This window comes from Burkholderia sp. Cy-637 (assembly GCF_011753175.1).
Taxonomy (GTDB): domain Bacteria; phylum Pseudomonadota; class Gammaproteobacteria; order Burkholderiales; family Burkholderiaceae; genus Burkholderia; species Burkholderia gladioli.
The window spans coordinates 1-40,961 of the sequence record NZ_VWWC01000049.1 but is presented as its reverse complement, the minus strand read 5'-3'; the positions used below and the strand labels follow the sequence as shown (position 1 = coordinate 40,961).

The following is a 40,961-nucleotide window of genomic DNA, read 5'->3' as shown; positions in this document are numbered from 1 at the left end:
TGCCGCGGGCCTCGAACCACGCGAGCGCGGGGTGGCGGGGTGTTATCGCGCCGGCCTCACAGCACGTTGAGCATCGCCAGCGCGGTTTCCTGCAGCGAGGGCAGCACGCGCGCGAGGGCGGCCTCGGCCGTCTCGCCGCCGATCGGCATGTTGGTGCTGAGCGCGGCCACCACCTCGCCCTGGCGGTTGCGCAGCGGCACCGCCACGCCGCGCACGCCCACCTGCAACTGCTGCTCGATCACCGCGTAGCCGTCGTCGCGGGCTTGCTCGATCTTCTGCCGCAGCCGCGCCTTGTTGGTCAGCGTGTGCGGCGTGTAGGGCGGCAGCTCGGTGGTCGCGAGCCAGGCCGCCACCTCGTCCGGATCGTGCCGGTGCGCGAGCAGCACCACGCCGGCCGAGGCCAGCGGCGCCGGCACGCGCGCGCCGAGCACGAAGCCGGTGCTCATCACGCGCGACACGCCGTTGCGCGCGATCACCACCAGCTCCCAGTCGTCGAGCACGCTGACATAGGCCGATTCGTTGAGCGTCGCGCTCAGTTGCTGCAGGTAGGGCTGCACCATGCGCGGCAGCCGCGCCGAGTCGAAGTAGGACCAGCCCACCCGCAGCACCCGCGGCGTGAGGCCGTAGAGCCGCCCGTCGGTCTGCACGTAGCCGAGCGACTCGAGCGTGAGCAGGTAGCGTCGCGCGGCGGTGCGCGTGAGGCCGGTGCGCGCGGCCGCCTGGGTGGGCGTCATGCGCGCGTGCTCGCTGTCGAACGCCTCCAGGATCATCAGGCCTTTTTCCAGGCCGGCGATCCAGTCGCGTTTGTCGAGAGGGGCTTTCTTCATGGGCCGGGTCCGGGAGAGGCGCGGCGGCCGGTGCGAGGCCGGGCCGCCGTGGCGGGCGCGCGCGTTTCAGGCGGCATTTAGACGTGCTTCAGGCGTGCTTCAGGCGTGCTTCATGCCGGGCGCATGCGCGCCGCGACGATCACCGAGATCAGGCAGCCGGCGGCCAGGTAGCCGGCCACCAGGTGCCAGGAGCCGCCTCCGACGCTGACCAGCGCCACCGCGATGAAGGGCGTGAAGCCGCCGCCCACCACGCTGGCGAACTGGTAGCCGACGCCCGCGCCGCTGTAGCGGTACTCGGCGCCGAACAGCTCGGTGAAGAGCGGCTGCTGCACGCTCACCACCATGTCGTGCGCGATATTGGCCAGCATCACCGCGAAGATCACGATCCACACCGTGGCGCGCGCCTCGAGCGCGACGAAGAAGGGCACCGCCGAGGCCAGCCCGATCAGCGCGCCGGTGATGTAGACGCGACGCAGGCCGAAGCGGTCGGCCAGCCAGGCGAAGCAGGGGATCGTCACGCAGCTGATCGCGCCCACCAGCAGGCCGATGTTGAGGAACAGCTCGCGCGACATGCCGAGATTGGCGGTCGAGTAGCTGAGCGCGAAGGCGGTGACGATGTACATCGTGAACAGCTCGGCCAGGCGCAGCGCGACGATGTAGAGGAAGGCCTTCGGGTGGCGCGTGAGGGCCTCGATCACCGGCATCTTCAGCTTGCGATGGCCCTGCTCGACCTTCTCGACGAACTCCTGCGACTCCTCCATGCTGGCGCGCACCCACAGCCCGATCAGCACCAGCACCACGCTCATCAGGAACGGGATGCGCCAGGCCCAGGCGCGGAACGCCTGCTCGCCGAGCGTGTGGTTGAGCAGCGAGACCAGGCCGGTGGCCAGCACCAGGCCCACGCCGTAGCCGACCTGCACGCCGCTGCTGTAGAAGGCCTTCTTCTTCGCCGGCGCGCTTTCCACCGCCATCAGCGCCGCGCCGCCCCATTCGCCGCCCACCGCGAAGCCCTGCAGCGCGCGCAGCACCACCAGCAGCACCGGCGCCCACCAGCCGATGGTCTCGAAGGTCGGCAGCAGGCCGATCGCCACGGTCGAGATGCCCATCATCATCACCGTCAGCACCAGCATGCGCTTGCGGCCGAGCCGGTCGCCGTAGTGGCCGAACACCACGCCGCCGAGCGGGCGGAACAGGAAGCCCACGCCGAAGGTCGCGAACGCGGCCAGCGTGCCCATGGTCGGGCTGACCTTGGGGAAGAAGGCCGCGTTGAACACCAGGGCGGCGACGATGCCGTAGAGCAGGAAGTCGTACCAGTCGACGACGGCGCCGACGAAACTGCCCAGCGCCGCCTTGCGCGCCTGGTTGCGGGCGCGGCGCGCGCCGGCCTGATCGAGTGAATCAAAAGCGGGGGTCATTGGCTGTCTCCTGTCGTCCCGGGGCCGGCCGCGGGCCTGGCCGGCTGCATCGCGTCGCGCCTGACTGTCGTCGCGACGAAAATGCTCGCAGCATAGGGGCGCGGCGTGCTCGCGACAATGCGTGGCGAACGCCGGCGCGCGATTATCGTTCAAATTCGTGCGATGATCGATCGTTTTCCGGGTTAGCACTAGGCGCGAGAGAGCGCGCAGCCGACGCTGCTGGATGCGCCCGATTGCCGAGCGACGCCGGTACATCGCAGACTGGCGGTTGCGCGAGGCGCGGCCCGATTGCCGCGAATGTTTGGGCAGTAATGAACTATCTGGTTAAAATCGCGGCTGCGACGGAACCAGCCGTCGCGCCACGCAGCCCCGCAACACTGTCTGTTCCTGGAGACCACGGATGTCCAGCCACTTTCCCGCGTCGACGGCCTCGGCGCGCCCCGTCCCGTCTGACGCCAACCCGCTCGGCATGGCGGGGCTCGAATTCATCGAGTTCGCGGCGAGCGCGCCCGACGCGCTCGCGCACTGCTTCGAGCAACTGGGTTTCAAGGCGATCGCGCGGCACGTCAGCAAGGCCGTCACGCTGTACCGGCAAGGACAGATGCACTTCCTGCTCAACGCCGAGCCCGATTCCTTCGCCTCGCGCTACGCCGGCGAATACGGCATGGGGATCTGCGCGATCGGGATCCGCGTCGACAGCGCGCAGCGCGCCTTCGACCGCGCGCTCGAACTCGGCGCCTGGGCCTTCGAGGGCGAGCGGATCGGCCAGGGCGAGCTGGCGATCCCGGCGATCCAGGGCATCGGCGACTCGCACATCTATTTCGTCGATCGCTGGCGCGGCCGCGGCGGCCTGTCGGGCGGCGTCGGCGACATCTCGATCTTCGACATCGATTTCCGGCCGATCGACCCGGCCACCGCCCAGGCCGACCTGCAGTACGCCGGCACCGGGCTGGTCCAGGTCGACCACCTGACCCAGACGGTCGGCGCGGGGCGCATGCAGGAATGGCTCGATTTCTATCGCGACCTGCTGCATTTCCGCGAGATCCACGAGATCAACGCGAACTGGCATGTGTCGGAGGAGTCGCGCGTGATGGTGTCGCCCGGCGGCGAGGTGCGCATTCCGCTCTACGAGGAAGGCACGCGGCGCACCCAACTGATGCACGACTACCTGCCTGATCATCCGGGCGAGGGCGTGCAGCACATCGCGCTGGCCACCGACGACATCCTCGCCTCGGTGGATGCGCTGGTCGCCAACGGCGTGAGCTTCGTCGAGCCGCCGGCCGCTTATTACGACTCGATCGATACGCGCCTGCCGGGCCACGGGCTCGACGTGGCGGCGCTGCGCAAGCGCGGCATCCTGGTCGACGGCGAGATCGTCGACGGCGTGCCCAGCCTGTTCCTACAAACCTTCGTCAAGCGCCGGCCCGGCGAGATCTTCTTCGAGATCGTCCAGCGCAGCGGCCATCATGGTTTCGGCGAGGGCAACCTCGGCGTGCTGGCCAGGGCCAGAAAGGCAACGGGCGCCTGAGGCGCCCGCCGACCGGGATTTCCGCTACCCGGATTTCCCGCTTCATGGCGGCGCGCGGTTCTCGCGCGCCGTTTCGTTCTTCTCGCCCGGTTTCCCTCGGCCTTACGCGACCTGCTTGTAGCGCGGCGCGGCGTGCACCTGCGAGATGTTCGGCAGGATCGCCTGGCGCGCGCCTTCGTAATTGCGCCACTGGCCGTCGTCGTGCAGGGTCGGGATGGTCACCGCCTCGCGCAGGTCGTAGCCCGCCAGCGCCGCGTCCACCAGCTCGTCCACTTCCATCACCGCCTGCAGCGAGTTCACGTCGGTCCCGGCGTGATCCCAGATCTCGGTGCGCGTGGCCGCCGGCAGCACCGCCTGCACATACACGCCCTTCGGTTCGAGCTCGAGTCGCAAGCCATGCGACAGGTAGGTCAGGAAGGCCTTGGTCGCGCCATACACGGTCAGGCCCAGTTCCGGCGCGAAGCCGACCACCGAGCTGATGTTGACGATCGCGCCCTGGCCCTCGCGCGCGAAACGCGGCGCGACGGCCGCGGCCAGCCGCGCCGGGGCGGTGGTGTTCAGCGTGATCAGGGTTTCGACCGCGTCGGGCGTCTGCTGCACGAAGCCGCCCGGGATGGTGGTGCCGGCGTTGTTGACCAGCACGCCGATCCTGGCGTCGTCGGCCAGGCGCGCCTCGACGCGGCGCAGGTCCTCGGGCTTGGTCAGGTCGGCGTTGAGGATCTCGACGTTCACGCCGTATTCGGCGCGCAGGCGGTTCGCTACCTCGGTCAGGCGCGAGAGATTGCGCGCGACCAGCACCAGGTCGTGGCCGCGTTTGGCGAACCGGTCGGCATACACGGCGCCAATGCCGGTGGAGGCACCGGTGACGAGCACTGCGGGAAGCTTCGACATGCTGTTTCTCCAGGAAGGAAATGGGGGTAAGACCGGCATCGATTTATTCATGATGGCCGTCATGTTTTTAATCATGATGTCGATCATGTATCATGTCAAGCATTGGATGGGAGGTGCGTATGAGAGTGAGTCGGGAGCAGGTCGCCGAGAATCGGCGGCAGATCCTCGCGGCGGCCAGCCGGCTGTTCCGCGAGCGCGGTTTCGATGCGGTGACGGTGGCCGAGGTGATGAGCGCGGCCGGGCTGACGCACGGCGGTTTCTACGGCTACTTCAAGTCGAAGGAAGACCTGATCGCGCAGACCCTGGCCGAGGTGGTGAAGGGCAGCGAGGACCTGCGCGGGCTGAACGTGCTGGAGTACGCCGCTACCTACCTGACGCCCGACCACCGCGACCATCCGGCCGCCGGCTGCCCGCTGGCGGCGCTCGGCGCCGAGGCCTCGCGCCAGGCGCCCGAGGTGCGTGGCGCGCTGGGCGGCGGGCTCGGTCGGCAGGTAGCGCGCTTCGCGGCTAGTATCGAGAGCGCCGACGAAACGCTGGCACGACGCGCCGCGATCGGCAGTTGGGCGGCCATGGTGGGCGCGGTGATCCTGGCGCGCCTGTCCGACGATCCGGCGCTGTCCGACGAGATGCTGCGCGAGACGCGCGCCTGGATCGAGCAGAACGTGCCGCATGCCGGGCCGGTGCCCGAAGCGTCGCCGTCGGCTGTTTGAGATCTGGCAGGCAGGCCGTCATCCCTTGCGGATTGACGGCCTTATTTTTGTCCGGGTAATATTCTGCGCTAATCCGATCACCCTGCCTGGCCACCAGGCCTCGATGTAGACGCCATGTCCGATCCAGTCTTTCTTCCACGCTATACCGGCTTCGATGGCGTGACCCATCTCGTCTCCGGGGATCTCGCCACGGTAGCGGTGGCGATCCGGCACGCGACGCGGGCGCCGGCGCCGGGCCCGGTGCTGCTGTTCGACAACGCGACCGGCCGCTCGATCGACGTCGATCTGCGCGGCAGCGACGAGGAAATCCGCGCGCGTTTCGCCGCGGCGGACAAGCAGCTCGAAGGGAGCGCAGGGGTGGAGCCGCCGCTGGGGCAGCCCGAGGCGGCTGACGCCGGCGAGGCCGGCAACGCACCGCGCGGGCGCGGACGTCCAAGGCTCGGCGTGGTGGCGCGCGAGGTCACCTTGCTGCCGAGGCATTGGGACTGGCTGGCCGCCCAGCCGGGCGGCGCGTCGGTGGCCTTGCGCAAGCTGGTCGACGAGGCGCGGCGCGAACATGGCGAGCGCGATCGCCGGCGCCTCGCCAACGAGCGTGCCTACCACTTCATGTCGGCGCTGGCCGGCGATCTGCCCGGCTTCGAGGAAGCCTCGCGCGCGCTGTTCGCCAGCGACATGCCGGGCTTTCGCGATCGGATCGAGGCCTGGCCGCGCGACCTGCGCGAGCATCTGCTGCGCCTCGCCGAGCCCGAGGCGCAATGGCGCTGAATCCTCAGTAGCGCGGCGCGGCGGCGGCCGTCAGCGGCCTCGGCTTCAGGCCGTCGCCAGCGTGGCCGCGAGCCGGTCGAACTCCGGGCCCCAATCGGCGCGCCAGGCCTGCCGCGTCGCCTCGTCCACCCAGGCGCCGTCGATCCCATTGAGCATGAATTCGCGCAAGGCCTCGATGCCGAAGCCGAAATGGCTGTGCATCAGCTCCCAGGCCTCGCTCGGGTTGACCTTGTGCAAGGTCGGGTCGTCGGTATTCGGGTGGATCTTCAATCCGAGCCCGGGCATCCGGCGGATCGGGTGCTGCTCGGCCCACTGCTCGGGCGCCAGCGTGCGCAGGTAGTAGGAATTGGTGGGCACCACCGTGAACACCGTGCCGCGCGCCGCATGGCGCTCGGCCAGCGCCGGGTTGTCGACGATCGTGTAGCCGTGGTCGAGCCGGTCCACCCGCAGCAGCTCGAGCGCGGTCTCGACGTTGCGCCAGGGCATGCCGAACTCGCCGGCATGCGCGGTGGTCCGGAAGCCGGCCTCGCGCGCCTCGCGATAGGCCTTCCAGAACAGCTCGGGCGGGCGGTCGTTCTCGCGGTAGTCGATGCCGATCCCGGCCACTTCCTCGGCGCGGCAGGCCTTCATCCAGTCCACCATCTGCACCGCCTCGTCGGGATCGGCCTCGCGGTCGATGCTCGGGATCAGCCTGGCGCTGATGCGAAAATCGCGCGCGGCGTCGCGGATCGCGGTGACGATCGCGGCCTGCGCGTCGGCATAGGCGATGCCCGACACGCGCACCGTGCCGGTCGGATTCCAGAAGAACTCGCTGTGGCGCACGTTGTGCGCGGCCGCGTCCTCCAGGTATTCGTAGGCGAGGCGGCGCAGGTCGTCGGCGCGCGTGAGCAGGTGCTGGTCGAGCGCGCGCAGCACGCGCAGCACGCCCACCGGCTTCTCGCCGCGCGTGTAGAAGGCCTCGATCTCGGCGCGCTCGATCGGCGCGCGGGTGCGCTCGGCCAGCTCGATGAAGGTCTCGCGCCGCACCGCGCCCAGCAGGTGGCAGTGCAGCTCGACCTTGGGCAGGGCGCGGAAGAAGGCGTGATGGGCCGGCGTCAGGACGATGCCGGTGCGCGCGGCCGGCACGTTGCCGGGTGTCTCGTTCATGGGAATCTCGTTTCTCGTTATCGGTATTGCCTGGATCCTGCAGCAACAGCGGGTGATGAAGGTCGTGAACCCGCAGCTCTCAATGCGGCTTCACGACGGTCCAGAAGTAGTAGCCGAGCGGGACCGCCAGCAGCACCAGCCCCACCGGCACCTCGCGAAAACGCCCGGCCAGCAGCTTGACCAGCACGTAGCAGAGCAGCCCGCCGGCGATGCCGGTGCCGAAGCTGTTGGCCATCAGCGTGAGCAGCACCATCGACAGCACCGGCAGCGCGTCGGTGAAGTCGTCGAAGCGGGTCTGGCGGATGGTGCCGAACATCGACAGGCCGATCAGGATCAGCGCCGGCGCGGTGGCCTCCTTGGTGACCATCAGCGCGACCGGCACGAACAGCAGCATCAGCGCGAACATCGCGGCGGCCGCCAGCGAGGACAGCCCGCTGCGCCCGCCGGCCTCGACCCCGGCCGCCGATTCGACCAGCGCCGTCAGCGCCGGAATGCCGAGCAGCGGACCCAGGGTGGCGGCGATCGAGTCGACCAGGAACGGGCGATTGATGTTGGGCAGGTTGGCGTGTTCGTCGAGCAGGTTGGCCTTGGCGCCCACCGCCAGCGTGGTGCCCAGCGTCGAGAAGAACTCGGCGGCGAAGAAGGCGAACAGGTAGGGCAGCGAAGCGAGCGTGAGCGCGCCGGGCAGGTCGAGCTGGAACGCCACCGGGGCGATCGAGTGCGGCCAGGAGAGCCAGGCCGCCGGCAGGTGGGTCACGCCGAGCGGCACGCCGGCCGCCGCCGCGATCAGGATCGCCCACAGGATCGCGCCGGGCACCTTGCGGCCCTGCAGGACCACCGCGGCGGCCAGGCCGATCAGGGCCACGCAGGTGCCGGGGCGCGTGAAATCGCCGAGCGCGAGGGTATTGGTCCTGGCGTTGACGATCACCATGCCCGCGTTGCGAAAGCCCAGCACGGCGATGAACAGGCCGATCGAGGCGCCCAGGCCGAGCTTGATCTGTGCCGGCACCAGCCGCATCACCAGGCTGCGCGCGCCGGCCAGGGTCAGCGCCAGGAACAGCAGCCCCGACACGCAGGCGATGCCGAGCCCGGTCTGCCAGGGCACGTGCTCCGCGCCGGCCAGGGTGACGCCGACGATCACCGAGCCGCCGATGCCGGGCCCGACCAGGAACGGCAGGTTCGCATACAGCCCCATCAGCACGCTGGCCAGCACGAACACGATGATGGTGGCGGTGGTGGCGGCGCCGCGATCCATCCCGCCGCTGGCCAGCAGCGAGGGGATCACCACCAGCAGGTAGGCCGCCGCCAGGAAGGAGGTGAGGCCCGCCAGCACCTCGGTGCGCACGCTGCTGCGGCGCTCGCGCAGCGCGAAGCGCCGTTCGAGCCAGTTGTCCGGCGCCGCTGCCCGCGGGCCCTTGCTTGCTGCCATGTTCGTCTTCATCCTGTCTGAATTATTTGGCGCCGCCCATCCCGCCTATACTGCGGCCCATCCCGTTCAACCGCCGGCCTGCCGCGCTTTCCCGACGATGCCGTCCAACCGTTCTCCGCTGCTGCCCGCGCTGACCCTGCGCCAAGTGCAGTACTTCGTGGTGCTCGCGCATGCGCGCAGCTTCACGCAGGCCGCGCAGTCGCTGTCGCTGACGCAGCCGGCGCTGACCGCCGCGATCCGGCAGATCGAGTTCCTGCTCGGCGGCCCGCTGTTCGCGCGTTCCTCGCAGGGGCTCACGCTGACGGCCGCCGGCGCGAGCATCCTGCCGCTGGCCGAGCGCCTGCTGAACCAGGCGCGCGGCAGCTTCGACGACATGGCGCGCACCTTCAGCGAGCGCACCAAGACCGTGCGCATCTCCTTCATTCCTTCCGTGGCGGGGCGCCTGCTGCCCGCGCTCAATGCCTTGCGCTCGCGCCATCCCGAGCTGCGCTTCGCGCTGACCGACAGCCCGAACCCGGCGCTGACGGCCGCCGTGCGCGACGGCTCGGCCGATCTCGGCATCGGCGTGCACGAGCCCGAGGACAGCGACGAGACACTGCGCTACGAGGACCTGTTCGAGGACGAACTGGTGGCCGTGCTGCGTCGCGACGATCCGCTGGCGCGCCGCAAGTCGGTGCCCTGGGCGCGGCTGGCCGATCGCGAGCTGGGCGGCTTCGTGCGCGGCAGCGTGATCGACGCGCTGGCCCGCACCGGCGGCGCGCAGAAGCTGCCGCTGGAGCTGGCCTACCGGATGGAATACACCGAGCCGCTCTATGCGCTCGCGCGCAACGGCCTGGCGGTCGCCATCCTGCCGAGCCTCTACACCCTGCACCTGCACGATCCCGAGCTGGTCGCGCTGCGCCTGGACAAGCCGCGCGTGACGCGCGCGATCTCGCTGATCTCCCTGCCCGGCGACGATCGCGGCCCGCACGTGCGGCTGTGTCGCGAGTGGCTGCGGCGCGGCTTGTAGCGCGTCGGCTGGTTCCTTGCGGCGGTCCACATGCCGAACCGTGCAGATCGCCGAAGCCAAGCCTGCGGCCGCCGCCGAGCGGCGCCAACGACCCGCGAGATGCTCCCCACGTTCCGCGCGACGCGCCCTCAGGGCAGCGTCGCGATCTTCTCGCGCAGCGTCGCGTAGAAGCGATCCGCATCGACCTCGGTGATCCAGGTCGCGTTCGGCTTGCGGCCGCTGTGCCCGCTCCAGTCCACCACCGTCTCGCCGAGCGTCCACTGGCCGGTGGTCTCCACCTCGACATTGACCAGCTTGCCCTTGAACAGCGAGGGATCGACCAGGTAGCCGGTCGCGCTCGGGTCGTACATCGGCGCCGACTCGACACCGCGCCGCTTGTTCTGGTAGGCCACCTCGGCCGCCATGATGTCGGCCACGACCTTGCCGCAGCGGTTGCCCAGCGCACGGAACGGCTCGATGCGCGCCGGCGTGATCGGTGCCTTGACCGCCACGTCGCGCGGCAGCACCACGATCGGCACGCCCGAGGCCAGCACGATGCGCGCCGCTTCCGGGTCGACGTAGACATTGAACTCGGCGGCCGGCGTGATGTTGCCGCGCTCGAAGAAGGCGCCGCCCATCAGCACGATCTCGCGCAGCGCGTCGCGGATCTCGGGCGCCTCGGTGAGCGCGGTGGCGAGATTGGTCAGCGGCCCGAGCGCGCAGATCGTCACGCTCTGCTTCGGCGCCGCGCGCAGCGTCTCGACCAGGTACTGCACCGCGTGCTGCGGCGCGACCGGCGCCTGCGGCTCGGGCAGCTCGACGCCTTCCAGGCCGGTCTTGCCGTGCACGTTGGCGGCCGTGATCAGCTCGCGCATCAGCGGGCGCGGGCAGCCGGCGTAGACCGGCAGCGACCGGGTGCGTCCCGCCCAGTCGCGGATGATGCGCGCATTGCGTTCGGTCAGCTCGAGCGGCACGTTGCCGGCCACCGCCGTCAGCGCGCGCACGTCGAGCCGGTCGCTGGCGCCGAGCGCGAACAGGATCGCGATGGCGTCGTCCTGGCCCGGATCGCAGTCGATGATCACGCTGCGCCGTTCGCCGGCGGCAAAGCCGGCGAGCGGCAGCAAGGTGCCGGCCGCGAGCGCGGTGCCGGTCTTGAGGAAGGAGCGCCTGCTGGTGTTGGACATGGTTTTCCGGAGTTAGAAGACGTGACGGATGCCGAGCGTGGCCACCATCTGGCGATTGGTGGTCGAGCGCGCGAAGGCGAAGATCTGCGCATGGGACGCGTCGCCCGCGGCCTGCTGCACGATCACCGTCAACGCGATGTCGGTGGCCTTCGACAGGAAGTAGTCGGCCTGCAGGTTGACCTGGTGCCACTTGGGCTTCTGGTTGATCACGTCGTAGGTGCCGCGCGTGAAGCCATAGGCCGCGCCCAGGAACAGCGCCGGCGTCATGGTGTAGACCACGTTCACGCCCATGTTCTGCAGATGCAGGTGCGAATTATCCAGGTAGTCGTAATGCACGTCGGTAAACAGCGCGGCGAACTGCGCATGGCCGATCGTGTAGAAGCCGCCGGTGCCGGCGATGCGCTGGCGCTTGGCGAAGACAGACGGGTTCGTCGCGCTCTTGTCGAAGATCAGGATCGGCGAGGCGTAGTCGTTCGAGATCGCGCCGTCCGGGTTGCTCGGGCTGAACGGGTTGTTGTACTGCGCGTAGACGGCGCTCCAGCGCAGCGGGCCATGCTCGTAGCCGAGCCCGAAGCTGTAGGCGTTGTTGTTGGCGAAGCCGGTGGCGTTGCTGAAGCCGTATTGCGCGGTGCCCTTCAGGCCGAACCATTCCGGGCTCACGTACTTCACCGAGTTCTGCACGCGGATGTCGTTGTAGCCGTTGTCGTTGTCGCCGATGTTCACGCCGTTGCTGGCGATGATGATCGGGCCGATGTAGTCGTGGATCGCGTCGTACTGGCGGCCGAAGGTGAGGGTGCCGTAGCGCTTGTCCGCCAGGCCCACCAGCGCGGTGCGCCCGAACATGCGGCCGTTCTGCGAGGCGGTGCCGGTCATCACGTTGAAGCCGTTCTCGAGCTGGAAGATCGCGCTCAGCCCGCCGCCCAGATCCTCCTTGCCCTTCAGGCCCCAGCGCGGATTCTGGTTGGTGCCGGACAGGGCCTGCCAGGCGTTCTTGCCGCCCTGGTTGGTGGCGTAGCCGACGCCGGCCGAGATCAGGCCGTACAGCGTCACGCTGCTCTGCGCCGATGCCTGGATCGCGACCGCGCCGAGCACCGCGAGTGGGGCGAGTTTGAGAGAGGTCTTCATGCGTGTGGTGGGTGCGAGTCGTTCGAATGATTGGGATTGCTTGGGAACGGGCTCGACTATACGAAGCCGGGATGAATAAAAAAAGTTTGTGATTTTTATGAATCCATCAATTCGATTTATGGGGACGGCGGAGGATGCACGGTGCCGGGCATGGCGACGTCGTGCCGGCGACGGACCGCGCGAGCGAGGCCCGGCGCGCGCTTGCGGGCGGCGCGGCGGTTCGCGGGGAGAGGGGGATGCGGGCGCGCCGGCGGCTTGGCCGCTGCCGCGCGCCCGAGGATGGTGCGCGGCGCACGTGGATGGCGCAGCGAGATGCGTCGGGCCGGGAGCCCGACTGTGGTTCGATGACAACGCCCGCCGGCGGCGGGCATGCACGATCTTCGTCGATGCCGGAGCGAGGCAGCGGGCGCCGCCTCGCCATCGCGGTCAGTTCAGGCGCTTGAGTTCGCCGTCGTCGGCATACCAGTCGACGGTCTTGCCGCTGGTGTTGACGGTCACCGCGCGCGGCTCGCTGAACTGGTCGAAGGACTCGATGCCGGTCTCGCGGCCCACGCCGCTGTTCTTGAAGCCGCCCCAGGGCGAGGCCGGGTCGAGCCGGTGGTGGTCGTTGATCCACACCATGCCGAATTCGAGCTTCGAGGCGACCCGGTGCGCCCGCGCGACGTCCTGCGTCCACACCGAGGCGGCGAGGCCGAACTGGGTGGCGTTGGCGATGCGCAGCGCGTCGGCCTCGTCGTCGAAGGGCATCACCACGGTCACCGGCCCGAACACTTCCTCCTGGCCGATTTCCGAATACGGGTCGACGTCGTACAGCACGGTCGGCTCGATGAAGAAGCCGGCGTCGAGCCCGGCCGGCGTGCCGCCGCCCGTCAGCAGCTTCGCGCCGACCTGCTGCGCGCGCTCCAGCATCGCCAGGATGCGCTGGCGCGAGCGCTCGGAGATCACCGGGCCGAGCTGGGTCTTCAGCTCGGCCGGGTCGCCCACGCGAATGCCGGCCGCCTTGGCGCGGAAGCGCTCCAGGAAGGCCGCGTAGATCGACTTCTGCACCAGGATGCGCGCGCCGCACACGCAGGTCTGCCCGGCACCGATGAAGGACGCGAAGGCCGCGCCGTTCACCGCGCGCTCCAAGTCGAAATCGTCGAACAGCATCACCGCGCCCTTGCCGCCCAGCTCGAGCGTGGTCAGCGCGAAGTTGCGCGCGGCCGCCTCGCCGATCGAGCGGCCCACCTCGGTGCCGCCGGTGAACACCACCTTGCGGATCAGCGAGTGATTGGCGAGCGCGGCGCCGGCCTCGCGGCCCTCGCCGTTCACCACGTTGACCACGCCCGGCGGCACGCCGGCTTCCTGCAGCAGGCGCACCAGCCGCACGGTGGTCAGCGGGGTCTGCTCGGAGGCCTTGATCACCACGCTGTTGCCGGTGGCCAGCGCGGGCGCCAGGCTCTTGGAGAGGATCATCAGCGGGTGATTGAAGGAAGTCATCAGCGCCACCGTGCCGAGCGGCACGCGCTGCGTGTAGCAGAGGTAGGGGCCCTCGATCGGGATCACGTCGCTGCGGCGCGTCAGCGCGAGCGCGGCGAAGTAGCGATAGAACTGCGGCAGCCGCGAGATCTGCGCGCGCGTCTCGGTGATCGGCCGGCCGTTGTTGAGCGTCTCCAGCTTGTAGAACTGCTCGAGATCGGCCTCGAACAGGTCGGCGAAGCGGTTCAGGATGCGCGCGCGCTGCTGGATCGGCAGGTCGCGCCAGGCGCCGCCCTCGAAGGCGCGATGCCCGGCCTGCACCGCGCGATCGACGTCGCGCGCGCTGGCCGCGGCCAGCACGCCGATCTCGGCGCCCGTGGCGGGATTGAGGATCGGCAGGGTGCGGCCGCCTTCGGCGGTGGTCCATTGGCCGTCGATGAGCAGCGGCGCGTCGAGCGAATTCGGGTTGGAGGTGTCCATGAGTGTCCTTGGGGCAAAACGATTCATTTCAGGGAGGCGGCGCGCGCCTCGACGTGCTGCGCGCCGGGCGCCTCGGGCATGTCCGGCGCGTCGGGCAGAAGGTCCTCGAGGCGTTCGCCGCTGGGCTCGACGCCGAGCCAGGCGACCACCACGATCTGGATCGCGAGCAGGCCGATCATCAGGGCCAGCACGCCGACGATGCCGTAGCGCGAGAACAGCGCCACCACGATGAAGGGCGTGACGATGGTGGCGCCGCGTCCGAGCGTGTTGCACAAGCCGGAGGCGCGCAGCCGCACCGCGGTGGGGAACAGCTCGGGCACGTAGACCGCGAACAGCAGGGCCACCAGCACGTAGATCGGGATGGTCAGCAGCAGGCCGATCACCGGCAGCAGCGTGGGGCTGGCGACGAAAGGGTAGATCGCGCCGAACAGGATGGCCGCCAGCGAGGCGCCGATGATGGTCGGCTTGCGGCCCAAGGCATCGGCCGTGAATGCGCCGATCGCGCTGCCGATCGGTGCGCCGACCGACATCACCAGCGCGAAGCCGAACGATTTCGCGATGCTCATGCCCTGGTGCACGAAGAAGGTCGGCAGCCAGGTCACGAAGCCGTAGAGCAGCGTGTTGATCACCACCAGGGTCACGCAGCCGACGATCATGCGCGGCAGCAGCGAGCCGGCGAACAGCGAGCGGAACGAGGCGGGCGAGGCGGGCGAGGGCGCCGCGGCCCGCGCGGCGACCGGCATCGGCAGCGGCTGGCCGCCGCGCGAGGCGGCCACCTCGGTCTCGATGCGCGTCATGATCGCCTCGGCCTCCTCGTCGCGGCCGACCGACTCGAGCCAGCGCGGCGATTCCGGCAGCGACTTGCGCGCGTACCAGACGCCGAGCGCGCCCAGGCCGCCCACCACGAACATCGCGCGCCAGCCCAGCGAGGGGATCAGCAGCAGGCCGATCAGCCCCGCCACCGGCAGGCCACTCACCACGAACACGGCCATCAGGCCCTGCAGGCGGCCGCGCCTGGCCGGCGGCACGAATTCGGCCAGCGTCGAATAGCCGACCACGTTCTCGGCGCCCAGCCCCAGCCCCATCACGAAGCGGCAGGCGATCAGCAGCGTCATGTTCGGCGCGAGCGCCGCGCCCAGCGAGGCGATCCCGAAGATCGCCAGGTTGGCCTGGTAGGTGAAGCGCCGCCCGAAGCGGTCGCCCAGGAAGCCGGTGACGAGCGAGCCGAGCATCATGCCGAGGAAGGTCAGCGAGACGAACAGCGCGTTCTGCGTCAGCGTCGAGAAACCGGATTGCAGCGTCGCGCCGAGCACGGTCGAGGCGACATAGATATCGAAACCATCGAAGAACATGCCGATGCCGATCAGCCACATGATGCGGCGATGAAACGGCGACATCGGCAAGCGGTCGAGCCTGGGGCCTGCATTGACGATCATGCTTGTCTCCATCCGGCGCGGTGCCAGCGGCCCGCGCCTGTTTCGTTGCGGCGAACCTCGCGCGGGCGGCTCAGCGGGCCTGCATCAGTCGCAGGCTGCTGACCGTCAGCATGTCGGTGGCGGCCCGGAAGTTCTCCTCGATGCTGCTCTCCAGCGCGCCGTGGAAGAAGGCCTTGCACTGGCGCGCGCCGGTGTCGTCGAGCGCGCGCACGCGTTCGACCAGCCGCTCGGCCTCGGCCGCCAGCGCCTCGCGTTCGCACACTCGCGTGACCAGCCCGGCGCGCAGGGCTTCCTCGGGCGTGATCGCATCGCCGAACAGCAGCATCGGGAACAGTGCCTTGGGCAGCGCGTAGCGGCCCGCGTAGGCCATGATCGCGGCGGGCGGCAGGCCCTTGCGCATTTCGGGGAAGGCGAGCCTGGCGCCGGCAGCCACCAGGGTGAAGTCGCACAGCATCGCCAGGCCCAGGCCGAAACCCATCGCATCGCCCTGCACCTCGGCGATCGAGATCAGCGAGCTGGCCCGCAACAGGCGCTTCATCTCGATCAGCCGCGCCACTTCCCGGCGGATCGACACGGCATCGGTGCCGGCGCGTTCGCGGCCGAGGCAGAACGGCTCGCCGCTGGCGCGGATCCGCAGCACGCGCGCCACCGGCTCCAGCGCCTCGGCGCGCAGGGTCGCCGACATCGCCTCGAACATCGCCGCGGAAATCTCGTTGCCGTGCTCGGGGCGGTTCAGCGTGAAGCTCAGCACGTGCGCCTGCCGTTCGATCAGAACCGGCTCGGACAAAGGGTTTCGGTCCATCTCGTCTCCATGTGTATAATCTGTATACAGCGTATTCAGTAAACCCTCGAGGTGTCAATGCCCAATCCAAAAAGCGTCCGAAAGCCGTCTGCGAGCGGCGAATCCGAAGCGGCGGCCAACTCGCTCGACTCGATCGCGAAGCGTCACCACGCGCGCCTGCGCATGATCGAAGCCTCCGGCGATTCCCTCAGCGAGGGCCTGGTGGTGCCGGCCTTGCGCGAGGCGATCGTGGAGGGCGTGCTCGCGCCGGGCAGCCGTTTGTCCGAAGTCCAGGTCGCCAAACAGCTGGACGTGAGCCGCACGCCGATGCGCGAGGCTTTCGCGCAACTGGAGCGCGAAGGGTTGGTGACGATCGTGCCGCGCGTGGGCGCCTATGTGCGCAACGTGACGCCGCGCGACGTGGAGGAGATCTACACGGTGCGCGCGGCGCTCGAATGCCTGGCGGTGCAACTGGCCGCGGAGCGCATCACGGCGCTGGGCGGCGCCCAGCTCGACGAGGTGATCGCGGCGATGCGTGCCAGCGTCGAGGCGGATGACGCCGGCGCCTATGTGGACGCGCTCGATCGTTTCTACGCGATCGTCATGACCATCGCCGACAACCGCACCTTGCAGGCCAACCACGCGGCCCTGATCGGGCCGGTGCGGCGCCTGCGGCGCATCGCGATGGCGCGCGGCGGGCGCATGCGCGCTTCGTTCGAGATGGCGCTGAGGATCCGCGAGGCGATCGTCGCGCGTTCGCCGGAAGGGCCCGCGCTGATGCGCGAGCAGTTGCGCGGCGCCTGCGCGGCCGCGCTCGAGGTGCTCGGTCAAGGAGATTCGGCCGAGCTGGGCTGAGGATGCGCGCCGCGCGGCGCGATTCATCGATGACGGTTTCTTCGGCGGACCGGCGACAGCCGGGTTCGCCTCGAAAAAGCCGGGCGCCTTGGCGCCCGGCCGGTCAAGCAAGCCGGATCGGCTTCACTCTCCTCTTTTTCGCGATCAGAACGGCAGGGCCGGCAGGCTCGGCAGCTTGATCGCGTGCACGCCGATCGCCGAGGCGTCGTAGCGCTCGGCGCCGCCGCTCGGCGTGTTGACGATGAAGGGCACGCCGGTCTGGTCGGCGCGCACCAGTTCCGTCGAGCCGCCGCCGTCGAGGTTGATCGCGTCGTCCGCGCCGATCGCCTTCATCAGCTGGGCCGATTGCGCGTTAGTGGTGCCGGTCGAATAACCGGGCAGGCGCCCGTCGATCACCACGAAGTACAGATAGCGGCCCTGGTGCGAGAGGCCGACCAGGGTGCGCGGGTTCGGATTGAGCGGGTCGCCTTCGTTCGGGCTTTGCGCGCTGAGGTCCTCGCCGTTCTTCAGCAGGATCGCCGAGCCGGCCACCGCGGTGTCGATCAGCTTCAGGTCCTGCGCCGAGATCTGCGGCGCCTGCGCGATATAGGCGCGGCCCTGGCGCGTGATCGCCAGCACCGCCTCGCTCTGGGTCGGATCGCTGGTGAGCGGGCTCACCACCTGGCCGTGCGAGACCAGCAGGCCGATCACCGTCTTCGGCTCGGGCGTGGCCGCGCAGCAGGGCGCGAAGAAGTTCGCGTTGATCGCGAGGCGCACGCCGGTGCGGGCCGCGAATTGCGAAATGGTTTCCGCGGTGGTCATCAGCGGGCCGCTATGGCCGGTGGTCTCCACGCTCACGCCCGGCGCGCGCAGGTCGATGCGCATCACGTAGGCGCGGCTGAGGGTCGGCTTGCCGCCCGCCGTGGCGGGGTTCGAGGGCACCGTCGCGGTTTCGGTATCGACGCCGAGATAGACGGTCGAATATCCGCTTTGGGTGATCTGGGTAGTGGGATCGGGCAGGGCGGCCTGCGCGCCGGCCGAAGCCAGGCCGAGCAGGGCCGCGGCGGCGAGGGACTTGAGGGTCATCGAAACGGGGAATCGAACACGGGGCATGTCGTTAATCTCCATTGACGGCAGCGGCGACGAGCGTGCCGCCGCTTGCCGTGCCCCAGACCTTAGCGGCGCGGCATTACTGCGATGTGATTTCTTCCGATCATTTGGCTTTCGGAGTCGACGTGCATGTCGGGTAATGCGAAGCGAGGGGGGATTTCGGGTGGGGGAGTTTGTTCTCTCAATCGAGTCGTTGAGATAAGAAAACTTATCTGCGTAGTAACGAGATGCAGCCGGCACGGCAAGTCGACCGGGATTTGACCTGCTTGGGAAACTCAATCAGACGAATCAATCAGATTCATCTGAAATTCAGAACTTGGGCGATTTTGCGTCAAGAACTTGGCAATTGTTGACAGTTATCTTTCATCGCTTCGGTAAGCTCGCGTCCCATAACTAACGAAATGGACGCAGGCCACGTCGAAGAGAATGAACAAGAATGCACATCGCCTGGTGTATTCCAGGCTTCGGGGGATGGTGGTGGCCGTCGCCGAGACGACCACGGCCGAGGGCAAATCCGCAAGCGGCGAGGCGCGGCGGGTCAAGCGATCGTCAGACATGCGCGCTGCCGCGGTGCTGGCCGCCTCGGCGGTGGCGGGTGTTCTGTCGACGCCGGTCCAGGCGCAAATAGTCGGGGCCGGGCCGAGCGCGCCGGCGGTGATCCAGACGCCGAACGGGCTGCCGCAAGTCAATATCAACAAGCCAGGCGGCAGCGGTGTGTCGGTCAACACCTACAACCAGTTCGACGTGCAGAAGGCCGGCGCGATCCTGAACAACTCGGCCACCATGGTCCAGACCCAGCTTGGTGGATGGATCAACGGCAACCCGAACTTCGGACCGAACGATGCAGCGCGCATCATCGTCAACCAGGTCAACAGCCCGAACCCCTCCCAGATCCGCGGCGCGCTGGAGATCGCAGGCGCCCGCGCGGAGCTTGTGCTGGCGAATCCCTCGGGCATCTATCTCGATGGCGCGGGCTTCATCAATACCAGCCGCGCGACCCTGACCACGGGCATGCCGTTCTACGGAGCCGACGGCTCGCTGGCTGGCTACAACGTCAACCGCGGCCTCGTGACCGTTGCCGGGGCGGGCCTCAATGCCTCCAATCTCGATCAGGTCGACATCATTTCCCGCGCCGTGCAGGCCAATGCGGCGATCTACGCGAAGAATCTGAACGTGATCGCCGGCACGAACCAGGTCAATCACGACACGCTTGCCGCGACGCCGATCGCCAGTGACGGTCCTGCTCCCGCTGTCGCGATTGATGTGGCCCAGTTGGGCGGCATGTATGCCAACAGGGTGTTTTTGGTGGGCAACTCGGCAGGCGTCGGTGTCGCGAACGCAGGGACGATTGCGGCGCAGGCAGGCGATCTGACGCTGCAATCGAACGGCCGCCTGGTGCTCACGGGCAAGACGACGGCGAGCGGCAACCTCGCGTTGTCGGCCGCGAACGGGATACAGAACAGCGGTACGACTTACGCGCAGCAGTCGCTGTCGGCCAGCATCGGCACCGATCTCACGAACAGCGGGACACTGGCGGCGCAGCAGAATACGAGCGTGAATGCCGGCAGCGTCAATTCAACCGGCACGCTCGGCGCGGGCGTGAACAACGATGGGGCGGTCGGCCAGGGCGGCGACCTGAACCTGGCGGCCTCCGGCCAGTTGAACGCAACTGGCCAGAATGCAGCCGGTGGCAATGCGTCACTGACCGGTGCCAGTGTGAATCTCGCCGGCAGCCAGACGACAGCAAACGGCAATCTGTCGCTGACCGCGACAGCCGGCGACGTGAACCTGTCGAGCGCGACGACCAGCGCACAAGGTACGGTCAACGCGAAGGCTTCCGGCACGGTGATCAACGACCACGGCAGCATGTCGAGCGGCGCGGGCACGATGCTGAGCGGCGGTGCCTTGTCGAACCAGGGCGGCAAGGTCTCGTCGCAAGGCCCGTTGTCGGTCGACGTGACCGGCCAGATCGCCAACCAATCCGGCGAGTTGGTTTCCGAGAGCACGGCGGACATCCGTGGCGGCGCCATCGCGAACCACCAGGGCACCCTGCAAAGCGCGGCTGGCATGGCGGTGATTGGCGCGTCGCTGGACAACACGGCAGGTCGGATCACGTCGCTCAATGGCGATGGCCTGTCGCTGACGACCAGCAGTCAATTGACCAACGCAGCCGGCACGACGGCGAACGGTGCGCAAGGCGGTGTCATCGGCGCCAATGGCGATGTTAGCGTGCAAGGCGGCAACATCGCGAACCACGGGACGATCACGTCCAACACGAATCTGCGTGTCGCCGGCCAGTCGATCGACAATGGCGCTGGCACGCTACGAGCAGCGCGGAGCATTGCAGTCGATGCCGGCGCGCATCTCACGAACAACGGCGGCTCGATCGGCGCCCAGGTGGCAACCGTCAGCGTAACCACGCTCGACAACAGCGCCGGCACGGTACAAGCCGATCAGGTGTCGCTCACCGCGGTCGATCTCGCGAACCACGGCGGCACGATCACGCAAACCAGCACCGGCGTGATGCGCGTGAGCGTTTCGGGCACGCTCGACAATGCCAGCGGCACGCTGCAAACCGACAGCACCGACCTCATGCTCGCCCCGGCCTCGCTGGTGAACGACGGTGGCACGATCACGCATGCCGGCACCGGCACGTTGACGCTTGGAAGCGGGACGGGCTCGGTGTCGAACGTCGGTGGTGCGATCGCGAGCAATGGACGCGTCGTCACGCAAACCGCCACGTTGAACAACACGTCGGGCTCGATCAACGCGCAGAACGGACTGACGGCAAGCGTCGCCGGCACGCTGAACAATGCGAGCGGCAAGCTGTTGTCGAACACGGATCTGAGCGTCGAGAGCGGTACGCTGGCGAACGACGGCGGCCAGGTCGGCGCGGGTACGAGCGCAACAATCCACACCGGTTCGATGACGAATCAGGGCGGCTCGATCGTCGCGCCGAACCTGTCGGTCACCGCCGATTCGAGGCTCGACAACAGCGGCGGCAGGCTCGAGGCCAATCAGCTGGCGCTGACGGCCGCTAATCTCGCGAACCACGGCGGTACGATCACCCAGTATGGATCGTCGGCGATGGGGATGAACGTCAGCGGCACGCTCGATAACTCGGCGTCCGGCGTGATCCAGACCAACGCCACCGACCTGACGCTCACGCCAGCCGAGCTGAACAACGCGGGCGGAACCATCACGCACGCCGGGACCGGGACGTTGACGATCGCGCCGGGCAATGGAGCCAATGTGCTGAACAACGCCTCGGGTACGATCGTGACCAAGGGGCAAGCGGTCGTCAACGCTGGCAGTTGGAACAACGCGGGCGGTATCCTCGCCGCGCAACGCGGTATCGACGCGACCATTTCGGGCGACGTGAACAACGCGCAGGGTTTGTTGCGATCGGACGCGACCTTGTCGTTGAAGAGCGGCGGTGCACTGTCGAACCAAGGCGGGCACGTCCAGGCCGGGCAATCGAGCGCGGGTGACACCAGCACGCTCGCCGTTCAATCGGCATCGATCGACAACGCGGATGGCGCCATTGTCGACCTCGGCACCGGCAAGATGACGGTGCAGGGCGGCAGCCAGATCACCAACAGCCATGCTGGCGGCGTGGCGGGCATGGGCACCATCACCGGCAACGGCGATGTGACGGTCAGCGCGGCGTCGATCAGCAACGTGCAAGGTGGTCAGCTCAGCGGCGCATCGCTTCATGTCCAGGGCGGCGCCTTGGATAACAGCGGTGGCACTCTTGGCAACGTCGCGAATTCGAGCGGCGACGTGAACGTCACCACAACCGGCGCGATCACGAATACGAACGGCCAGATCAGCTCGACGCACGATCTGGCGGTCGCCGCGGCCACGCTGCAAGGCGGCGGCACCTACAGCGCGACGCATGACGCCAACGTGCATCTCCAAGGCGACTACACGGTAGCGTCCGATACCCAGTTCAATGTCGGTCACGATCTCGCGTTCACCTTGCCCGGCACCTTCACGAACAACGCGAGCCTGCAGTCGGTCAACACATTGAGCGTCGACGCAGGCAACATCGTCAACGCGGGCGCCTTGACGGCCGGCGGCTTGCTGCACACGCAGTCGACCAACCTGACCAATACCGGCGCGCTGGTGGGCGCCAGCGCCTCGCTGAACGCGACGAATACGATCTCGAACCTCGGGCCGACCGCGTTGATCGGGGCATCGGACAGCAACGGCACGCTCGACATCCTCGCGCACGACATCGAGAACCGCGACGACACGACCGCGACCGACTCGATGGCGACGGCGGCCATCTTCGGCATGGGCAAGGTCGTGCTGGCGGGCGGCAAGGACTCGAGCGGCAGCTATACGAACGCCGCGCTTGTCAATAACGTGTCGGCCCTGATCCAGTCCGGCGGCGACATGGAACTGCACGCGGACAAGGTGACGAGCACGCGCCGCGTGATGAAGACGTCCACCAGCCAGATCGACCCGGCATCGCTCGCGCAGTTCGGCGTTCCGATCAACGGCCGCACGGGACAGATCGGCGTGAAGGATCCGGACAGCATGGGTGGGGTCTACACCGAGCCGCCTCATGGCGGTCAGTGGAACAGCGTTTATCAGTTCACGACCTACTATGCGGACAGCGCGACGGCGACGACCGTGACTGACCTCAGCCCGGCCGCTCAGATCGTGTCGGGCGGCAAGATCGATGCGTCGTCGGTCGGCACGCTGCAAAACTACTGGAGCAACATCGCGGCGGTCGGCGACATCAAGATGCCGGCCCGCTACGACGCCGACGGTTGGGCGGCGTCCGGCCAGAAACTGCCGGGCGTGACGGTCTCCTATTCGGGGCAATACCACTACAACAACTACGACAACACCGAGCACGACTGGCAACTGCCGTTCGGCAACGCGCCGTTCGTGACGGGGCGCCCGGGCGGCTACACACAGGCGGCGCCAGCCTCCCTCAAGGACTACACGCTGCCGGGCTATTTTTCGACGCTGAGTTCGAACGGCACGATCTCGGGCACGGGCGCCAGCGTCAATAACACGGCCGGTAACGCATCGATTCCGCCGCTCGGCCTGCTGCCGGGGCAATCGGTGCCGGGACTCACGCCGAACGACCTGAACGGTAACGCGAGCGGCGCGAAATCGGGGGCATCGTCGGTGCACGGCGCGCCGTCCGCGCCGGTCGATCCGATCCTTGCCAGCGCGACGGCACTGAACGTCCTGAACAACCTCGCCATTCCTCAGGGTGGCTTGTTCAAGCTCACCGCCGCGCCGAACGCGAGCTATGTGATCGAGACGAACCCGGCGTTCACGAACCAGAAGAACTTCATCTCCAGCGACTACTTCTTCAGTCAGATCGGTGTCGACCTGACGCATATCCCGAAGCGCCTGGGCGACGGCTTCTACGAGCAGCAACTGGTACGCAATCAGGTGACATCGCTGACCGGCAAGGCGGTGCTCGGACCGTACGCGGACCTGCAGACGATGTATGAATCGCTGATGGCGGCCGGTGCCGATCTGTCGAAATCGCTCGATCTGCCGATCGGTGCGAGCCTGTCGGCCGACCAGGTTGCCAAGCTGACCAGCAACGTGATCCTGATGGAAACGCGCGTGGTCGACGGCCAGTCGGTGCTGGTGCCGGTCGTGTATCTCGCGCAAGCCAGCCAGCAGAACGTCAATGGCCCGCTGATCGCCGCAACCAACATCGATCTCCAGAACGCGCAGTCGTTCACCAACAGTGGCACGATCAAGGCGGACAATACGCTGGCGATCCAGGGCAAGCAGATCGACAACGCATTCGGCGCGCTGCAAGGCGGCGGACTGATGGCGCTTTCGACCGAGAACAACATCGATCTGACATCGGCGAACGTGAAGGCCGGCAGCCTGCAATTGGACGCGGGCAAGGACCTGATTCTCGACACGGCGACGAAGACGAACACGCGCGTGAGCCGGGACGGCGCGACGAGCGTGGTGACGACGCTCGGGCCGACCGCGAAACTGGACGTCGTGGGCGACGCGTCGATCGTCACCGGCGGTAACGTCCAGCAGAACGGGGGCAACCTGTCGGTCGGCGGTAACCTCGGCATGAATGTCGGCGGCAACTGGGATCTCGGTGCCGTGCAGACGGGCGAGCACAAGATCGTGCAGCGAGCCAATGGTGTGTCGAATACTGACATCAACAAGGTGACCGGTAGTTCGGTCAGCGTTGGTGGGCAATCGAGCATCGGTGTCGGCGGCGATTTGACCGCACGCGGCGCGCAGATCGACCTGGGCCAAGGTGGGACGATCGCGGCCAAGGGCAACGTGACGCTCGGCACGGCGAGTGCGACCTCGATCGTGAACAGCAATAGTTCGGGCAGCGACAGTCACGGCAGCTATGCCGAGACGCTGCACACGTCCGACCAGGCACTGACCGGCACGACGCTGAAGGGAGGCGATACGGTCACGCTTGCATCGGGCAAGGATCTCACGATCAGTGGGAGCACGCTCAGCTTGAGTACAGGCAATGCGAATCTGATGGCGAGCGGCGATGTGAATATCGGCTCGGCAACCGAAACGCACGAGCTGAACTCGCACGAAACGCACAGCCATAGCAATGTGGTGAGCGGCGTGAAGATCGCGAGCGGGATCGACCAGATGGCGACTTATAGCCAGGGCAGCACGGTGTCGGCCGACGGCATCAACGTCGTTAGCAACCGCGACATCAACGTGACGGGCAGCAACGTGGTGGGCACGAACGACATCACGTTGCAAGCCAAGCGCGACGTCAACATCACGACCTCACAAGACACGACTCAATCGTCGAGCTATTTCGACAAGAAGGAATCGGGCCTCCTCACGAACGGCGGTCTGTCGGTGACGGTGGGTTCGCGCTCGGCCGCGCAGCAGGACCAAAGCAGTTCCGTGACGAACAAAGGGAGTGTGATCGGATCATCTCAGGGCAATGTCACGATCCAGGCTGGAAAGGACGCGACGATGACGGGGAGCACGATTGTGGCGGGCCAGGATGTCGGAATCGCCGCGCAGAACGTGACCGTGAACGCCGCGTACGACACCTACAAGGACGCGCAGTCGCAACAGTTCAGCCAGTCGGGTTTGAGCGTCGGATTGGGCGGCGGCCTGGTCGGACTCGGTCAGTCGATGGCAGGCGCCGTCCGCCAAGGCCAGCAGTCGGGCGATTCGCGCCTCGTGGCGGTACAAGGCGTGGCGGCAGCCGAGCAGGCATATCAGAACCGCGGCGGGATCAAGAGTGCCGCCAATGCCCTGTCGAACGGTAACGTCAGCGAGGCCGCCAAGGGCGTTCAGGTACAACTCAGTATCGGGTCGAGCCATAGCAGCAGCAATTCGACGACATCGCTTTCGGATGCGAAGGGGGCGTCGATCATCGGCAATGGCAACGTCTCCATTGTCGCGACCGGCACCCCGGACGCGAACGGAAATGCCCAAGCAGGTACCGGCAACATTGCGATGACCGGAGCGTCGGTACTCGGCAAGAACGTCGTACTTGATGCCAACAACGCGATTACGTTGCAGAGCGCGCAGAGTACCGAGCAGAGCACCAGTTCGAACAGTTCGACCGGCTGGAATGCGGGCGTGGCGATCGGCGTGGGCAAGAACACCGGCATCAGCGTCTTCGCGAGTGGCTCCAACGCACATGGCCAAGGCAATGGCGATGGCGTCACGCAAACCAACACCACGGTGGCGGCCGGCAACAATCTGACGATGACCTCGGGCGGTGACACCACGCTTACCGGCGCACGGGTATCGGGTGACAAGGTCAAGGTCGACGTCGGCGGCGATTTGACGATGACGAGTCTTCAGGATACGTCGAACTACAGCAGCAACCAGCACAACACGGGGGCGAGCGGTAGTTTTACGTTCGGCTCAGGTGGCGGTGTCGACGCGTCGATCGGCCATACCAGTATCGACGCGAACTATGCGTCGGCGAACCAGCAATCCGGCATCGTGGCAGGCAAGGGAGGGTTCGATGTCAACGTGGCGGGCCACACGCAACTCAACGGCGCGCAGATCGCGAGCGCCGCGCCGGCCGATAGCAACACGCTGACGACCGGCAGTCTCGGATTTACCGACATCCAGAACAAGATGTCGTATTCCGGATCATCGGAGGGTTTTTCGATCTCGGGAGGGCCGACTTTCGCACAGACGGGTGACAGCGCGAGCGGCGTCACGCACGCGGCGGTAAGTCCGGCGCAGATCGTCGTGAAGTCGGACGAACAGAACGGCACGGATAGCACGGCTGGCCTGTCGCGCGACACCGCGAACGCGAACCAGACGGTGGAAAACACGTTCAACCTGCAAAAGGTCCAGAACAACCTGGCGTTTGCACAGGCGTTCGGCAAGGTCGCGACTTTCGCGGTAGCCGAAGCGGCGACGCAGTTGGAAAACAGTAATCCGCAGATGAAGGCGCTGTTCGGCGAAGGCGGTGCGGGACGCGACGCGCTGCATGCAGCCGTGGCGGCGATCGGCGCGGCGCTGTCGGGGGGGAACCTCGGTGGCGCGGTCGCTGGTTCGCTGGCCGGAGACGTGTTGCAGTCCTTGGCGCAGCCGATCATTGATCAGACCGTGAGCCAGTTGCCGCTGAGCGCGCAAGCAGCCGCGCGCAATGCACTGAACGAGATCGTGGCGACGGCCGGCGGTGCGGCGGCTGGTGCAGTCGCGGGTGGCGGATCATCCGGTGCGCTGGCTGGTGCAGGGTCGGCCATCAACAACGAGCTTTACAATCGGCAGCTTCACGTAGAAGAGGTGAAGGTCGTCGAACAACTCGCGAAGGAGAAAGCGCAAGCGGTATGCCGCGGCGATTCAAGTTGCGTGGCGAAGGCAACGACCTACTGGACCGACATGCTCGAGCGCGCGGCGAAGGGAATGGTCGACGACACAGCGAACAAGGAGAACATGGCCTATCTCCAAACGCTGATCCAGACGGCGAACAATCCGACCAGCGAAGGCGCGATGGGGGGCCTCAGCTCCTACCTGGCGAACCTTCAGGCGGCGCAAGACATGCTGTCGCAGTATATGGGCAAGCCGATTCTGGTGCGCGGTTCGCCGATCATCTCCGATGGGTCGGCACAGACGTATTTCAGTGCGACACCCGCGCAGCGTTCCGACGAATATCTGAATTCTGCATTGGGCTCGTTGCCTGGTTCGATCGCGCCAGGCGCAAGCCAGCGTGATCAGGGTCGGTTGAGTAACTTCGCCACGCAAAACGGCTCGGTTAAACCGGATTACACGATCGAAGAAACGGTCATCGGCGGTATCCTTACGAACAAGATCGCGTCGACGACCGCGCGCGTGGGTGAGTCGGTTGACGTTTGGTTGGCGGGGACAGTGAATCCGACAGGCAAAGGGTTCATTAGCACCGGCAAGGTAACGATGGAGAGCATGCCGGTGAAGCTGAATGCCGCGGAACAAGGCGTGCTGTCACAACTCGACCAGCTTCCGTCTACGGAACTTCAGGGCCAGGCCCGGGAATATGTGGCCAACAATTACTTCGTACGTAACGGCTTCGCGCCATTGGATGGTAAATGCGGCGTCAATTGCTTCGATGGAGTCTACATCAAGGGTGACAAAGTGTACGTCAATGAAGTCAAGCCGCTGAACTCCAACGGATCAATAAAATTGAACCCTGAGAACGGCAGTCTGCAAACACAGATGAACGATGATTGGATTAATTATTCTATTGATAGATTGTCAAAGTCAAAGGATGCAAATCTAGTGCGAACAGCCGAAATTATCGACAAAGCAAAAAGTAGTGGGAATTTAGTAAAAGTTGTGACTGGGGTCGGCGATGGCAGAATGGTTTTGGTGAAACCGAATTGGAGTACGCCATGAGTGGCAATGAAAAAAAAGACGATCTAGAACGAATCATTTCGTTCCATGAGAAAGCAATGCTGGATAAAATCGAGGGTCTAAGTTCCGGGCAGCGGAGAAAATTTCAGCGTGGCGCTGTACTTTCCAGCGTGTCGCGTTATCACAAGGCCATCGGTGTTCGATCATACTTTATCGATAATGACGTCTCCGGTTTTAAGCAAAACTATTCCCTGTCGATCAAGCTGGCGCTGGCGAGTGTAGGCGAAGCCGGAGGTTGTTCTTTCGACACGGGGGCGGAAATTGAGGTTGCCCTGCTATCGGATAACGTTGACATGTTGGATCAGGTTTTGCGTTTGAAGCAGGAACAATTCGCGCGACACCGGCATGACCCACTCAGCAACGATTTTCACCTCTACATGATTCATCTTGCTATTCGTGGCGACGATGAGCAGATTGCAGAGATGATCGGGAGAATCGCAAAAAATGGCCGAAAGCCACTCAGGACCGAGTGCGCTGAGCAGCGAGACTTCTATTCACTGCTATTGAAGCAGGATAAACCTGCCCTGGAGGACCTGATCCAGACCAAGCATGCTTCGCTCAAAAGTCACGATCCAATCGATGAAGATTTCATCTCCTATTACGGGGCGCTTGAAACGAAGCTGTGTTGGCATCGCGGCATTACCGTCCAGATAGATCATCCGCTGATTCCGATGGAACTGATGCCGGTCAAGCCTCTTGATCACTACGATGATGTCTACGATTTCCTGAAGCCCGGCTGGGTGCCTCCTCCGCGAGGACTGATCGGCCGCGTTTTCCGGTGGTTTAAAACCTGATCGGTCGACGTCGCCGACATTGAGGCAACAATGAAGAAAGTCAAATGGCCCTTGGCCCTGTCGTTTGTCATTTCTACGCTGCTCGCCGCATGCGAGACCGTGCCTCCAGACGCACCTCCGCGTCCTCCACCCAAGCCTGAAATGGAGCCCGTGTTGCCGTCGTGGTCGAGCACGATCTGGGTTATGGGCTTTTGGAAATGGAGCGGCACCGAATGGGTATGGATTCCAGGGCACCTTGCACCCAAGCCATAAAATCGAACTAACAAAACCGCATCTATGACTATCCGTACCCCGGTTGTGCTGCTGTCGGCCGCATGGCTGATACCGATGGCCGTGTCGGCACAAGAAGCGCCGCGCCCGATCATCCCAGGAAACGACCAGCAAACCCGACAACAGGAAGAGGCACGAGAGCGCGAACGGGCCGTCTCCGCGCCGGGTGTACGTTCGGCCGCGACGGCGAGCGCCGAGTTTCCGACGCTGCCATCGGAAGCACCGTGCTTTCGCATCGATCGTTTATCCCTCGACGTCCCCGATGCGCTGCCCGCTTCCCTGAAATCGCAAGGCGCATCGGCATTGCCGATGGACCGCTTCGCCTTCGCGCGTGAGTGGCTCGACCACTACGCCGGGCAGTGCGTCGGCAAGCAAGGCCTCGGCATGCTGGTCAAGGGCCTGTCGCAAGCCATCCTGGCACGCGGCTACGTCACGACGCGCGTGCTGCTGCCCGAACAGGATCTCTCCACCGGCACGCTGAAGCTCTCGCTGATCCCCGGCGTGATCCGCCATGTGCGCTTCGCCGATGAAAAGCTCCGCGGCACCTGGAAGACCGCCTTCCCAACCGGCGACGGCGAACTGCTGAACCTGCGCGAGCTCGAACAGGGCCTCGAGCAAATGAAGCGCGTGACGAGCCAGGACGTGTCGATGCAGATCGTTCCCGCCGACGTGCCGGGTGAGAGCGACGTCGTACTCGACGTGAAGCGCGGCAAGCCGTGGACGGTCGTCGCCTCGATCGACAACTCGGGTACCCGGGCGACCGGCCGTCTGCAGGGCAACCTGTCGCTCGGCATCGACAATCCCCTGGGCCTGAACGACATCTTCAACATCGGCGTGAGCCAGGATCTGGAGTTTGGCGACAAGCGCCTGGGCTCGCACGGCTGGAACGGTTTTTATTCGATCCCGTGGGGCTACTGGACCGCGTCGCTGTCCGCTTACACGAACACCTACTATCAGCAGATCGCCGGCGTGAACCAGACCTTCATCGCGAGCGGTAATTCGAAGACGATCGATTTCAAGCTGAACCGTGTGCTGTCACGCAGCCAGAACGACGTATTCGGCGCGCAGTTTCGCTTGTCGCGCCGGTTCGGGCAAAGCTTCATCGAAGATACGGAAATTCCGCAGCAGCGCCGCAACAACACGTTCGTCGAATTCGGCCTGACCGATCGACACTACTTCGGCCATGCACAGTTCGACGGCACGCTCGCGTACCGGCAGGGTATTGGCGCATTCGGCGCGCGGGACGACAGCCTCGCAGCAGATGGCGGCCCGACCTACCGCTACCGGATGACCGTGCTCGACGCCAACCTGTCGGTGCCGTTCGCGATCGCGCAGCAGCCGTTCCGGTACGTGACGACGTTCCACGGTCAATACACCGGCAACACGCTGTACTACATCGACGACCTGACGATCGGCAGCCGCTACACGGTGCGAGGATTCGACGGCGAAACGATGCTGGCGGCGTCGCGCGGCTTCTATTGGCGCAACGAGCTGCAGGCGCCGATCGGGCAGAGCGGACAGGCGATCTACGTGGGCCTCGACTACGGTCGCGTGTGGGGGCCGCAGCCGATCGTGCTGCTGGGCACGCAGCTCGCAGGCGCGGTGATTGGCGTCAAGGGCAGCGTCGCGACACGCTTCGGCGCCTACGGCTACGACCTGTTTGCCGGTACGCCGGTCTACAAGCCGTCCGGCTTCCCGACCGCGCGGATCACGGTCGGTTTCCAGGCGACGGCGCAGTTCTGATCTGACGGCGAGCGCTCCCATCGTTCAAGATCGCGCCTGCCCGGCTGCACCGAGCCGGCGGCCGCCGCCCGTGGCCTGATTTTGTTATCCCCGTCATTTTGTTCGATTCCGGAAAATGAAAATCAATCCAATCCGGCATTCGCTTTATCGAATCAAATATTGGGGGAAATGATAGCTATCAGGAATGCCAGTGCGCAGTTGACGGAAAGCTTTCTAATCGCTCAATCTGAACCCGTCATCTGGCCGCGATTATTTCCGTGATAACGAAATGGATAGCTCGCGGACGCCGTGCCGGCCGCGTCGGGCGGCTGCCGGGTGGCCCATGTCGGCAATTCGCGCGCATTCGCGAATCATCCGTTTTTCATCGACTCCGCATTTCGAATAAATCATGAAAAAATCACGGTCTCTGAAAGCAATCGTCTGCATCCTGGCTTCCGCCGGTGTTTGCCTGATCGCCAATCAGGCGCACGCGCAAGCCGCCACCGGCGCCCCGATCCTGAAAGCGGCGGCGGCCTGCAATTTCAAGGTCTGGAGCCGTGGCGTCAATTACCAGAAGGGCGACATCGTGCTGTACCAGGCCAACGGCCAGTACTACAAGCTCGTCAACGTGGGCACCAACGGCAGCGACGGCACCGATCCGACCATCAGCACCTGGTACTGGGCGCCCACCACCTGCGACGGCGGCACCTCACCCGGCAACGGCACCGATTTCCCGCTGAGCCGCGCGACCTTCGAGCAGATGTTCCCGACCCGCAACAGCTTCTACACCTACGACGGCCTGGTCGGCGCGCTGAAGAGCTACCCCGATTTCGCCGGCGAGGCCAGCCAGGACGTGCGCAAGCAGGAAATCGCGGCCTTCCTGGCAAACGTTTCGCATGAAACGGGCGGCCTGGTGTACATCCGCGAATCGAACCAGGCGAACTGGAACAGCTACTGCAGCAGCGGCAATTGCGGCGGCAAGCAGTATTACGGCCGCGGCCCGATGCAGCTGAGCTGGGACTACAACTACAAGGCCGCCGGCGATGCGCTGGGCCTGAACCTGCTCGGCAACCCGGATTGGGTGGCCACCGACGCGACGATCTCCTGGGCCACCGCGATCTGGTTCTGGATGACGCAATCGGGCGCCGGCACCATGACGCCGCACCAGGCCATGGCCAGCGGCCGCGGCTTCGGCGAGACGATCCGCTCGATCAACGGCTCGCTCGAGTGCAACGGGCGCAATCCGGCCCAGGTGCAGAGCCGGGTCGATGCCTACAAGCGCTTCGTCGGCCTGCTCGGCACGACCACCGGCAGCGGCCCGACCGGCTGCTGAGGCGAATCTCCGGCAAGCGGCGCCGCATTCGCGCGGCGCCCGCCAGCCGGTCACGGATAGCAGATACAGGGCCGGGCTGCCTGCAGCGCCGGCCCTTCGTCCGTCATGGCGCGCCGCGGCGATCTTGCGGTTCGTGACAAGTCGTTGACGGTCGCGCCGATTTTCAATAAAAAGGGATCGCTGAAGCCACCGTGTCCATTTCCCACCGGGCCACCATGACAACGACTCGAGGCATCTTCGTCGCGACACCCGCTTATGGTTCGAGCTGCTTCATGCCTTACGTGAGCGGCCTGCTGTCGCTGCAGCGTGCCTGCCTGGAAGCCGGCATCGCCTTCGAATTCTTCTACGTGAGCGGGACCGCGCTGCTGCACGAGCAGCGCAACGTGCTGATCCAGCGCTTCCTCGGCGAATCGACGCTCTCGCACCTGCTCTTCGTCGACGCCGACGTCGGCTTCGAGGGCCGCGACGTGCTGCGCATGTTCGAGCTGGGGGCCGAGATCGCGATCGGCCCGTATCCGGCCAAGCAGATCAACTGGGAGGCGGTGGTGGAGACGGCGCGGCGCCGTCCCGAACTGTCTGCGCAGCAGGTCGCGCGGGTGGCGGCCGATTATCGGCACACCGTCTTCGCGATCGGCGAGGGCGCCTTGAGCCAGGGCGAGCAGCCGGTCGAGGTATCGGCGGGCGGCGCCGGCATGATGATGATCGAGCGCGCCGTGTTTGGCCGGCTCGCCAGCGCCTATCCCGACAAGCGTGTCGTGATCCCCTCGAACTACCGGCATCTCCTGCCGCATTCCACGCACCTGCACGAGCACTTCGAATTCCTGCATGCGCCCGACGACGGGCGCCCCTTGTCCGAGGACCTGTCGTTCTGCCGGAAATGGCGCGACCTGGGCGGGGCGATCTATGCCTGCCCCTGGTTCCATACCACGCATACCGGCAGCTACGCGTTCGACGGCGACCTGCCGGCGCTGCTCGGGCGTCTCTGAGGCGGGGTTCGCGCAGGCCGATCGTGCCTGCCGCGCCCGACGACGAGCCCGGCTCGCGCCAGACTCAGGCGAGCCGGAACACCGATACCGCCGAACGCAGCCTGCCCGCCTGCTCGTCCAGCGAGGTGGCCGCGGCCGCCGCCTGCTCGACCAGGGCCGCGTTCTGCTGCGTGACCTCGTCCATCTGCGTGACCGCGCGGCCCACCTGGTCGATGCCCGTGCTCTGCTCGGCGGAGGCCGCCGAGATCTCGCCGATGATGTCGGCCACCTGCCCGATCGAACGGTCGATCTCGTTCATCCGTTCGCCGGCCAGTTGCACCAGCCGGTTGCCGTCGCCCACCTTGTCGACCGAGACCTGGATCAGCTCCTTGATGTCCTTCGCGGCCGAGGCGCTGCGCTGCGCCAGCGAGCGCACCTCGGCGGCCACCACCGCGAAGCCGCGGCCTTCCTCGCCGGCGCGCGCCGCCTCGACGGCGGCATTGAGCGCGAGGATGTTGGTCTGGAACGCGATGCTCTCGATCACCGAGGTGATGTCGGCGATCCGCGCGGACTGCTCGGCGATGCTCGACATCGTATCGACCACCTGGCGTACCGCCTCGCCGCCGAGCGAAGTCGCCTCGGTGGCGCTGCCCACCAGGCCGTTGGCATGCCGCGCGTTGTCGGCGTTCTGCTTCACCGTGCCGGTGATCTGCTCCATGCTGGCCGCGGTTTCCTGCAGCGAGGCGGCCTGCTGCTCGGTGCGCTGGGACAGGTCGAGGTTGCCCTGGGCGATCTCGCCGGCGCCATGCGCGATCGCCTGGCTGGCGGTGTGGATCTCGGCGATCATCGCCGCCAGGCGCTCGCGCATCCCGGCCAGCGTGGCGATCAGGCTGCCCGGCGCGGCGCGCGAGACGTCGAACTCGAGCTGCAACTGGCCGTTGGCGATGTGGCTGGCGATCTCGGTGGCATGGGCCGGCTCGCCGCCGAGCGTGCGACGCACGCTGCGCACCATCATGTAGGCGATCGCCGAGACGATCACGGCGATCAGCACCGTGATCGCGGCGAGCAGGCCGGCGATCCGGTAGTAGGCCCGATCGATATCGTCATAGAAGAAGCCGGTGCCGACCAGCCAGTTCCACTCGGGAATCCGCACCACGCCCTGCAGCTTCGGCTCCGGTTCGGTGTTGGCGTTGCGCTTGATCAGCAGGTCGACCAGCGCGAAATGCGACTTCGCCAGCGCGGCGGCATAGGCCTCGCGATCGCTCAGGCCGCTGGCGGTGTGGTTGTCGGTGGTGCGCTTGCCGACGAAGTCGGGGTTGATGTGGACCAGGTTGATATTGTCGGCATCCTTGACCCAGTAGTAGCTCTTCTGGTCGACGTTCAGCGCGGCCAGCGCGTCGCGCGCGCCTTGTCGTGCCTGCTCGGCACTGAGTTGGCCGCGCGCCTGCCGCTCGCGGTAACTGTCGACCAGATGCTCGGCCTTGCCCAGCAGGATCACGATCTGGTCGCCGCGGCTGTCGATCAGGGCCTCGCGCATCACGCTCAGCGCGGTGGCCGCCATCAGGAGGATCCCGGCCAGCGCCGTGATCACGAGTATCGACAGTTTGGTGGACAGCTTCATGCGTTTCGCGCCTCGCCTGGATGATGTGGTCGATTCCTATAACGGCCTGGAAGGGAGGCGCCTTTAGATCCGGCGGTCGTGTGTAAACCCGCACTGGGCGCGGGAAATGGAGATTTCTCCTTAGACGTATGACGAAGATGGACCGGTTTGTCCAGTCTCAGGCCGCGGCTTGCCGGCGCCGTATCCAGCGCGCGTCGAGCGACCAGGCGCCGCCGCCAGACAAGGCGATCGACAGCGCCACGGCGCCCATCAGCACCGGATATTCGATGCCGCGTTCGAGCCAGGGCCAGGTGGGGCCGAGCACCCAGGCGATGCCGATCATCTCGGCGCAGATCGCGCAGGCCACGGCGCGCGTGCCGAGCCCGAGCATCAGCAGCACCGCGCCCGCGGTCTCGATCAGCATCACCAGCACGGCGAGCTGCTCGGCGAAGGGCAGGCCGGCGCCGTCGCGGATCAGGCGGATCGAATTCGCCATCGGATCGGCCATCGCGCCGTGTGCGCTATGCAGCAGCTTTGGCAGGCCGTGGGTGAGCAGGATCGCGCCGAGCGAGATGCGCAGCACGGCGCGCGCGCCGTCGGAGGACAGCGAGGGGGAGGTGGGGGTGGTCGGCATCGTCGGCTCCAGGCGAGGCGAGCATGGCGAGCGCGCCGCAATGACGGCGCGCCCGCCATGGCGATGTGCGGCTCGGAATGCTCAGGCGGGCTGCTTGGGCGTGATGCCCATCTTCGCCAGCGTCAGCGTCTCGTCGGCACGGCCCCAGCCGCCATCGACGACCTCGTCGACGAGCACCATCGAATACGGGCGCACGCCTTCACCGAAGTATTCGACGAACATCGCGGTGGTGCGGTGAATGATCTCTTCCTTGGTGGCGGCATCGAGGATTCCTTCGGGGAACTTGAAATTGGCGAATGGCATGGTGGCGGTCCGGATGGGTGGGCCGATCGCTCGGCCGGGATGCCGCGCGAGGCGCGCGGCGTGGAAGGTGCGCGGCGGATCGGGCCGCCGCGCGTCGAGACAGTCGAGACAGTCGAATCAGGCGTAACCGCCGTTCACGCGCAGCACCTGGGCATTGACCCAGGCGCCGTCGGGGCCGGCCAGGAAGGACACCGCCGAGGCGATGTCCTCGGGCTCGCCGAGCCGCTCGAGCGGCGCGAGCTTGGCCAGCTTGGCGACCTGCTCGTCGGTCTTGCCGTTGAAGAACAGCTCGGTGGCCACCGGCCCCGGCGACACCACGTTGGCGGTGATGCCGCGTCCGCGCAGCTCGTTGGCGAGCACGCGAACCAGGCCCTCGACGCCGGCCTTGCTGGCGATATACGGCCCGTAGCCGGGGAACGAGAGCGCGATCACGCTGGTGGACAGCGCGATGATCCGGCCGCCGCGCTGCATGCGCTTGGCCGCCTGGGCCAGCACCAGGAAGGTGCCGCGCAGGTTGGTGGCGATGGTGCGATCGAAGGCCTCGAGCTGCTCGATGTCGATGGCCGCCATCGACATCACGCCGGCGCTGTTGACCACCACGTCGACGCTGCCGAAGCGCTCGACAGTGGTGTCGAACAGGCGCGCGACATCGGTCTCGCTGGCCACGTCGCCCTGCACGGCGATGGCGGTGCCGCCGGCCTCGACGATCGCGCCGACGGTTTCCTGCGCCGCCGCCGCGTTGCCGGCGTAATTGACGACCACGGCGAAGCCGTCGGCGGCCAGGCGGGTGGCGATGGCGCGGCCGATGCCGCGCGAGCCGCCGGTGACGATCGCGGCGCGAGTGGGGGATGCATTCATGCTTGGGCTCCTGGGTTCGAGAGGGCTGGCTTGCCCGTCAGGAATGCATTCTTCGCCTTTCCCGCGCCCCGATAAATCCACGCGGCTTGCGAACACAATTCAACCGGCATCAATAATTGCGCGGTCGATTGGGGGAAATTACGGAAATTTCTTGGTGTCGATGCTGATAAAGTGACGCTCACATTCAACCCGAATCAACAATCGCGCCCATGGACCGTCTCGATACCCTGCAGTTGTTCACCCGGATCGTGGAAACGGGCAGCTTCAGCCGCTCGGCCGACATGCTCGGAATTCCCCGCGCCAGCGCGACCCACGCGATCAAGCAGCTGGAGGCGCGGCTCGGCACGCGCCTGCTGGAGCGCACCACGCGCCAGGTGCGGCCCACGCCGGACGGCAGCGCGTTCTACGAGCGCTGCGTGCTGGTGCTGACCGAGCTCGACGATGCCGAAGCCTCGCTGCGGCAGGTGGCCTCGAATCCGCGCGGGGTGCTGCGCGTGGACATGCACGGCACGCACGCCACCACGATCGTGATCCCGCGCATCGACGACTTCCATCGCCGCTATCCCGAGATCGAGCTGGTGGTCAGCAGCGGCGACCGGCTGGTCGACCTGGTGCGCGAGGGCGTCGACTGCGTGGTGCGCGGCGGCCGCCCGCACGATTCCTCGCTGGTCGCGCGGCGGCTCGCGATGATGCCGCAGGTGATCTGCGCGAGCCCGGCCTACCTGGCGGAATTCGGCATGCCGAAACATCCCGACGAGCTGCCCGGGCACCGCGCGGTGCGCTTCTTCTCGAGCAACGGCAACATCGACTACCCGTTCTCGCTGGTGGTGGACGGCGAGGTGCGCGACTACGACATCGGCGGCTGGATCTCGGTCAACGACGCGGAGAACTACGTGGTGGCCGCCGAGCGCGGCTGCGGGCTGATCCAGGTGCCGCGCTTCCACCTCGAGGGCGCCTTGCGCGACGGGCGGCTGGTCGAGGTGCTGCCCGGGTGGCGCAGCCCGGACCTGCCGCTCACGGCGCTGTATCCGTATCGGCGGCAGCTCTCGCCGCGCGTGCGCGTGTTCGTCGACTGGCTGCGCGAGATCTACACCGAGCTGTTCGGCCCGGCCTGAGGACGCGGCGGGCCGGCGGCGGCCTTATTCCACGCGCGGTTTAGCATCGAAAGAATCGGACTTTGGCGGCCCCGGTCGCGCGGATAAGATCGCGGCTCCCGCAGCCTGAGCGTTCCGCGCACGACAATAATGAATCGATCCGCCGCCTCGACATCTTCCGCAGCCTCGCCCAGCCCGCGTTCCCGTGTTCGCCTGCCACTGCTCGCCGCGGCCATCGCCGGGGCGGTGGCGCTGGCCTCCTGCGGCGGCAGCGACAGCGAGGTGGCGAGCGGCCCGAGCGCGCCTTCGACGCCGCCGGCCGCGCACAAGCGCGCCAACATCCTGTACATCATGGCCGACGATCTCGGCTATTCCGACATCCACGCCTTCGGCGGCGAGATCAACACGCCGAACCTCGACGCGCTGGTGGGCTCGGGTCGGATCCTCGCCAACCATCATGCCGGCACGGTCTGCGCGATCACGCGCTCGATGCTGATCTCGGGCACCGACCACCACCTGGTCGGCGAGGGCACGATGGGCGCGCCGACCGACGAACGCCGCGGCCTGCCCGGCTACGAGGGTTACCTGAACGACCGCTCGCTGTCGGTCGCGCAACTGCTCAAGGATGCCGGCTATCACACCTACATGGCCGGCAAGTGGCACCTCGGCTCGGGCATCGTCGGCAGCGCCAGCGGCAGCGGGCAGACGCCCGACCAATGGGGCTTCGAGCACAGCTACGCGCTGCTCGGCGGCGCCGCCACCAATCACTTCGCGCACGAGCCGGCCGGTTCGCGGAACTACACGGAAGACGGCCGCTACGTGCAGCCGGGCCAGCCCGGCCAGGCGGGCGGCGACGGCGGCAATCCGGCGGTGTTCTATTCGACCGATTTCTATACGCAGAAGCTGATCGCCGATATCGACGCGAACCACGGCGACGGCAAGCCCTTCTTCGCCTACGCGGCCTATACCTCGCCGCATTGGCCGCTGCAGGTGCCGGACCCGTGGCTGCACAAGTACGCGGGCGTCTACGACGCCGGCTACGACGCGATCCGCAACGCGCGCATCGCGCGGCAGAAGGCGCTGGGCCTGATCCCGGCCGACTTCCAGCCGTTCGGCGGACTGCCCGAGACGCTCACGCGCTCGCCCGCCACCGCCAACAACGGCACGCCGGCCGCGCAGTACATCAGCGCGGTGCATCCCGCCTCGGCCGGCTACAGCGACTACGGCCAGGGCAAGGTGGACAAGGCCTGGGCCAGCCTGTCGCCGGCCGAGCGCCGCGCGCAGGCGCGCTACATGGAGATCTACGCGGGGATGGTCGAGAACCTCGACTACAACATCGGCCTGCTGATCCAGCACCTGAAGGACATCGGCGAATACGACAACACCTTCATCATGTTCCAGTCGGACAACGGCGCCGAGGGCTGGCCGATCGACTCGGGCGCCGATCCCACCGCCACCGACACCGCCAACGCGCAGGACCCGGTGTATTCGGCGCTCGGCACCGACAACGGCCAGCAGAACGCGCAGCGCCTGCAATACGGGCTGCGCTGGGCCGAGGTCAGCGCCACGCCGCTGCGCCTCAGCAAGGGGTATTCGGCAGAAGGCGGCGTGTCGGTGCCGGCCATCGTGCACCTGCCGGGGCAGGCGAGCGCCTTGCCGACGCTGAACCTGTTTACGCACGTCACCGACGACACCGCCACCTTCCTCGACGTGGCCGGCGTCACGCCGCCCTCGCAGCCGGCGCCGCCGCTGATCAACACGCTGACCGGCGTCGACGCGAATCGCGGCAAGGTGATCTACGGCGATCGCTACGTCTACCCGGTCAGCGGCAAGTCGCTGCTGCCGGTGCTGGCCGGCACCGCCACCGGCGAGGTGCATACCGCGCCGTTCGGCGACGAAGCCTATGGCCGCGCCTACCTGCGCAGCGCCGACGGCCGCTGGAAGGCGCTGTGGACCGAGCCGCCGCTGGGGCCGGCCGACGGCCACTGGCAGCTCTACGACCTGAAGGCCGACCGCGGCGAAACCAACGACGTCTCGGCGCAGAACCCGTCGATCGTGCAGACCCTGTTCGAGCAGTGGAACGCCTACATGGCCAGCGTGGGCGGCGTGGAGCCCTTGCGCCCGGTCGGTTATTACTGAGCCGCGATCGATGCGTTTCGTGACGAAAACCGCGCTGGCCGGCGTCGCGCTGTTCGCCGCCGCCTTCGCGCTCTCGTATGCGGCGGCGGGCTGGCAGGCCGCGCCCGATGCCGCGTTCGACGCGGCCAACCGCGGCCGGCCGCTGGCGCCGCTCGGCAGCGAGTCGCGCTGCGAGCGTTATGGCGGGATTCCCGCCGGCTGGCGCGAGGATCCCAAGGCGGGCATGGTCCATCTGCATGCCGGCGCCTTCGTGTTCGGCAGCACGCGCGGCTATCCGGACGAGCGGCCGGCCGGCGACGGGCGCACCCGCGTCGGCGGTTTCTGGATCGACCAGACCGATGTCACGGTGGCCCAGTTCGACAGCTTCGTGCGCGCCACCGGCTACCTGACCGAGGCCGAGCGGCAAGGCGGCGCGGCGGTGTTCCACGTGCCCTCGCGCGAGGAACTGGCCGCGCGCGACCTGGCCTGGTGGAACTGGGTGAAGGGCGCCTCGTGGCGGCACCCGACTGGCCCCGGCAGCGGCGTGGACGGGCGCGGCAACCTGCCGGTGACCCTGGTCACGCTGCACGATGCGCTGGCCTATGCGCGCTGGCTCGGCCGGGATTTGCCGACCGAGGCGGAATGGGAATACGCGGGCAAGGCGGGCCGCGACGGCGCCGATCTCGATGCCGCGCCGGTTGGCCGCGACGGCAAGCCCGCGGCGAACTACTGGCAGGGCGTGTTTCCGGTGATCGACACGGCCGAGGACGGCCATGCCGGGCTCGCGCCGGTGGGCTGTTACGCCGCCAACGATTTCCGGCTCTACGACATGATCGGCAACGCCTGGGAATGGACCCGCGATGCCTACAGCGGCCCGCATCAATCGCATACCAACGGCGACACCGCCGTCGTCGCGCCGGCCTCGCGGCCTCGCGACACGCCGATGGTGATCAAGGGCGGCTCCTTCCTCTGCGCGCGCGATTACTGCGTGCGTTACCGCGCCTCGTCGCGCGAGAGCCAGGAAGCCGACCTGGCCGCCTCGCATATCGGCTTCCGGACCATCCTGAGGGACGCTTCGTGAGCGGCCTCGGCAAGCCGGCCTCGCGCCGGCTGATGGCGGCGCGCGTGCTCGGCATCGCCTTGTGCTGCGGCTGGAGCGCTGCGTGGTCCTTGCCGCCGGCGCCGGCCGTCGCTTCCGCCACGGCCGGGGCGACAAGTCCGGCGGCGCCGCTGCGCATCGGCGTGACGCCGGGCCCGCATGCCGAGATCGCCGAGGAAGTGCGCCGCACCTCGATGGCCAGCCCG

General features: G+C 67.0%; 29 protein-coding genes and 1 pseudogene. 15 read left to right on the top strand and 15 right to left on the bottom strand.

The window, feature by feature from the left end:
• Window positions 1-56: 56 nt before the first annotated feature.
• Together F3J10_RS15580 and shiA are read right to left on the bottom strand one after the other, a co-directional pair.
• Window positions 57-827: an IclR family transcriptional regulator C-terminal domain-containing protein gene (locus tag F3J10_RS15580; RefSeq protein WP_167242430.1), complete on the bottom strand. Its 771-nt coding sequence runs from the start codon at window positions 825-827 to the stop codon at window positions 57-59.
• A 110-nt stretch (window positions 828-937) separates the two neighbouring features.
• Window positions 938-2,242, bottom strand: coding sequence for a shikimate transporter (shiA, locus tag F3J10_RS15575; protein WP_025101234.1), 1,305 nt, complete (start codon window positions 2,240-2,242; stop codon window positions 938-940).
• Between the two features lie 400 nt (window positions 2,243-2,642).
• Here shiA and F3J10_RS15570 point away from each other — a divergent pair, with 400 nt between their 5' ends.
• The gene (locus F3J10_RS15570; RefSeq protein ID WP_025101233.1) at window positions 2,643-3,770 is read left to right on the top strand and encodes a VOC family protein; all 1,128 of its coding nucleotides are present in this window, start codon (window positions 2,643-2,645) and stop codon (window positions 3,768-3,770) included.
• 102 nt (window positions 3,771-3,872) lie between these two features.
• Here F3J10_RS15570 and F3J10_RS15565 read toward each other — a convergent pair whose 3' ends face one another.
• Window positions 3,873-4,661, bottom strand: coding sequence for an SDR family oxidoreductase (locus F3J10_RS15565; RefSeq protein WP_166913317.1), 789 nt, complete (start codon window positions 4,659-4,661; stop codon window positions 3,873-3,875).
• A gap of 119 nt (window positions 4,662-4,780) precedes the next feature.
• Here F3J10_RS15565 and F3J10_RS15560 point away from each other — a divergent pair, with 119 nt between their 5' ends.
• Window positions 4,781-5,371: a TetR/AcrR family transcriptional regulator gene (locus F3J10_RS15560; RefSeq protein WP_025101231.1), complete on the top strand. Its 591-nt coding sequence runs from the start codon at window positions 4,781-4,783 to the stop codon at window positions 5,369-5,371.
• Between the two features lie 114 nt (window positions 5,372-5,485).
• Complete coding sequence (locus tag F3J10_RS15555; protein ID WP_167242429.1) at window positions 5,486-6,136, top strand: DUF2239 family protein; 651 nt, start codon at window positions 5,486-5,488, stop codon at window positions 6,134-6,136.
• Between the two features lie 45 nt (window positions 6,137-6,181).
• Here F3J10_RS15555 and add read toward each other — a convergent pair whose 3' ends face one another.
• Complete coding sequence (gene add / locus F3J10_RS15550; RefSeq protein WP_167242428.1) at window positions 6,182-7,282, bottom strand: adenosine deaminase; 1,101 nt, start codon at window positions 7,280-7,282, stop codon at window positions 6,182-6,184.
• Between the two features lie 79 nt (window positions 7,283-7,361).
• Complete coding sequence (locus tag F3J10_RS15545) at window positions 7,362-8,711, bottom strand: NCS2 family permease (RefSeq protein ID WP_167242427.1); 1,350 nt, start codon at window positions 8,709-8,711, stop codon at window positions 7,362-7,364.
• 97 nt (window positions 8,712-8,808) lie between these two features.
• Between F3J10_RS15545 and F3J10_RS15540 the strand changes: the two genes are divergently transcribed.
• A complete protein-coding gene (locus F3J10_RS15540) occupies window positions 8,809-9,720 on the top strand; it encodes a LysR family transcriptional regulator (RefSeq protein ID WP_167242426.1) in 912 nt (303 codons plus the stop codon).
• Window positions 9,721-9,848: 128 nt separating this feature from the next.
• Here the strand turns inward: F3J10_RS15540 and F3J10_RS15535 are convergent, their stop codons facing one another.
• From F3J10_RS15535 to F3J10_RS15515, 5 genes are all read right to left on the bottom strand, one after another.
• Entirely contained in the window at window positions 9,849-10,883 is a 1,035-nt protein-coding gene (locus F3J10_RS15535) for a nucleoside hydrolase (RefSeq protein WP_167242425.1), read from the bottom strand.
• Window positions 10,884-10,895: 12 nt separating this feature from the next.
• Window positions 10,896-12,008: a porin gene (locus F3J10_RS15530; protein ID WP_025101225.1), complete on the bottom strand. Its 1,113-nt coding sequence runs from the start codon at window positions 12,006-12,008 to the stop codon at window positions 10,896-10,898.
• 426 nt (window positions 12,009-12,434) lie between these two features.
• Window positions 12,435-13,946, bottom strand: coding sequence for an aldehyde dehydrogenase (locus F3J10_RS15525; protein ID WP_167242424.1), 1,512 nt, complete (start codon window positions 13,944-13,946; stop codon window positions 12,435-12,437).
• Window positions 13,947-13,969: 23 nt separating this feature from the next.
• Window positions 13,970-15,382 (bottom strand): MFS transporter, encoded by a 1,413-nt coding sequence (locus F3J10_RS15520; RefSeq protein WP_167242423.1) that lies wholly within the window; start codon window positions 15,380-15,382, stop codon window positions 13,970-13,972.
• A 70-nt stretch (window positions 15,383-15,452) separates the two neighbouring features.
• Window positions 15,453-16,184 (bottom strand): enoyl-CoA hydratase/isomerase family protein, encoded by a 732-nt coding sequence (locus F3J10_RS15515; RefSeq protein ID WP_167242422.1) that lies wholly within the window; start codon window positions 16,182-16,184, stop codon window positions 15,453-15,455.
• Window positions 16,185-16,241: 57 nt separating this feature from the next.
• Here F3J10_RS15515 and F3J10_RS15510 point away from each other — a divergent pair, with 57 nt between their 5' ends.
• The gene (locus F3J10_RS15510; RefSeq protein ID WP_167242421.1) at window positions 16,242-17,018 is read left to right on the top strand and encodes a GntR family transcriptional regulator; all 777 of its coding nucleotides are present in this window, start codon (window positions 16,242-16,244) and stop codon (window positions 17,016-17,018) included.
• Window positions 17,019-17,162: 144 nt separating this feature from the next.
• Here the strand turns inward: F3J10_RS15510 and F3J10_RS15505 are convergent, their stop codons facing one another.
• On the bottom strand, window positions 17,163-18,083 hold the full coding sequence (locus tag F3J10_RS15505) for a phosphodiester glycosidase family protein (protein WP_167233234.1): 921 nt from the start codon (window positions 18,081-18,083) through the stop codon (window positions 17,163-17,165).
• Window positions 18,084-18,533: 450 nt separating this feature from the next.
• Between F3J10_RS15505 and bcpA the strand changes: the two genes are divergently transcribed.
• From bcpA to F3J10_RS15475, 6 genes are all read left to right on the top strand, one after another.
• Window positions 18,534-27,947, top strand: coding sequence for a contact-dependent inhibition toxin BcpA (bcpA, locus tag F3J10_RS15500; protein WP_167242420.1), 9,414 nt, complete (start codon window positions 18,534-18,536; stop codon window positions 27,945-27,947).
• The gene (locus F3J10_RS15495) at window positions 27,944-28,759 is read left to right on the top strand and encodes an Imm49 family immunity protein (RefSeq protein ID WP_167242419.1); all 816 of its coding nucleotides are present in this window, start codon (window positions 27,944-27,946) and stop codon (window positions 28,757-28,759) included. Before bcpA ends, F3J10_RS15495 begins: the two co-directional genes overlap by 4 nt.
• A gap of 30 nt (window positions 28,760-28,789) precedes the next feature.
• Complete coding sequence (gene bcpO, locus F3J10_RS15490) at window positions 28,790-29,011, top strand: CDI system lipoprotein BcpO (RefSeq protein ID WP_166913308.1); 222 nt, start codon at window positions 28,790-28,792, stop codon at window positions 29,009-29,011.
• 24 nt (window positions 29,012-29,035) lie between these two features.
• Window positions 29,036-30,772 (top strand): ShlB/FhaC/HecB family hemolysin secretion/activation protein, encoded by a 1,737-nt coding sequence (locus tag F3J10_RS15485; protein ID WP_167242418.1) that lies wholly within the window; start codon window positions 29,036-29,038, stop codon window positions 30,770-30,772.
• A gap of 388 nt (window positions 30,773-31,160) precedes the next feature.
• On the top strand, window positions 31,161-32,084 hold the full coding sequence (locus F3J10_RS15480) for a glycoside hydrolase family 19 protein (protein WP_025101407.1): 924 nt from the start codon (window positions 31,161-31,163) through the stop codon (window positions 32,082-32,084).
• Window positions 32,085-32,299: 215 nt separating this feature from the next.
• Window positions 32,300-33,070: a hypothetical protein gene (locus tag F3J10_RS15475; protein WP_152554527.1), complete on the top strand. Its 771-nt coding sequence runs from the start codon at window positions 32,300-32,302 to the stop codon at window positions 33,068-33,070.
• 64 nt (window positions 33,071-33,134) lie between these two features.
• Here the strand turns inward: F3J10_RS15475 and F3J10_RS15470 are convergent, their stop codons facing one another.
• The 4 genes from F3J10_RS15470 to F3J10_RS15455 all read right to left on the bottom strand — a co-directional run bounded on the left by F3J10_RS15470 (window position 33,135) and on the right by F3J10_RS15455 (window position 36,444).
• Window positions 33,135-34,670, bottom strand: a complete 1,536-nt coding sequence (locus tag F3J10_RS15470; RefSeq protein WP_166913306.1) for a methyl-accepting chemotaxis protein — start codon at window positions 34,668-34,670, stop codon at window positions 33,135-33,137.
• A 157-nt stretch (window positions 34,671-34,827) separates the two neighbouring features.
• The gene (locus F3J10_RS15465; protein WP_167242417.1) at window positions 34,828-35,283 is read right to left on the bottom strand and encodes a DoxX family protein; all 456 of its coding nucleotides are present in this window, start codon (window positions 35,281-35,283) and stop codon (window positions 34,828-34,830) included.
• Between the two features lie 81 nt (window positions 35,284-35,364).
• Window positions 35,365-35,586, bottom strand: coding sequence for a tautomerase family protein (locus F3J10_RS15460; protein WP_025101403.1), 222 nt, complete (start codon window positions 35,584-35,586; stop codon window positions 35,365-35,367).
• Between the two features lie 117 nt (window positions 35,587-35,703).
• Entirely contained in the window at window positions 35,704-36,444 is a 741-nt protein-coding gene (locus tag F3J10_RS15455; protein ID WP_167242416.1) for an SDR family oxidoreductase, read from the bottom strand.
• A 209-nt stretch (window positions 36,445-36,653) separates the two neighbouring features.
• Between F3J10_RS15455 and F3J10_RS15450 the strand changes: the two genes are divergently transcribed.
• From F3J10_RS15450 to F3J10_RS15435, 4 genes and pseudogenes are all read left to right on the top strand, one after another.
• On the top strand, window positions 36,654-37,559 hold the full coding sequence (locus F3J10_RS15450; RefSeq protein ID WP_025101401.1) for a LysR family transcriptional regulator: 906 nt from the start codon (window positions 36,654-36,656) through the stop codon (window positions 37,557-37,559).
• A 129-nt stretch (window positions 37,560-37,688) separates the two neighbouring features.
• Complete coding sequence (locus F3J10_RS15445) at window positions 37,689-39,677, top strand: arylsulfatase (RefSeq protein ID WP_167242415.1); 1,989 nt, start codon at window positions 37,689-37,691, stop codon at window positions 39,675-39,677.
• Window positions 39,678-39,687: 10 nt separating this feature from the next.
• The gene (locus F3J10_RS15440; RefSeq protein ID WP_167242414.1) at window positions 39,688-40,737 is read left to right on the top strand and encodes a formylglycine-generating enzyme family protein; all 1,050 of its coding nucleotides are present in this window, start codon (window positions 39,688-39,690) and stop codon (window positions 40,735-40,737) included.
• Window positions 40,734-40,961: pseudogene (locus F3J10_RS15435) on the top strand (metal ABC transporter substrate-binding protein); the annotation flags it as partial. The gene F3J10_RS15440 and the pseudogene F3J10_RS15435, both read left to right, overlap by 4 nt.

Coding starts and splice junctions, on each gene's coding strand:
- F3J10_RS15580 (WP_167242430.1), bottom strand. CDS start 827: ATGAAGAAAGCCCCTCTCGACAAACGCGACTGGATCGCCGGCCTGGAA.
- shiA (WP_025101234.1), bottom strand. CDS start 2,242: ATGACCCCCGCTTTTGATTCACTCGATCAGGCCGGCGCGCGCCGCGCC.
- F3J10_RS15570 (WP_025101233.1), top strand. CDS start 2,643: ATGTCCAGCCACTTTCCCGCGTCGACGGCCTCGGCGCGCCCCGTCCCG.
- F3J10_RS15565 (WP_166913317.1), bottom strand. CDS start 4,661: ATGTCGAAGCTTCCCGCAGTGCTCGTCACCGGTGCCTCCACCGGCATT.
- F3J10_RS15560 (WP_025101231.1), top strand. CDS start 4,781: ATGAGAGTGAGTCGGGAGCAGGTCGCCGAGAATCGGCGGCAGATCCTC.
- F3J10_RS15555 (WP_167242429.1), top strand. CDS start 5,486: ATGTCCGATCCAGTCTTTCTTCCACGCTATACCGGCTTCGATGGCGTG.
- add (WP_167242428.1), bottom strand. CDS start 7,282: ATGAACGAGACACCCGGCAACGTGCCGGCCGCGCGCACCGGCATCGTC.
- F3J10_RS15545 (WP_167242427.1), bottom strand. CDS start 8,711: ATGGCAGCAAGCAAGGGCCCGCGGGCAGCGGCGCCGGACAACTGGCTC.
- F3J10_RS15540 (WP_167242426.1), top strand. CDS start 8,809: ATGCCGTCCAACCGTTCTCCGCTGCTGCCCGCGCTGACCCTGCGCCAA.
- F3J10_RS15535 (WP_167242425.1), bottom strand. CDS start 10,883: ATGTCCAACACCAGCAGGCGCTCCTTCCTCAAGACCGGCACCGCGCTC.
- F3J10_RS15530 (WP_025101225.1), bottom strand. CDS start 12,008: ATGAAGACCTCTCTCAAACTCGCCCCACTCGCGGTGCTCGGCGCGGTC.
- F3J10_RS15525 (WP_167242424.1), bottom strand. CDS start 13,946: ATGGACACCTCCAACCCGAATTCGCTCGACGCGCCGCTGCTCATCGAC.
- F3J10_RS15520 (WP_167242423.1), bottom strand. CDS start 15,382: ATGATCGTCAATGCAGGCCCCAGGCTCGACCGCTTGCCGATGTCGCCG.
- F3J10_RS15515 (WP_167242422.1), bottom strand. CDS start 16,184: ATGGACCGAAACCCTTTGTCCGAGCCGGTTCTGATCGAACGGCAGGCG.
- F3J10_RS15510 (WP_167242421.1), top strand. CDS start 16,242: ATGCCCAATCCAAAAAGCGTCCGAAAGCCGTCTGCGAGCGGCGAATCC.
- F3J10_RS15505 (WP_167233234.1), bottom strand. CDS start 18,083: ATGACCCTCAAGTCCCTCGCCGCCGCGGCCCTGCTCGGCCTGGCTTCG.
- bcpA (WP_167242420.1), top strand. CDS start 18,534: ATGAACAAGAATGCACATCGCCTGGTGTATTCCAGGCTTCGGGGGATG.
- F3J10_RS15495 (WP_167242419.1), top strand. CDS start 27,944: ATGAGTGGCAATGAAAAAAAAGACGATCTAGAACGAATCATTTCGTTC.
- bcpO (WP_166913308.1), top strand. CDS start 28,790: ATGAAGAAAGTCAAATGGCCCTTGGCCCTGTCGTTTGTCATTTCTACG.
- F3J10_RS15485 (WP_167242418.1), top strand. CDS start 29,036: ATGACTATCCGTACCCCGGTTGTGCTGCTGTCGGCCGCATGGCTGATA.
- F3J10_RS15480 (WP_025101407.1), top strand. CDS start 31,161: ATGAAAAAATCACGGTCTCTGAAAGCAATCGTCTGCATCCTGGCTTCC.
- F3J10_RS15475 (WP_152554527.1), top strand. CDS start 32,300: ATGACAACGACTCGAGGCATCTTCGTCGCGACACCCGCTTATGGTTCG.
- F3J10_RS15470 (WP_166913306.1), bottom strand. CDS start 34,670: ATGAAGCTGTCCACCAAACTGTCGATACTCGTGATCACGGCGCTGGCC.
- F3J10_RS15465 (WP_167242417.1), bottom strand. CDS start 35,283: ATGCCGACCACCCCCACCTCCCCCTCGCTGTCCTCCGACGGCGCGCGC.
- F3J10_RS15460 (WP_025101403.1), bottom strand. CDS start 35,586: ATGCCATTCGCCAATTTCAAGTTCCCCGAAGGAATCCTCGATGCCGCC.
- F3J10_RS15455 (WP_167242416.1), bottom strand. CDS start 36,444: ATGAATGCATCCCCCACTCGCGCCGCGATCGTCACCGGCGGCTCGCGC.
- F3J10_RS15450 (WP_025101401.1), top strand. CDS start 36,654: ATGGACCGTCTCGATACCCTGCAGTTGTTCACCCGGATCGTGGAAACG.
- F3J10_RS15445 (WP_167242415.1), top strand. CDS start 37,689: ATGAATCGATCCGCCGCCTCGACATCTTCCGCAGCCTCGCCCAGCCCG.
- F3J10_RS15440 (WP_167242414.1), top strand. CDS start 39,688: ATGCGTTTCGTGACGAAAACCGCGCTGGCCGGCGTCGCGCTGTTCGCC.